Raw genomic sequence first — 57671 nt, forward strand, 5'->3', positions numbered from 1 at the left:
AGTCAACACGGCATTCATGTTGGGTCGTTCCGACCACTCGAATGCTTAGTTATTGCCAACAGTTTTTCATCTACTCATTAATGTCAAATAATGGATTGAAAAAATCAGTCGGTTATTTTTGTCTTTTAAATCTATATTTTCAATGTTTTTTGCAAATCCAGCGACAACTGACGGCATAATATCACCGGAATTGGTAAGAATTTGTGCATATTCATTTATAAACTCAGATTTTTTTCCACGTTCTTTTAAATAGGTCAGATAAGGTTTTTGTCCGATATTATATATTTCTAAATCTTCAGGTTTTTCTCTCCAAGTTGACCAGATTTTTGAAAAAACTCCTAATTCTTTTACTTTATTTTTTAACGAGTCAAGTTCATTTGGGATTGGAATGTAGGGTGGTTGCTCTTCATTTAAACCTTTCCAGACAGCATTTGAGTAATCTCGATAAGCATCTTTTGGAACTTTGGTTTTATATTCGGATTCCAAAATTTCGTCAAATTCTTCTACTATCCAATTCAAGTCCGCAATATCCGCATCAGTAAAAACTCCATTCGGATTTTCTATTTCAGTTGATTTTTCGCAAGCTGAAAGAATAGTTAGAATTAATATTAGAATTGTTTTTTTCAAATTGTTGGCAACTCGTTATATCATCTCAAATATAATTATATAACGGTTATAATTTCCGGATAACAACACTTTTTTGTGCTTTTATCCTTTGCTTTATGTTTCAAACCTAGTTATTTTTTAGCTCCTTTGCAATACGTGGTACTACCTATATCTTCTTGCTCCTGCCCTTTTGTTTGTGAGCTTGTATTTTGTAAAGAAAGGTATAATTATGGTGACATCCTTACGGGTTACCGTAAAACAAAACCAGCTTATAAAAAACCCTTTAAAAAAACTCTAAAATGTATGGTAATACCATAGCTTAAACAGCTGCCACTCCCTACAATTACACACACCTAACACCATATATCATCTGAAATAAAAACCTCGATTTTTGGAACTTTAAGAAAATAATGATATCTTAATCTATCAAATACCAGTCCCGTGAATCTATGCAAGTTATACCTGTTCTCAACCGCTCTAATCCCTTGTAAATAAAGGGTTGCTCGGGGGTTCACCCGTAGATACTCCATAGATACTCCATAGTTACTCCGTACATAGGCCGTATATAGGCTATATATAAGCCGTATGAAAGCGTCTTGCTTTTGTGTAAGGGTGGATAGTTTTTAGTTGTTGGTTGTGGATTGTTAAATCAAACCTTCCGTCTTATCTCTAAACCGACGGCAGGAGGTTTAGACGGAGGGTTTGCAATTTAAAACCAGTTAATTAATTTAAGTATTCTATATGAAGGTGCTTGTTCTTTTGTCTTGATACAAAAGAAACAAACCTGCCCGAATGCTAAATTAATAATGTGGCAGGCAGGAAATCAAAACTGGTTTTTAGGAAATTACTCCGTTGCTCTTCGTAACGTTCGCTTTTTTCTTATGGTTATTTTGGAGGGTTTAGTACATTTTGTTCTTTACTCCCTTGTTTTGGGAAGGTTTATGACATGTTGTGGCTCACTATTTCTGAAACCAGTTGGGCAGGGTTTTGTGGTTTTGGGATTTTTTTACTAGTTACTCTTTTTTATTTTATTGTTGGTATTCGTGAAACTTCGTTTTCATTGATGAAAAAACGAACCAAAAAAATCTAGGCTGATTTTTATTTTCTTGAAAACGACGTAATATTCTTATCGTGCGGATGGCAAACGCTGCGCTAGGCCATCCTACTCCACCCATCGCTTCGGATTTTACTTTGTTTTACTACGAAAATAAAAAGTAGGCCGGTTGTTTGTTAAAGAAGGGTGTTTTATTATTTTATTAGATTGTGACGAGTTATTCAAACCCTCCGTCTAGCCTTCCTGACGTCAGGCTTTTGCCTATGCGCCGGCTCGCCCCTTCGCTAAAATAGTCCGCTGGACTATCTTTATACGCTTGGTCGCCCTTCATCTGAAGGGAGGAGCTGTTTGTGGGATTTACCATGCTGAAGCTTACAGATTCTTCGCTTCGCTCAGAATGACAGGGTTGCTCAGAATGACAGGCTTGCTCAGAATGACAGGGTTGCTCAGGATGACAGGGTTGCTCTGTGTGGTAGTGGAAGGTTGTGTGGTTTTGGGATTTTATTGAAACAGGTGTATTTTAAGTAAAGTTTGAATTAATATTTTCCGCTTGTTGGCAGGCAGCGTTTTGACACTTCGACAAGCTCAGTGTGACAACGTGCAGGTTTTGTGCAGCGAGAGTTGGGATTGGATGGTATTTGAGAAATTAAAAAAGAGCCTTTGTGTTTTAATACAAAGACTCTTTTTACTCAAATTAAAGGTTAAATCTGTTCTACTTTTAAAATTTCCAGTGTTCGCTCGCCATCCTTAAAAGGCCAATGGATGATATCGCCTACCTGTCTCCCAATGGTGGCCACGGCTACATCGCATAAAATAGATAGTTTTCCTTTTTTATTGTTTGTTTTGGTGGTTGCCACAAACATATATTCTTTTTCTTTGTTATCTGTGTGATCCTTTATTTTTACACGTCGGTTAACGGTAACGACATCGTCTGGCAGTTCACGCCTAAGTACTTGTTTGGCGTGTTTTAATTCCAAAAGCAATAGGTCTTCTTCTTCCCTGGTTACTTTTTTTCTTCGAACGTGATCTTTAATCATATCGTATATTCCTGTTGTTACTACTATATTTTTTGACATAATATTTATTTTTTTGATTTTCCTTCTCAACGCTAGCAGGTTGTGACTCAATAGTTCAAGACAGGGTGCCGTAAATGGAGCTCCTGTTCTTGAGCGCTAATGGTTGTGTTAAGAAGCAAATAAGATTAAATTTTTTTGAGTTTATTATGGAGTGGCCCTGTTTTGAGTCGTAACAGGGATTAATGAATAAACTCTTTTGAATTTTTCAAAAAAATATCGTCATGCAGGTAAGATAATGACAGCGTCAATCCCTGAAGGTTTTTTGTGTTTTTTATGAAGTAAACTGCTGTCATCTGCACTTAAAATTAATGAGTTACAAAGATAGCAAATATATTTAACATGTGCCCTATTTATACCAAAACTTGCATGAAAAACATGGGTAACACAAGCTTATTAAGAGTGTTGTGCATTTCTATCCCTAACGGTTTTTGTAATACAGTTTATTTGCTATTTAAGCTTTGAACCTTCTTTTTAAACCTAAAAATTTAGGCTTATGAACATTTGTGGTTTAGACAGCTTGAAACTAGTTGATAACAAAAGACACGTTCATGTAAAAGTTTCTGCCTTGTCTTGGGATGTTGTTCCAGTCTGAATAGGTGGAGTAATTGGTATCCAAGATGTTTTCCACGCCATATTTCAAGACCATTTTATTGCTTTTAATATAAAAAACATTGCCTAGGTTCAAATTTAAAATGGCAAAGGCCGCCGTTTCGTTTTCGCCGTAATAACTGCTGTAATTTGTTTGGTTTCCGTTACCATCCAGTTGCAAGGCTGCATTAAAAAAGTTTCTGGTATAATTAATTTCTGCCAAATAGGAAAAAGGTTTTATAAAAGGGAGGTTTTCATTATTGCTGCCTTTTCCGTAATTATAACCTAGGGTTGTGTTAAGGGAAAAAGCATCTGAAATATCATAGGTTGCATTTACATAAAAATCGAAAATACTGGCATGTGAGAGAGCCTGATACACCTTTACACCATTGGCACCAATGGTCATGGCACTTAAGGATGGATCTACCTCACCAATAATGTAATCTGTTAGGTAAAAGTAAGAGGTTTCAAAACCTATTTTAAACTGGTTGGCATAGTAATTTGCTGCCAGATTGGCCTCTAAGGCTTTTTCGTTGTTTAAATTTGGGTTCCCTATATAATCGAAATTATCGAAACTGTTGAACAGAAAGAAGCCATAGCCTTCGCTAACAGATGGTGCCCTTTCTCCATAACCAAGTCCAAAGGTGGCATCGTAGGAGTCTTTTTTCACTTTATAATCGGCAGACAAACTCATTAAAAAACGACTTTTGGAATCGTCCATGTCTGGATAAAATATTTGTAAGCTTTCCAAGCCCACTTCTTCTGCCACTGTGTTTTGATGGTACCCAACACGCGCAGAAGCTGAGACAGTTTTATCTTGGCTTAAGGCAAAAGCATCTTTTGCATATATGCCTGTGTACAGGGTCCTGATGTCTGGCCAGGTGTACATAAACATGGCTGGTTGATTGGGATCGTTAGGGTACATGGTCATTTCGGCCAAAGAACGGTTGTAAAAACCGTTTAGGTTAAGCAAGATGTTGTGCTTGTTTTCTTTTAAAGTGGCTTTGGTATAGAAACCATAGGTATCGCTCCAGCCTGGCATATCCATTCTAATAGGGACATCTGGGCGTTTGGAGTCGTCCATGATATGTGTAATGGTGTTGTAATACAATTTGGATTCCCATGATTTGATTGTGGTGGAATCGTTTTTATAGGTATGTGTAAGGGAGGTGATCAAGGCTTCAGCCAGGGAGACATCCATGGGCAAGGCAGGATAGCCTACGTCTGTTGCTTTGTCGTAAATAACATTGGCATCCAGCACATGGTTTTCTGCTAGTTTGTAACCACCTTGCAAAGACACATTGTATTTTTGAAATTGGGAATACAGGACTTCTTTGTTTCCACCAGCATCGTAATTATCGGATTTTCTAAAAATACCATCGGCATTCACATAAAATTTATTGCCCACATATTCCAGTTCCAAACCAGCAATTTTGTAATTGCCATTGGTTTCGTAACCCAAATCGACACTGGATTTAAGCCCGGAACCATTGAACTTGGATTGTGGCATTTGCAAATTGATGCCACCACCAACGCAATGACCATTTTCGGTACCTTCCTGTCCGGAATCTATACTTACTTGTTCCAGATTGGAGACATCTACATAGGATGTAATGGGATCCATTTTATCTGTACAGGCGCCAAAAATCTGCATGCCATCTATGGTAACCACCAAACGCTGACTGTCCATATTGTTCAAGGAAGGTTCCCAAGCGTAATTACCACGTTTAATCATGGTTACCTTATTGGATTTCTCTAAATACTCGTCTATGCTGGACAGGGTTTTTTCCTGTCTGTAATTGCTTAATTTGCGTTGACCGATTAAAATAACCTCATCCAATTGTGTGGTGTCTTTTTCTACTGTAGCTTCTAATTCCTGTGCAAATGTTAAGGCACTAATAAGAAAGCCAAGACCAAATATCATGTATTTTTTCATGGGAATAATGTTAGGAGATTAATGAAACAAGTCAATAAAACATTGACCTGTTTCATAATATCTGTTGTGCTATTTGCTTAAAATTCAAGCTCTAAATAAAGACTGCTTTGAGGGTTATCTTCGGTTACTGTTTCGCCTTTTAAAACCGTATCTGTGGCATCCAAAAGTTTAAGGTTTAAAACCCAGTAACCCGTCATGGTTAAAGATAAATTCCCTTGGTAGGTACCATCTGCAGACCTGTATGTTAAATCTGTATTGTTAGGAGAACTGTGGTTTCCCATTCCTGGCATTCTAGGATCCAAGGTAATGGTGTAATCTTCCACAACTGGAAAAGACATCATGTTTTCCATTTTGTATAGTCCCACTTTCATGTTGTTAATGGCTATTTTAGGGTCTTGAGGCTCTATTAAAGCAAGAACGTAACGTGTGTTGTCTGTGCCCATAAAGCTGGTTACGTTTTGGTTTTCGTATTGCAACACGGTTATGGTATCTGTTACGTTATAATCTGTTCCGTCTATGGTATAGTTTAAGGTTAAGGACCATCCAGAACCATCTGTATTGGTCATTTGGTAAATAATGTTTCCTTGATAAACCGTATCCCTTCCAGGCGCTTTGGTTATAGCAGAATAAGGACAGGCATGTTGCATGGTTGGCATTTGCATAACTGGCATCCAGCTGATTGTAACATCTTCAAAAAAGGTATCAGTTGTATTGTCTTTAATTCTTAAGCTTATGTTGTTGTAACCTGTATAAAAATGTCCAGACTTACTATAAAGTTCTATGGTGTGATTGTTGTTTACAATATCCTGAATTTTTGTTAAGCCTTCTACCTCGTTAATTACTGGAGGTGTGCTGTTATTATTATCATCATCTGATGAACAAGCTGTAGACAATAAGGCTAAGAATAGAATTGGTAATATATATTTTAGTTTCATGTGTCAATATTTAATGTTTTCCAATGGTCACATGGAACACCCAAATTAACATTTCGCTATGTGACTAAAGTTTAATAACGGGTGTTTCATATTAGAATTTTTAGTTTAAAATTTTATGTAGCATGCCTCTCCAACTTGATATAACAAGCCAGATATGCTTAAACCCAAAGGGTTAGTTTTATACGAAAAAAGAAACTAAGAAATAGGTGGAGGTGTTTCGATATCCAAAAAGGTTTTTACAATTTTTGGCGAATTATGGGTCAATAAGACTTGTGGTAATTTATAGTCGTTAAATTGGTTCTCGATGGTGTTGATATTTGAAATGCAATACACATCCAAAACCATTCTTTTTGTCTCTTGAACGGGAATTTGACTATTGGAATCCGGATTGGTTTCCGAAAGTTGTTTGGCTAACTGACATTTACCATTACAACCCTGTTGGTTGTCCTTTTGAATACATAAGGTTTTGGCAATAAAATCCTGATTAACAAGAAAATCTCCAACAATAACCAAGGTGTTAATATTATGTGCAAATAATATGAACATAAGAACAAAGGCTGTTATTTTATGTGCTATTGCTGAAATCATAGGGCAAATTTAAGAAAGATATGCCTTGCAAAACATGATTAAAGTCAGATATTCGATTTTAATTATTAAAAAAAAAAAAAGCCGAACGTGATGTTCGGCCTTATCTATTTATAGGTATGTTATTTTATATTTTAAAGGTCATAACCGGTAAAACTGCGTGGTTTGCAATATCTTCTGAAATACTTCCTTCAAAGAAATGTGCAATTCCTGTTCTACCGTGAGTTGCAACGGCAATTAAGTCTGCTCCTATTCTATTTGCAAAGTTTAATACGCCTTTTTCAACAGTATAATCTGACACAAAGTTGATTTGCGACAATTTATCCAGATTGCCTTCGGCTTTCATTAAAAAGTTACTAACGGTTTGGTCTATTTCGTTGGTGCTTCTAAATCTATCAGAAGGAAGGTTTACGTGAAGCAAGTGCAGTTTTGCTTTAAAGTCCTGAAACAATGTTTTTGCCTTTTGGTACACAGCAACAGATTCAGCTGAGAAATCGCTAGCGAAAACCACATCTTTTAGATGGTCTTTGTTGAATTTGTGTTTTAAGACCAACACAGGAATCTCTGAATGCCTTACCACTTTTTCGGTATTGGAGCCAACAAATATTTCTGAAAGCCCACTGGTACCATGAGAGCCCATAACAATTAAATCTGCTCCTTGGTCTTTAGCGACATCATTGACTTCGCTAAACACCTTAAAATGCTTTACCAGAGGTGTGACATTGGCCTCCTTTAAATAGGGTTTATCCAAAAATTCATTGAATCTCTTTTCGGCCAGTTTTAAAAAGAAAACAGCTTTTTGTTGTTGTTCTGAATCTGTGGATGTAAGGACAGAATCGGACATTTCGAGCATGTGCAACGCAATAATTTCTGCACCATTGCCTTTAGCTAATGTTACTGCAGCTTCTAAGGCATACTCTGAATGTTCAGAAAAATCTATTGGGACAATAATTTTGTTCATTTTAATGGTTTTTAGTGGTTTAATTTAAGGTTTATGAGAGTACTTTTTTTAAGGATTTTTGAAAGAAACCAAAGTACCAACCATAGTTTAACCCAAAGGTAGTAAAAACACGATTAAAAATCTTTCTTTTTGGACTTAAAAATAATTCTAAGGACTGGCATGATAACCCAAACAGCCAGCATGCTAATAGATACAACCAAACCAAAATTAGTACCAAAAAACTGTTTAAAAATAGCTCCTGTGTACCCTAATAAGGCCGAAATATCCAATTTTAGCAAAATGAGTGTTCTGGATAAATCTATTGGGTTTAACATGGTTCCAATTAAGGAGAGCTTATCCAATGGATAGTCTTCAAACAAAATCAAGGACATTAAAAAGATACCATCGTAAATAATGGCAAGAAACAGCCACAACAGGATGGCATAACCAAAGCCTTTAATTTTATTTTCGTTGGACAAGGCAATGTTAAAAGCCAAGGCAGAGAAAATAAAGGTTAAAAAGGTACCTGTTATCAACAGTAAGGAAAAATCCCAAATGGCTGTGGATTTAAAGAGACCGTAAAATATGAATGGTATTCCCAATCCCAAAATTAAACTCATGGACAACGAAATGGCGACGCCCAAATACTGTCCCAGAAAAATGGAAGATCGTTTTAAGGGTTGCGCCAAAAGCAGCTCTGTAAACTCTTTGGAGTTGTAGTAATACATTACTCCAAAAATGGTTCCTATTAATGGCACCAACACAATAATGACGTTCATTAAGGTAATAACGGCTTTGGAGAGGTCGTTGTTTAAAAACAACAAAACGACACCCAATAATAAGTAAAATGCAAAATAAACGTAGCTCCAACGGCTTCGCATTAAATCGTAAAAACTATATTTTAATATTTTAAGCATGATTGTCTGTTAATATAGATGCGATGGCATGTTCGAAATCTGGTTGATTGGTTTTGTTCTTAAGTTCGTTTATGCTTCCTTTGAAGTAAATTTTACCTTCAAGCAAAAACACAATTTCATCTGAAATTTCTTCAACAAAACTCATAATATGAGAGGTTATTAAAATGGTTTTACCCTTGTCTTTTTCGGCTTGGATTAACTTTTTTAACCGAAGCAATGAAATGGGATCCAGTCCAGAGGTAGGCTCATCCAGAATCACCAAAGGACTATTGAACATAAATGTTAGTACCAAATTCACTTTTTGTTTGGTACCTCCAGAGAGATTGCCCAATTTTTTATCTAAAAAAGGTTCCAATTTAAAAAGGCTGATCAATTCTTGGTCCAAGGTGGTGTTTCCACGCAAGTCCTTAATCATTTTTATCAACTCCTTTACCTTTAAATTGCTAGGGAAATTGGCTATTTGGGGTAAATAATCTATTTTATGTCTGTATGCAGAACCGTTTTTTACGTTTTCTCCCATTACAGAAATAGAACCTTTATTGGGAATGACCATTCCCAACAAGCATTTAATAAGAGTTGTTTTTCCGGAACCATTAGGGCCAAGAACAGCAAAGATACCTCCTTCGCTTATCTCTAGATCGAGACCGCTTAAAACCTGGTTCTTCCCGAATTTTTTATGTAAATTTTGAATGCTTACCATGTAATTCTTTTCATTTTAGGGTTGTTGTCCAGTAAATTGTCTGGTGTAAAAACTGGCGATACTTTTTCGGAGAAATCAATAATATCTATAAACAAGCTACGCAGTAAAATAATGGTTTCTGGTGTTCTGTTTACTATATATGAAAAGAGCTTGACAGGTCTGTATGGTATGTCTCCAATACCGTTTTTGTTCAAATCGTAACCTGTGTAATTGCTCCAGTAGTTTTTATCGAAAATGTTATCGTTAATATTGCTGTTATAGGAAATATCGAAGGAATTGTACAAGAAATTGTTGCTGATAAAATGATTGGTATAGCAAGCGCCACGCACTTTTACAGCCCAACCATTGCTAATAAAATCGTTGTTGATATAATTAATCCTGTTGGATCCCTCTATGTTGATCCCTATGGTATTGTTAGAAAAAATATTGCCCTTAATTTCGGCATCGTTTATCTCTTTTAAGAGCAAACCATAAGATGCAGTCCCCCAGTTTTCTTTAAAGACATTGTTGTACATTTTTATTTTCTTTGAAAACATAACAGCCACTCCTGCTCCATTGTTTTCGAAGGTATTGTCTTGGTAAATATCATCGTTAGAGAACATGAAGTGCAGGCCATACCTAATATTGTTTGCACTAACATTGTTTTTTATGGTACAAAAGTCTGAGAATTCCAGATAAATCCCATCACGAACGCGTTCTACAAAATTATGTTCAATTTCAACGTTTTTGCTGTACCATAATTGAATACCATTCCCGGAGTTATACTCTTCTACGGCATCCCCAATTATTTTATTGTGAAAGATTTTTCCGTTTTGTGATTTTTCAATGTAAATACCAAAAAACAGTTTTTCCAGGACCAGGTTTTTAATAACAAAGTCCTTGCTCCTTTTTACCCGAATAGCTGCATAATCTTCGGTATAACTGGTACCAACATTAATAATGAACAGGCCATCTACAGTAACACTGTCTGAAACAACGGTGATAATTTCACCTTTCATTTCGCCATCTATTACAGGATAGTCTTTACCAATAATGGTCAAAGGTTTATCTACAAGTATATCGTGTTCTTTGTAGGTGCCTTTTTTTATAACAATGGTATCAAAATCCTTAGCAACTTTTATGGCATCTTTTACGTTTGAAACCGGACAGTTCTCACAGACCTCAATGGTTTGTGCATGCAAAAAGCTGGCTAAAAAGATAGCTATAAAAGATACAATTTTAATTTTCATGCTAGTTTTCTTTAAAATGAACCAATAATTCATTCCAGGTGTAAAGTGTCCCTCCTTTTTCTTCTTGAACGTTTTGAGCGTCTTCTTTGGTCTTAAAAGCTGTTAAAAAAGCTCCCATAGGACTTGGAACATTTTTACTGATTAAAAAAGTAGCTTGAGTAGCATCTACAAGTATTTCTGGTTCTGTATAGACGTTGGTTAGGTAACTTTTTACTTCGGCAGCATCAAAGTCTTCCATAAAGTTTATCATGCATTCAGAAGCATCAAACTTGTAAATCTTACCTTTATTGGTTACAATTTCTGCAGCGTGAACCTTATCTACTATGGTCATTTTACAAAAATGGCAGCCATCTTTTCCGTAATCTATAGCTTGTGGCCCAACGTTGCAACTGGTTAATACCAATAGCAGTACCACAAAGGAAATGTGTTTAAATCTTTGCATTATTTTAGTGTTTTTTTTAATCTCTAGGAGATTACTCTCCCGTGTTATTTAAGCTGAACCTTCTGCCTAACCAGAAAGCCACAAGTGTTAACGACATTCCTACAAACATAAGGTATCCACCAATATGAGGCAAGGAAGTTACGTCAAAGTTAAGCAATTTTTGGTGACCGAATAATGGTGGTTTGTAGGTCATTGGTGTGCCATCTGGATTCTTTAATTTTAGAATGGCATGAGGGTCCAAATCGCTTCCATACTCAGTTAACCAGTTGTTGAAGTCGTACATGCCCAAAATGCCCAATACAGACATAAGTACAAACCAACCTAAAAAATATTTATAGCTTATTTTTTCAAAAAAGCCCAATAAACCTATGGCTACACCTAATATAACCATTCCAATGATAACTTTAGGGAATACGGTAAATTCCCACATGTCTTCTGGTTTAGGTATTGTTTTCATTCCAATATAATGATTTAATCCATCGATATTTTGCAGATCAAATTCTTCCACACCTTCAATTCCTTGAATGTAAATATCCATTCCTAAAGGATCGGGATATTGAGGCGCACCAAGCATGATGTTCCAAAGTGGAAATTTAAATAGTCCCAACAATAATAAGGAACCTAAAACCATTACAATTCCTGCCTTTTTCATAAAATTAATACTTATTTATTAACCATTTAGTTAATAGTGTTTGAAAAAGAAAGGCGAGAGCGACAAATCAACTCTCGCCTTAGAGTAGGAAAATAAACACTAAAACAAAATTTTCCTAAGCTTTATTTGTATCTATTCAATTATTCGCCTAGAGACCAAGACAGCTCAATGTTTGAGTCTGCTGGAGATACGCGAACATATCCTTGCATCTCTTGGTGTAAAGCAGAACAGAAGTCTGTACAATAGAATGGCCATACACCAACTTGTTTTGGTTCCCAGGTTAAGGTTTTAGTTTGACCAGGAGCAATTAACAACTCGGCATTATTGGCACCAATCATGGCAAATCCGTGAGGTACATCAAAATCTTGTTCCAAGTTTGTAATATGGAAGAACACTTTGTCTCCTACTTTAATACCTTCAATGTTGTCTGGTGTAAAGTGACTACGTATTAAGGTCATGTATACATGTACGTTTTTACCTTCTCTAACCACTTTGGTTTCGCTTTCGTTTGTTGCTTTGCGAGGGTGTTTGTTATCTGCAAGCTTATAGAATTTAAGCGAATTTTCTTTAATGATTTCAGCTGGGATGGCTGCTGCGTAGTGAGGTTCACCGTGAGTTGGGAAATCCAATAACAGTTCCATTTTATCTCCAGAAATATCATATAATTGTGCAGAGTGCTCCATTTCTGGACCAACTGGCAAATAACGGTCTTTAGTAATCTTGTTCATAGCGAACATATATTTACCAAAAGGTTTTCTAGAGTTACCTCCAGGAATGGTTAAGTGACCTACAGAGTAATATGTTGGTTTTCTGTCGATAACTTCCCAAGTACCTAATTTCCATTTTACAACTTCAGAAGAAATAAAGAAGGTAGTATAAGCGTTTCCTTGATCGTCAAACTCTGTATGTAAAGGGCCTAAACCTGGTTGCTCTACAGAACCTGCCAATACATCTTCGAATTTTAAGATAGGAATACCATAAGCATCTCCATCAAACTTTTTGTTTTCAATGGCATCAATCATTTTAGTAAATGAATGCACTGTTAAGTTGGCTGATAATTTACCGTTACCAACAATGTATTCTCCAGAAGGATCCACATCACAACCGTGAGGTGATTTTGGTGTTGGCAATAAGAATACAGCACCAGGAACTTCAGAAGGGTTTACCACACGAACTTCTTTTTTCATGGTTGAAGTAGCTGTATGTGTATCTTCGCTATATACGTTGTGTGCATAGTTTGCTGGCATCATGGTACCACCACCATTGTTCACGTATTCTTCAATTTTCTTCCAGTTAATGGCTGCGATAAAATCTTTATCGTTTTGAGATGCATTAACCTCTAACAGAGAGTTTGCTTCTTCAGTATTATAGGTTGTAAAGAAGAACCATCCGTGAGATTTTCCACGTCCTGGGTGAGATATATCGTAGTTAAATCCTGGCATTAACACTTGGAATTTAATATCCATATGTCCATGTTCCGGATCTACAGAGATAAATGTTAAAGCTCCTTTAAAGTTTCCTTTATAGTCTTTAATAGACATATCTCTTTGTGGTACTGGAACAGAGAAACGTGTTCCTGCAACTACATACTCTGTATTTTCTGTGATAAAAGAAGAACTATGGTTACCAGCACTGTTTGGCACTTCGATAATTTCTTCGGTTTCAAAAGATTTTAAACTAACTCTTGCAATACGAGGTGTATTGTTTCCGTTAATGAAAACCCAACGTCCGTCCAACTCTCCATTTGTTTGAGAGATGTCTGGGTGATGCGAGTCGTCCCAAGGGATAAAACCATAAGACGTTTCCAGTAAAGGTTTGGTTTCTTCGGAATACCCATAACCATTGGTTGGGAATTGAGAGAAAACCGGAATTTCCTTAAACATTCTTCCGGAAGGCAAGCCGTACACTGTAAGGTTACCACTATATCCTCCAGAAATAAACGCGTAATGCGAGTCGTGTTCTCCTGGAGCAATGTAAACCTTCTCGGCATTACTAGAACTTAGAGCTCCATTTGATTTGTTTGACTTTTGATCGTTACAGCTAGTAAAAGCAACAGCTGTAAAGAAAAGTCCAATTGATAATTTAAAAATGTTTTTCATAAGAATGATATTAATTAGTGTTTTAAATTTAATTAGGTAATATTACTTTATCCACTACATGAATAATTCCGTTTCCTGCAGGAATACTAGCAATAATTTTGGCTCCTCCTATATAAACATCCTCTCCTTTAACTTCAACAGTAACATAATCGTTACTTGCTTGTCCAAGTTTTTTGAACTTTTTCAAGAAGTCCTTAGAATAGTTTCCAGGAGTTACATGATGTTTTAAAATGAAAGCCAGTTTTTCTTTGTTTTCCGGTTTCAGCAAATCGTCTACGGTCCCTTCTGGCAAAGCAGCAAAGGCTTCGTTAGTTGGTGCAAACACCATTAAAGGTCCCGCATTAACCAAGGCATTTTCCAGTTCTGCTGCTTGAACAGCTGCAACCAAGGTTGTATGGTCTGGAGAACCAATGGCAATTTGCAAGATATTAGGTGTAGAACCATCATCTTCAATAAAAGCTTGACCCTGTCTTTCAGGTGCTTCTGTAGAAGCGGCTTTAGTTGTGCCTTCTGATTGTTCTGTTGTATTAGCTTCATTTTTACAGCTAATAAACAGAACAACTAAAAGAGCAGTGAATAAAAATTTAAGGTTAGTTGTTGTTTTCATAATATGAATTATTTAAGTGTTCTAAAGTATTCTAAAACAGCTCTAGCTTCTTCTTCTGTTAAATTTTGATTTGCCATAGGAGAACCATTGAACTCAATTAACAATTCTTTTGCCAAAGGATCGTTTTGAACCATTTCTTCTGGATTTAAAATCATGTTCATAACCCATTCTGGTGTTCTACGTTCAAGAACTCCTGTTGGAGCTGGACCAATAAATTTTTTGTCGACTCTATGGCAGGCTGTACACATTTTTTTATAAATGTCTTCCCCTTTTGTAGCCATGCTTTGGTCTATGTCTGCTGGTAACTCTACCGATTTTATAGGTCCAACCCCTTTATTGGTTAAATCTACTTTTTCGGAAGCTTTTACTGTTTCAACTTTGGGCGCTTCTTCTTTTTTCTCAGTTGGCGCCTTTTTTTGATAAGAAAAGGTTTCTTCTTTTTTTTCTTCTTTTCCACCACAACTTACAAGTAGTGAAATAAATAAAACGGTAATAATTTTTAGTGTTAACTTCATGATATATATATTAATTTAATACGGCAAATTTAAGAGCTATATCTTAAACAAAATATGACATTAATCATATTTAGGACAAAAACATCTTTTAAGTTAAGTTTTTTTTAACTTTTAGGTTTAACCTAAAACAAACAATATATAACCGACTATATGTGAGCATGTAAGAAATAGAAAATATAAAAAAAAAGAGTCAAACCAAGGTTTAACTCTTTTTAAACGTTTATTGATTTTATATCAATATTGAAAATTATTGAATTTTAAAAGTCATTACAGGTAAGGTGGAATGATTGGCTATATCTTCAGAGATACTTCCTTCAAAGAAATGTGCTATGCCTTTTCTACCATGTGTTGCCACTGCTATTAAATCGGCTCCTATAACGTTGGAGAAATTTAAAATCCCTTTCTCAATGCTATAATCGTTTACATAATTCACTTCGTTCATTTTTTCAATGCCACCATCGGCTTTTCTAAGAAAAGCTGCTACTTGTTTTTCTATCTCTGCCGAGCTTTTAAACATAGAGCCAGGCAAATTTACATATACCAAGTGCATTTTGGCTCCCAGTTTTACAGCCATTTCTTTGGCTTTAATATATTGTTCTATGGCTTCTTCCGAAAAATCGCAAGCAAAAACCATGTTTTCAAAATCCATTAAAATAGGATTGTGTTTGATTATGAGCACTGGAATATCTGAATACCTAACTACTTTTTCTGTGTTGGAACCCACCAACACTTCTTTAATACCGCTTGCTCCCTGAGACCCCATGACAATTAAATCAGCCTGGTGTTCCATGGCCACTTCGTTGACTTCGCTAAACACTTTAAAGTGTTTAATAATAGGAGTTACCTTGACCCCTTTAAGATAGTCTTTATTTAAAAAATCTTTGAATTTTTGTTCAGCCAATCTTAAAAAAAATAAAGATTCCATTTGTTTCATATTATCAGCTTTTGTTAAAACAGCATTGGAAATTTCCAGCATGTGCAAGGCTAAAATTTCAGCGTTGTTCTTTTTGGCCAACATGGATGCTGCTTCTAAAGCATATTCGGAATGCTCAGAAAAATCGACTGGTACTATTATTTTTTTCATTTTTTGGTTGTGTTTTTATATCGTCATAGAAAACAATTGGGTTTCTGGCATTTTTTCTTGTAATAACAAATCGAAAGCCATACAAATGTTTCTTACAAATGGTTTTCCTTTTTCGGTAACCTGAAGGCTCGTTTGGTTTATTTTTAACAAGCCATCTGTTTCCATTTCTTCCAGTTTTTTTAAAACTTCGGGAAGTTCGTTAAAATATTGTGCTTCTGTGTTCCAAGAGGTGTGAAACTGGCACATAAGATTTAATATATGTTTCCTGATTTTTAGGTCTATTTCATTTAAAATATGACCTCTATATATAGGTATGATGTTTTCGTCTATTAAATGATAATACTCTTCCAGACCTTTCACGTTTTGTGCGAAGCCATACCAGCTATCACTAATGGAAGAAACTCCCAAGCCAATCATGGCTTGAGTTTTGGAAGCTGTGTAACCCATAAAATTTCTGTGCAGTTTTTGTTGTTCTATAGATTTGTACAATGAATCTGATTTAAGGGCAAAATGATCCATGCCAATTTCTACAAAACCAGCTTCTGCAAGCAGCTCTTTACCTAGTTCGTATTGTCTTCTTTTGGTTTCTGGAGTAGGTAAATCTTCTTCTTTAAAACCACGTTGCCCATTGCCTTTTATCCATGGTACATGTGCATAACTGTAAAATGCCAATCGGTCTGGCATAAGTTCTTTAGTCTTTTTTATAGTTTCTTCTACATGTTCTATGGTTTGAAAAGGTAAGCCAAAAATAATATCGTGACTTACAGACGTGTAGCCTATTTCCCTTGCTTGTTCTGTAACACGCTTGACATTTTCAAACGGTTGAATTCTATGAATGGCTATTTGAACGGTTTTGTTATAATCCTGAACTCCAAAACTAACACGTCTAAACCCTAAATCGTACAAGGTTTGCAAATGTTCTTTGGTCGTATTGTTTGGATGGCCTTCAAAACTAAACTCATAGCCTTCTGCCAAAGTTGTCCTTTTTAAAAGCCCTTCAATTAAACGCTTTAGGTTGTCTGTGGAAAAGAACGTTGGTGTGCCTCCACCCAAATGTATTTCTTTAATATTGGGTTTGGTATCAAACAACTTGCAATATAAATCCCATTCTTTTAAAACAGCAGTTATATATGGCGACTCTACCTCGTGTCTTTTGGTGATACGCTTGTTACAACCACAAAAGGTGCACAGGCTCTCGCAAAAAGGCAAATGCAAATAAAGGCTTAATCCCTCTGTTTGGTTGCTTTCGTTAAAAGATTTTATTAAGGATTCTTTCCATTTTTTAGATGAAAAGGTGTTTATGTCCCAATAAGGAACCGTTGGATAGCTCGTGTATCGAGGTCCAGCTACATTATATTTATTTATTAAAGAGTTTTTCATACCTAAACAATTCAGGTACAAAAGTATATTTAATGCGATTTTTAAAACATGACTTTTATCATATTAGAGGGTTTAAAATTTTAAATCCTTCTATTATTTACGTAACTTTGGGGTAAACCTTAAACATTAATTTAAAATGAAAAAACCGATATTGTTTGCGTTATTGCTAAGCTTGAGTTTTGCAATAAGCTGTAAAAACGACAAAAAAGAAAACACTGAAGCCGAAGGAACCACTACCGAAGAAAACGTAGTAGAACCTGTTGAAGAAACCGTAAATGAAGATGTTAAGAAAATAAAAATTAAACTAGAACCTAAAAGTGACAGTAAAGTAAACGGAAGCGCTGTATTTACCGAAACAGAAGGAAAAGTAACCATGGTTGCTGTTTTTGACGGTTTAACCCCTGGAACCCATGCCATCCATTTACATGAAAAATCTGATTGTTCTGCACCAGATGGAACATCTACAGGTGGACACTGGAACCCAACAAACGAACCTCACGGAAAATGGGGTGACGTAAAAGGATATCACAAAGGCGATATAGGAAATTTTGAAGCTGACGAAAACGGAAATGGTACCATTACATTCAGTACAGACCAATGGTGTATAGGTTGTGGAGATCCTAACAAGGATATTTTGGATAAAGCCGTGATTGTACACCAAGGTGTAGACGACTTTACAACCCAACCAACTGGAGATGCTGGAGGTCGTGTAAGCTGTGGTGGTATTATAAACTTAGAATAAATATAAACCTAAACACAAATAAAAATGCTGCCAGATGGCAGCATTTTTTTTATTCTTCACCTCAACAGGTACTAAAATCTATAACTAATATTGGCTTTAAAAAAGAAAGGTGTTCCAGGAGTAAAGTGAATTTCTTCTACAGGTTCCAATTCGTTTTGCAATCTGGACTCTGTGGCAAATTGCGTTTCGTTCCATTCGGTATCGAAAAGGTTTTCTATGGCAATTCCCAGAACCAAATTATTGGCAAACTCATAGCTTAAGTTCAGATCGGTTACAAAATAACCTTCGGCAACTATGGAATTGTCTTCATTTGCTGGTCTATCATCTATAAATCGATAACGAATTGCTCCAGAAAACCCTTTAAAATTATTCATCGACAAGCCTCCTGTAAGAGTGAAATCTGGTGCTAAAGGAATGTAATCTTCCCCGGAAGGTTCCTCTACACTTCTAGCATGTGTTAAGGTTGCGTCTGTATCAAAATACAACCAATCTGTTAGCTGATATCTTAATCCCAAATCTAATCCATATCGTTTGGATTCTCCACTAGGCTCCACAATTCCAGCATCTCCAACATACACAAATTCCTGTTCCAAAAACAAGTACCACAAAGCTGTATTAAAAACCACTTTAGGAACTGGTTTCCAAATAGCCCCAAAATCGGCTCCATAAGCTCTTGGTAAAATATCCTCGCCTTGCTGTTGCACCACGACCCTAGCATCGTTTGAATGGAAACCTATGCCTGTTTTTAAAAACCATTGTAGGTTATCATTTTGGTTAAAAAAGAAATTCACCTTAGGGTTTACTATGGTTTTTGTTTCTGAAAGGGTTTCATAATCACTCACCAAAGCATCATTGTACATAAACTTAAAATAATCCAAACGCAACGCTGGCGCTACTATAAATTTACCAAAGTTCAGTTCGGCATTTATATAGGCAAACATATTGGTTTCGTTCACATCGCCCAAAGCCATATAATTTAACGTTTCGTTTCTATTTAATGTATGCGACAATTCCACATCGTTTACAAAATCGTAACGCATGCCAAAACCTCCCGTATAAGTAGCTTCAACTGCACCTAAATTGCCATCTCGTGTAAATTCTGCATTGAAACCAAAAATATCCCTAGCTTCTTTTTGTTTTATTTGGTCGCCATTGATTGGGTCTTCCAAAAAGAAGGTGAAATTGGAATACAGTTCAAAATTGTATTGCGAATAAAACACATTGGACTTAAACTGTAAATTTTCGGATAATAAGGAGTTGTACTCTACATTAAAATTGGTTCTGGAGGTATTTCCTCCTTCGGTATCATCAATAGAACCCCATCGATCTATCATGCCAGAGTTTACAGCCCTTTGTGGTATTTGTCCCGAAGCGTCCCAACGACTTTTAAAATGAGAAAGCGATACAGATAATCTGTCGTTTCCTTTAAGATACGTGGTGTATTTCCCAAAAAGGTTGATACGGTTGAAATTTTGAGGAGAATGATAAGGTCCATCAAATTGAATGTACTCCAAAGCTACATAAGCATTTTGGTTGGGTGTATTTCCCAACAGGTTGAACATTCCAAGCGTTCGCATGGAATTAAATTGTCCGTAACTGAAGTTTATTTCACTGGAGCCAATATCTTCCTTGGTATTAAAGTCCACATATCCAGCGGTATTAAAATCGCCTTTGTTGGCATAGTATGGTCCTTTACCAAAGTTGATATTATTAATGGTTTCCGGAATAAGAAAGTGTAAATCGCTATAACCCTGTCCGTGAGCATGAGACACCATATTTACAGGCATACCATCTACAGAGAGACTGATATCTGTACCATGGTCAATATCAAAACCACGTAAAAATATTTGTTCGGCCTTTCCTCCTCCAGCATGTTGCCCAATAATCAGGCCTGGGACTTTACGTAAAATTTCTTGTGAAGAATTAACTGGATTGGTTTCCAAATCCACTTTGGAAATGCTGTTTAAAGCGTCTATTTGTTCCGTAATCACCAATTCATCCAATAAAATGGTCTTTCCTTTTAAAACAATGGTAAGGCTATCATTGAAATGGTTTTCGTTCAACACCAAAAAAGTCTTTTCGTAACCCAACAAACCAACGGTTAAAGAATCGCCTACCTGATTGTTCTCTAACACAAAAGAGCCATTGGCAATGGTATGCGCATGAGATGATGAGTTAGTGTTGTAAATATAAACATCCTCCAACGGTTGTTGGTTGCTATTGGTAACAACACCTTTGATGTTCTGAGCCTGTGAGCTGCCAATAATTAAAAACAATAAAATAGTAAAGATTCTTTTCATAAGTAAATAAATAACGTGATTAAACGATAAACCGGTAAAAATATAACGACAGCCATAACCCTTTTACAATGTTAACAGCTTTTTAACTTTTGCATTTAAGCTCGTTAAAAAATCACAGGGTTTTATAAATATTTTTTACCCTTATAGTATTGGTTGATTTTAGATATAAAATTTATCTTTACTGCGAAGAAATTTGTCAATCATGAATCCATCAGCAAGTGGCTGGATAAAAAAGTTACTAAAAGAATTAGACACAAACCCTATCTGGAATCATACAGACGAGAACACCTTTTATGATATTTTAAGGGAAAGTGGCTTTATTTATGGTAGCAACGTTAAGGTTTTAAAAGACCATTTTGATGCTTCAGAATTAACCGAAGAAGAAATATGCAAAGTAAATTTTTTACTTGCTTTGAAATATATTTTTGAAGAAAACAAAACTTCTGATGTTGAATTTATTGAAAGCATTATCAATTTTTATATTGAAATCAATGCACACACCACTTCCATATTTTCTGAAATTTTAGGCGAAAAGAAAACTGCCTCCTTACTGGAAAAAATAATTCACAAACGCATTCAAATAGATGACAATTTAATTGACAGGAGCTTTAATTATTTTATTACAAATGCTTTGCTGTTTACTGATATATTGGCCTATAAAGCATTTTTACTAACGCAGGAAATTTCAGAAAAACACATTCAGCATTTGGAATCTGCCATAGAGACCATAGTAAGGGAGGTTTTAAATTCCAAAAGCAAAAAAACAGAATACGACAACAGTTTGTTAAAGTTGGTCGACCAATCCATAAGGTACAAATCCCATAAAACACTAACATTCCAAGAAGCCTTGGAGTTTATAAATACCGATTTGGAAACTTATTATATTATGGATATTGCCTGCATGGCAACTTGGGGAGATTTAAATATTGACAAAAATGAAAAAACACTGCTTTTAAAACTTGGCGAACAACTGCAGCTTGAGCAGGTACGCATTTATAATTCCATACGCTTTATAGAGTTGTTCTATAAAAGCAATAAAGATAAAATAGCTCTATTAAGTTCTAAAAACATTGTAAAAACCTTTTATTCCAACTCGAGTAAAATGGTTAACAAACTTATTTCCAGAAACAGCAAGCGTTTGCAAAAAGAGCTTATGGAGAGTAAGGAGCTCATGGTGTTGTTGTCCAAATCCACGGTTAGGGATTTAAGCGACGAAGAACAAAAGAAAGTGCAAACACAATTGTTGGATATTTTTAAATCCATACCAAGTTTGGCCATTTTCATGCTTCCTGGGGGCGCATTGCTGCTACCTTTGGTGATTAAGTTTATTCCCAAACTCTTACCTTCGTCTTTTGATGACAATAGAATTGAGGAATAAGCCCTTACTTTACTCCAGCCAGCTTTTAAAATCCTTAACACGCTCCCTTGCTACAATAACCTCTTGCTCGTTATAAGAATGCAATTTAATTTGCAAACGCGAATTGGTATAGCTAACCATATCTTTTATGGCATTGATATTTACAAAAAACGTTCTGTTAACCCTAAAAAAGGTTTCAGGTTGCAGTTCGGTTTCAAGTTGCTCCAAAGTTTGATCTATCAAATAGTTCCTGCCTTCGGTTGTGTATAGATAGGTGCCTTTATTTTCGCTGTAAACACATTCAATGTCATCAATGGGAACAAGCTTTAAATGCTGACCGACTTTTACCGAAAAACGCTTTTTGTACTCCTTGTCGTCTCTTTCTATTGGATTTACCAACAGTTTTTTAATATCTTCAAAATTTAAGGTAATAGGCTGAATGGTTTTATGCTTTGAATTGAATTTATGGATGGCTTTCTCCATTTCCTCAGCATCTATGGGTTTCAACAGGTAATCCACACTATTTAGTTTGAAGGCTTGAAGCGCGTATTCATCATAGGCAGTGGTAAAAATGATGGAAGATTTTACATCTATCAAATCGAAAATTTCAAACGATAGACCATCGCTCAGTTGAATGTCCAAAAAGATTAAATCTGGATGCTCATTCTCCTGAAACCAAGCTACGGATTCCTCCACGGAATGCAACATGGTTTCTGCTTGAATGCCTATTTTATCCAGCATTCTCTGTAAACGTCTTGCAGATGGTTTTTCGTCTTCAATAATAATGACTTTCATAGTTTATAAGGTTGATTGGTTTTAAATTGATTGTTGTGAAAAAGTTTATTTCCAGTGTTTTTTATCTTCTTCCATGAGTTGTTTTATTTTACGTTCTTCCCAGTTTTTTCCTAAAATAAAATCTGGCAAAAACACGCTTAATCCATGGACAGCCAAACCAATTCCCCAGAAAAACAAAGTAAAGAAATTTTTATATTGAAAATAGCTTTCACCAGGCTCCAAATCTTGGATATTTAAAACCACAATCATCAGGTTTACAACCACATATACCAATAAATGCACATAAAACCCTTTGATTTTTTTAACCCGCTTTTTTACACGTTCCAAGCGTTCCAGCTTTGAGAAATCCCGTTCCATGATTATTTCCATTTATTTTGATTATACGTCTCTTCTTTCTCCATAATTTCTTGAATCTTGCGTTGTTCCCAAGATTTACCGTATCCAAATACAGCAAAGGCATGAAACAGCAAGCCCATTCCCCAACCCAACATAGGGAACCAAAACCATTGAAAGCCCCATGAGGTTTGATAGTTAATAAATATTATAAAAGGTATGACAATGCAATAAGAAAGCAGGTTCCCGTAAAACCCTTTAATTTCTTCTACTTGTTTTTTAGCTCTATAATAAGCGTCTTCCCTGTTGTGTTCTGATTTTGTTTCCATAATGGTAATTTGTTTTGTAAGCATAGGTATTGCAACTGCAAAACTGTCTGCTTGTTGATTGATGATAACTTTTCTTTTGGTTAATAATTGGTAGCGTTGCATGATATTACTCAACCCTACACCACTACTCTTTTTTACTATTTGTTTTATCTGTAAATTATTTTCTACTATTAAAAGCCCGTCTTTTTCGTAAATTTTAATGTGCAACGGATTTTTTTCCGTAACCATATTGTGTTTTACGGCATTCTCCAACAAAAGCTGAAGAGATAAGGGCACCACCTTACTTTCTGGATTTGAAGCCTGTTCCGGAATATCGAAAACAATACTGTCCTCGAAGCGCATTTTTAGTAAAGACATATAGGTCTTGGCAAATTTCAGCTCTTCATCCACAGACACTAAATCCTTATTTTTTTGTTCCAGAACATAGCGATAAACTTTAGACAAGGACGTTGTAAAATCTTGTGCTTTATCTGGATTCTCTTCAATTAAGCTGGTTAAGACATTTAAACTGTTAAACAAAAAATGTGGATCCAGCTGGTTTTTTAAAGCATCGAATTTAGCTGTTTGCGTTTGTGCAACTATTTGAGATTCCTTAACCTTTTTTTCCTGGTTCTTTTTAAAGAAATAAACAGCATGAAAGGTTATTACAATACTTAAGGTAATCCACAACCCAAAGGTATAATCCCTGTAGGATTCGTTAGCCATAAAGGTTTCAAATGATTGCTTGTTGTAAAACAGCGCTGTGGCCATTCGTAAAAAAAACAAACCAACCAAAGTGAGTGCAATGGAACCAATAATACCTATAACAATACGTTTTACAGCCTCTTTTTCTTTCCAGGGATATTTCTCCAAATAGTTAAAAAAATACATATTGGAATATCCCAAAACAAATGCATAAAGTTGATAGAAGGTAAAATTAATAAGCAGCTCGTTGCTGTCTTCAAATTCAAAACCACTAAAAATAGCGTTCCCAATTACAAATACTATACAGCCAATGCCAAAGGTTATTAATATATTTTTAGTGTTTCTGCTCATGATTTTTATTTACAGTCTTTTAAAATCTCTTCAGCGCGTTCTTTTCCCCATGATGGAGCAAATTTCGATTCTGGTTTAAAGGTAGCAAAAAGTTGCAAAGCTCTTTCTACATCTTTACAAAATGGTGTTGTATCCTGACCAAAATAACGTGCTCCTCCCATTTCCCAATCGGCTTTATTCAGTACAACCCGTGGATTGTTTGGCGCCAAAGCTTCGGCCTGTTCATACAAAGACATGATTTTTCCAGACAAGGTCATGCCATAAGTAGCTCCATCACTGGCTACATAAACAGTATAAAGTAAAGCTTGCAAAACCATGATCTCTGGATTGTTTTTTGAAATGGCAGTAGCGTCATTTAAAAAATTCTGTGCTTGATTTAGTTGGGCTTCCAAAACCTCTTTATTATCCAGTTTTGTAAATCCATCCAAAATCAAGGTTTCTGCTGCATAATAAGGAGGCAACCAGTTATCTGGTTCTGCATGGGCTATTCTTTCAAACATTTGCGATGCTTCAATGGGATTGGTTCCCCATAAATCGAAAGCTTTTTGCATGCCTTTTTCGTAATTGGTTTGCGCTTGTAAGTTTGCTGTAATTAAAACAACCAAACAAATTGTAAGTAATTTAAAGTGTTTCATGATTATTTGATTTTAATATTGAAACAAATATGCAAACAATAACATGGGCTTTAAAAAGAGCTTTACCGAATTGTTGATTTTTATTTCCGAATTGTAGGAAAACAAAAAAACACTCTCAAGATATTGGAAAGTGCTTGTAAAATAAGGGCTGAAAAACGTTTTTAGGTAAAGCTTATTAGTTTTGAATTTTGAAGTTTATAGGGATGCTATAGGGAACTGTTACCGGATTGCCACGTTGTAAACCAGGTTTCATTTGTGGCAACAACCCAATGATGCGTTCTGCTTCTTTTTCAAGCATTTTATCTGGTCCTCTAGATTGAATGTTGGTAATGTTTCCTTCTTTATCCACTACAAAAAGTACGATTACACGTCCATAAATACCCAATTCCAAAGCTGTTTGTGGGTATTTAAAGTTTTTGGTTATGTGCTCATTTATTTTTTTACTAAAACAATCTTTTAATTCCTGATTGGTATTACCAGAACAACCAGGAAAAATTGGCACTTTTTCCACAACCGAAAAAGGCACAGATACTTCTTCTTCCACTTCTACAACCTGGACTTCCTCTACCTCAACAATACGCTCTGCTATTTTCTCTTCTTGGTCTGTTTCTGTACTTTCAAGCACTGTTTCCTCAATGTCTTTGGTGTCTTCAACAACAGTAATGGTTTCTGGTGCTGATAGTACTTGAGGTGGTGGAGGTGGTGGAGGCATGTTCAAATCGGTAATTGGAATATCTTCTTCAAAAACATCTTCCATTTCAATGTTTTCCAATATTACTTTGGAAGTCTCAAAAGTCTTATGCTCCATGGTTAAGTATGTAAACAGCAAAATGATATTTAAACCTATTGCGAAATACAAACCACTATTTCTACCAACCTCTATATTTGGGTTTTTTTTAGGTTCCATGACAAAATAATTTATAGTATTAAAGTTAACACTCTAACTTTCAAATTACTATGATATTGGTCATGTTTGGCAAAAACTACATAAAAGAGTTATTTTATAAGTTATCCAATTGATTATCGGTTCCCTTTTCACTTATGGTCCAGAAAAAACCCACAAAAAAGAATTGATCGGCTGCTGGCCTAAGAGCGTTACTTGCATAGATTCCGTTACTATCTGGTAAATCTGCATATTGGTATCCATTAATGTTTTTTAGTCCCAAGACATTATTAACGGAAAAATAAAGGATTTTTTGTTGACTGATTAAATAAGCCCAATTAAAACTTAAATTGTTGTAAGATTTGGTTTTTTGGTTTAAAAAACCCGTTTCATTTGGATTGGTGTAGGTTCTTCCAGAGGCAAAACCATAACTCAACCCAAGTTGGCTTTTCCAATTTTCAATCCAATATTTAGTAACAACCGATAGGTTGTGCGTATTCACAAAACTTGGAACGGCTTGAACGGGATAATTTTCGTAATCCCTTTCACTGTCCAAAAAACTGTAACTTATCCAGTAATCCAGGTTTTTAATGCTTTTGTTATCCCTCCAAAACAAATCGATTCCTGTGGCATAACCAGAACCCAAATTGTTGTAGTTACTGGTAAAATCAGCATATTCCGTATCGTATTTTATTAAGTTTTGGTAGTCCTTATAGAAAGCTTCTGCCCTAAAGATTTTACCATTTTTGTTTAATTGATAATTTAAAATATAATGTCTTGTTTCTTGAGCATTTAAATCTTGTTCAAATTTTAGAATATTGTTGTTTGGGTTTTGGTAAAAGTTGCCATAGGCCACAGACACCTGACTTTTTGCAGATGTTTTATAAGCCAATGACACCCTTGGGGAAAGAGTCAATTCTTTAAACAACTCACTATATTCCAAACGCAAACCAGCTTTTAAAGCCAAGTTTTTTGAGAAAAACACATCTGCTTCAGAATAAGCTGATGCAATATTATTATTAAAACCGTAAGATACGTTGTTTATAAAAGGACTGTTGTAATCCTCATTAAAATTTGTTGCCAAATACTCAGCTCCAAAATTGAGTTTAAACCTATTATTGAAACGGTGTTTCAATTTCATTTTTAAATGATAGGAATGTTCCTTGTCCTTAACATCATCGTCCATAACTTTCATCTTACTACTGTTGTTGGTGTAGCTTAAACCTCCAAAAACTGTCCAGTTAGTACTTAAAAGCCCTTGATAAGACCCATTAACATAGAGGTTTTTATTATTGGATTTGTAATAAACCCCATCCACATAATTAATATCTTCTTGAATCAATTCGAAACCACTAGACTCAAAGGCTGAATAGAATTTAAGCATGCCATTGTTGAATTTTTTTCTAAAAACAGCTTCTCCAGAACCCCCTTGAAAAGGTTGTTTCCAATCATTTCTATCTGGAAACAATGCCACATAAGGTGCTAAATTTATATAAGCTCCATTAAGGCTCAAGGAACTGTTTTTCCATTTTTCGGTATGGCCCAAAGAAGCACCAACGCTCATAATACCAATATCGGTTTTTTCCTGTTCAGGTTCTTCTATGGTGTTCAACAACAATACAGAGGACAATGCTTGGCCATACTCTGCCGAATAGCCTCCTGTTGAAAATGTAATCCCATCAAATAAAAATGGGGAATATCTCCCTCGAGTTGGAATGTTGTTTGTGGAAGGCACGTAAGGTGTGAATACACGAATACCATCTATAAAAATTTGAGTTTCTTCTGCGTCTCCACCTCTTACAAACAAACGTCCATCTTCGGCAACAGTTGTGGTTCCTGGCAAGGTTTGCAAGGCACCAACATAATCTCCCAAAGCACTAGCTGTGGTAACCACATCCAAAGGTTTTAGCGCAGATACTTTACTGTTGTCTCCTGCTGAAAAGGTTCCTGCAGAAATAACAACTGTATCCAGAGCATTCACATCGTCACGAAGTTTAACTTCCAAATTGTTTAAGCTTGAAACCTCTTGCGTAAGCCGAAAGGTCTCGTAGGAAAGAAAAGAGATTTTTAAGCTAACCACTCCAGTTTCGTTGGTTGAAAAAGAAAACTGGCCATTGGCATCCGTTATGGTCCCATCGTAGGTTCCATCTAAATAAACGTTGGCTCCCTCAATAGGTTGGTTTTTGGCGTCTGTTACCTTTCCAGTAATGATTGTTTGCGATATGCCTGAAGTCACTATGAAAAAGAAAAGGATGAAAAATGATAGTTTCATGAATGTAAGTTTAACTGTTCGATTTTTTTGATTGGTCATCCTAAGCATCTAGGCAAAGGAAGATTGATGGGCAAATCTCCATATAAACAAAACTTACATAAACTAAAAAAGACCGAATTGTAAAAATTTTAGGATGAAATGAATATATTTGATTACAACCAAAAGAACTATGCCAACAAAAACCGAAAAATCGTTTTCCTTACTCTTTATTTTTCTTCTGGCTTTAGAAATAATTACATCAAGTTTTAAACACCTGCAAATTTTTAATTATATAGCCAAGCCAGCCTTATTGATTTCCCTTATTCTATTTTTTTGGAAACAAAGCTCTCACTTGGAAAAAAAAATAAAACTGCTGATTGTTTTGGCTTTAATATGCTCTCTTTTAGGAGATATCCTACTTATGTTCACAAACCATTCTGCTTATTTTTTTATGGGTGGATTGCTTGCTTTTTTAACTGCACACATTTTTTATGTTTTGGTGTTTTTAAAACAAAGGAACAAATCAAAAAAAGGATGGGTTTTTATGGGATTGATGTTGGTTTATGGAATCCTTTTATTTTACTTTTTAAGAGATGGTTTAAACAACTTGCTGTGTCCTGTAATTATTTATATGATAGTTATTTTAAGTATGGCAACAACAGCTTTTTTAAGACAGGGACAGGTTGCAAAAAACAGTTATATCCTGGTTTTTGTTGGTGCTATTTTATTTATGATATCGGATAGTATTTTAGCCTTAAACAAATTTTATCAACCCTTGCCGTTTACAGATTTTAGTATTATGTTTACCTATGGCTTTGCCCAGCTTTTTATTGTTTTAGGACTTCTAAAGCAACCATAGATTTTATTTATAATGCTTAATTTTATTTTTAATAATCAATGGCTTAAATAAGATACATTAAACAATTAATTTAACTTTTTAAAAGGTCTTATAATTAATCTGGCTGCTTTATCAAAATTGATATAATTATAGGTCCAATTAAAGAAAACAACCACTCTGTTTCTAAATCCTACCAAAGACATTAAGTGGACAAACATCCAAACAAACCAAGCAAAAAAACCTGCAAATTTATACGCTTTTAAATCGACCACTGCTTTGTTTCTCCCTATGGTTGCCATGGAACCTTTATCTCTATATTCAAAAGCTTTTAAAGGTTTTCCTTCTATTAATTTAATAAGATTTTTTCCCAATAATTTCCCTTGTTGAATAGCAGGTTGGGCTACTTGTGGATGTCCTTTTGGGAAGCGTTCGGTTTCCATGTAAGCAATGTCTCCAAGAGCAAAAATATTGTGGTAACCTATTACTTGGTTGTATCTGTTTACCCGATATCTGTTCGCTTTATCCACAAGCACCTCTGCATTTAAGCCTTGAATAGGGTTTCCTGTAACTCCAGCTGCCCAAATAAGGGTTTCTGTCTCTAAAATCAAACCATTATTGGTAGACACCACCAAACCATTATAATCTTTTACAAACGTGTTACAATGGACAATCACTCCCAGTTTTTCTAAAAATTCCAAGGCCTTTTTAGAAGCATGTTCGCTCATAGGTGGCAAAACCCTTGAACTTCCTTCCAACAAATGTATTTGCATGTCCTTGGCATTCAAATCGTGATAATCCCTAGGAAGGATATGGTTTTTTAATTCGGCAATGGCTCCAGCAAGCTCTACTCCAGTTGGACCTCCTCCCACTATCACAAAGTTAAGCAAGGCTTCACGTTCTTCCATGGAACTGGCAATAGTGGCTTTTTCAAAATTTTGAAGTATAAGACTTCTTATATTCAAGGCTTGAGGCACGTTTTTCATTGGCATGCTATTGGTTTCAATAGCTTTGTTTCCAAAATAATTGGTCTTGGTACCAGTTGCAATCACCAAATAATCGTAAGAAAGGGAGCCAATATCAGTAATAAGCTGTTGGCTTTTTGAGTCTATGGTTGAAACTTCAGCTAAACGAAAAAAAATATTATCGTGCTTTTTAATAATTTTACGTAACGGATAGGCTATGGAGTCTGGTTCCAAACCCGAGGAAGATACTTGATATAACAAAGGCTGAAATGTATGGTAATTGCGCTTGTCCAAAAGAACTATTTGCACCTTTTTGTTGGCAAATTGTTTTACCAAACTGACACCTGCAAAACCACCACCAACAATTACGATTCGAGGATGATTGGATTTTGGAATATTCATAGGAATGTTGAAAAATTTCTCTTACAAAGATACAATAAACACAAGTTAAAGACTATTTTTAAAGATTGTTTTGAGAATTTGTAACAAATTATAAAAACTGCTACTTATAGTGTAACTAAACCACCAATTTGAATAAAGAGTTAGAACATAGCTTTGTTGAAGAATTAGAGAAAAATCAGAACATTGTGCACAAGGTTTGTAGGATCTATACCAACAACCAAGAAGCACATAACGATTTATTCCAAGAAATTACCATTCAGCTCTGGAAAGCCTATCCTAAGTTTCGAGGCGACTCAAAATTTAGCACTTGGATGTATCGTGTTGGCTTGAACACAGCCATTACATTATACAGAAAACGCAAGCGATCCATAAAAACTGAAACTTTTGATGCTTTTCAATACAAAATAAAATCGGAACCTTACGACGATACGGAAGAAGAGCAATTGAAATTACTATACAAAGCTGTACACCAATTAAACGACATTGAAAAAGCGCTTGTTTTTCTTTATTTAGAAGACAAAAGCTATAAAGAAATAAGTGAAACAATAGGAATTAGTGAAGTTAATGCACGTGTGAAAATGAATCGTGTTAAAACCAAACTAAGAACTATTTTAAATCCGTAAGCATATGGATGAATTAGAATTATTAAAGAAAGACTGGAAGAAAAATGAAGATACCAAGTATCCAAAACTTTCATACAAAGAAATATATGGCATGATTTTAAAGAAATCCTCTTCTATTGTGAAATGGATTTTTATCATAAGCATTTTAGAATTTGCCTTTTGGACCCTAATCTCTTTCGCTTTTAAAAACACTGAATACAACAAACGTTTTGAGAGTTATCATGCCGAAAACATCATGATTCCATTTCTTATTTTAGGCTATATTATTTTGGGGTATTTTTTCTATAAGTTTTACATGAACTACAGAACCATTTCTGCTACAGACAGTGCCAAAATATTAATGGAAAACATTTTAAAAACCAGACGAACCGTAAAACAATATGTTGGCTTTAATTTAATTTATTTGGCTCTTTCTGCTTTTATAGCATTGGGTGTGCAATTTGATCGGGATGAAGAAATGATTTCTTTGGTAGAAAAAGCTTCAGCCAATGGAGAAATATTTAAGTTTTATGCCGTAACCATTATTTTAACCCTTGTTTTTTTAGGATTGTTAATAGCCATTATATTAGGCTTTTATTATTTAATTTATGGGATTTTATTAAAACGGCTTAACCGAAATTACAGGGAATTAAAAAAACTGGAAGTCTAGCTTAATAGTCGTCTTCCAAACGCCATTTCCTTAATTTGTTAAGTTCTTCCTGAGCTTCTATTTCCTCTCTTGGAATCACTTTTAAAAAAGATGGATGCTGTTCTATGGCATATTCTATCTTTTCCACAATTTCAGCTATGCTTTCATTCTCGTAATCAATCTCCAAAGGTTTCTTAATTTCAAAAGTCTGCAAAATGTTTTTCTTTTTTACACGAAGCCCTTTTTTATCAAAAGAGCGTCTAAACCCGTCAATTACAATAGGCACCACAACTGGCTTGTAATGTTTGATAATATGCGCTGTTCCTTTTCTAATGGGCTTGAAAGGTGTTGTGGTCCCTTGAGGGAAGGTAATTACCCAACCATCGTCCAGGGCTTTTTTAATGTTAGATATATCGCTCATCTTCACTTGCCTGTTTACATCTTCACCTTTTGCCCTCCAAGTACGCTCTATACTTATTGATCCTGCATAGGCCAAAATTTTAGGCAACAAACCAGATTTCATGGTTTCTTTGGCAGCCACATAGTAAATATTCAATTTAGGATTCCACAAGTAACCAATGTTTTTAATATTGTCTTCCCTGTTGCTTAAACTGGCATTGAACACATGGAACATGGCAACCACATCTGCAAAATATGTTTGGTGATTGGATATAAAAAGCACATTTTTATCCGGTAGGCTTTTTATAATTTCAGAACCTTCAATTTGAAGTTCGTTAAACCCTCTAAATCTTCTATGGGACAAGGAACCTATGATTCTTATAACCCATTTTTTTATAAAAAGTATATGTCCGAAAGGATTTCTTTTAAATAATCCCATAATCTTTTTTCAATGTTAGGAAACACAAAGGTAATAAATCTGAGCCTTTACATAAGTTGTTTTAACAAGTCTTTTATTTCACTTAGCATCATAGCTGTTGCTCCCCAAACTACGTGTCCGTTTAAATTAAAGGCTGGCACAGCCACCTCCAAACTGTAAGAAGTTGAAACTGTTTTTGTAACCACATTTTCCTCGTTTATAAAATCCCTTAAATCTATCTCAATTATGGCTTCAACCTCCTCATCCTGTTTTAAAAATTTTGGTGTATTCCTGGAAATCCCTATATAAGGTTGCACAAAAAAATTACTTGGAGGAATATAAACTTGAGTGAGCTCCCTTAAAACTTCTATACAATGATGTGGCACACCTATTTCTTCAAAAGTTTCCCTTACAGCTGCTTCTTTTAACGATGCATCCGAAGCCTCCAGTTTACCTCCTGGAAAACCAACCTGTGCCGAATGAACCCCATTATAGGTTTTACGCAATATAAGCACCAAGTTGGTCTGTTTGCTATTGTTAGGGTAAAACAAGGCCATGACTCCAGCTTTTTTGGCATGTTTCATAACATGTCTTTGTTTTTTCTGCAAGATATCCCTAAAAGGAGGAGACATTTTTAACTGAGATGGTTCGGCTGGAAGTGGTATATTTTCTATTTTTGAAATGAGTTTGCAAAATTCATCAAATTCCATGGTTCTTTTTTTTTTTCGTATAAAACCTAAAAGCATCAATATATTAATCAATTTTAAAAAAATATAAACGTCTTTATGAGATCTATCTTTCTAGTGCTGTTAAGTTTTTTATTACTGAATTGTGAAGATAAACATTCTGGCAAAAAAACAAATAACACTTTAAAAGAAACCACACAAACCACCAAGGATTCCATTGCTGAAAATGAAGTTGCAGTTGAACCTGAAACCAATATTGAAGCCGAAGACAACAACCGTTTAACAGACGAAAATGCCATGGAGTTTTTTCTTCAATACGAAAAAGAAAACCCAGAAAACAAAGTTCGCATTACCACAACTTTTGGAGACATAGATATTTTGCTGTTTAACGAAACAAAATTCCATAGAGCCAATTTTATTTTCTTGACCAAACAAGGTTATTTTAACGGCACCCAGTTTTATAGGGTTATCGATAATTTTATAGTTCAAGCAGGAAACTCCGACGATCCCAAAGTCTCAAAAAAACGCAATGAAATTGGCAGGTATTTATTGCCTACAGACACAAAGAGAGGTTTTAAGCATGATAGAGGCGTTATAAGCATGCCAAGCAGTGAGATTGACAATCCGTACAAACTGGCTTCTCCATTTGAGTTTTTTATAGTGCAACAGAAAGGTGGAGCGCATCATTTGGATGGCGATTATACCATTTTTGGAAAAGTTATCAAGGGCATGGATGTTGTGGATACCATTGCAAAACAAAAAACCGATGAAGGCGATTGGCCCTTACACAATATCTATATTGAAAAAGTAGAGATTATTGAGTAATCTTGAAACTGAAATTGAAATCAGGATCAAACTAGAATCTTTAAGCGTGTTACTGTTCTTCCTTATAGAGAGTTGGCAAACTTATTTTAAATCTTATGGCCAAAAGCCTAACCAATATTACAATCAATCCTGCTATTACAAAAGCCAAATCGATATCTATAGGCAGTTTTTTTATCAAAAAGTATGAAAATCCACCAAGAATACATGCAGTGGCGTAAATTTCCTTTCTAAAAATAACTGGAATCTCGTTACATAAAATATCCCTAATAACACCTCCAAAACAGGCAGACATGGTCCCTAAAGACACACAAATAATTGGGTTCAATCCGGCCGAAATGCCTTTCTCCACACCCACAACTGTATACAGTCCAATTCCAATGGTATCAAACAGCAATAAAGAGGTTCTTAAATAATCTATTTTTTTTCTAAAAACAATGGCAAACACAGTAGATGCCAATATTACATAGGTATAGGTCATGTTTTTCATCCAACTCACAGGTGTATCACCAATAAGCACGTCCCTTAAGGTTCCTCCTCCTACTGCTGTAACAAAAGCAATGATTAAGATACCAAATGGGTCCATCCTTTTGTTTAGAGCCACCAAAACGCCCGAAATAGAAAAAGCAATGGTTCCCAATATATCTATGGTATAAAACATCCTAATTTATTTATACATTTATTAAGTAGACAAAATAAAGACAATTGAGTGCCATTTAAAAGGTTTCCTCCAAAAATATGAATGAAAAGAACTTACTTAAAACAATTCAGTTTCAAGAAATGACATTTCAGTATATAAATTTAGGGTTACAAAAAAATAAAACAGACATTTGACATGTATTAATCAACAAAACAAACATTAAAATGAAAACACTAACACTGATTGTCTCACTTCTTTTAACATGTTCTTTTATTCAGGCTCAAGACAGTTTAAAATCTTATCATATTACCGTAAAGATTGATAATGCGTTAAGCGACAATGGCAGTATGTTGTTTGGATTGCACAACGAAAGCACTTTTATGAAAGGCAAAAGCCTCCATAGCATGAAAAGTGCCATAACAGATGGGAAAGCCATGGTGACCTTTGAAAATGTAACTCCAGGAACTTATGCTGTTATGGTGTTTCATGATGCCAACGATAATGAGAAAATGGATTTTGACACCACTGGAATGCCCTTGGAATCCTATGGCATGTCCAACAATCCTATGTTAATGGGCCCTCCAAATTTTGCAGATGCCAAATTTGTTTTGGAAGATGAAAGCTTAGAATTACTCATTAGATTATAAACGGCAACTTATTGCAATATAAAAAGCGACCATAACTATAAGTTAAGGTCGCTTTTGGTTGCTATTAATTAATTTGTGGATTTATACTGTTTCTCCCAACCAAGCTTTCATCATCCAAACCGTTTTTTCCTGTTCGGTAATAAAGTCGCTCATCATGGAGTTTGTTCCCTCATCGTTGGTTTCTCCAGACTTATCAAGTATATCGCGTTCAATTTGAAGTAATTCCGATAAAGAATCCACAATCAAACGTACAGCTTTTTCGTCTTGGGATACATTTTTACCAACTGGTACTTTTGCCAATTTTGAATAATCCTCAAAGGTGTGCAAAGGAGTTTCGCCCAAGGTTAAAATCCTTTCGGCAATTTCATCAACTTTCACATTGGCATCTGTGTACAGTTCTTCAAACTTAACATGTAAATCAAAGAATCGTTTTCCTTTAATATTCCAATGAATACCTCTTAAATTTTGATAATAAATTTGGAAATTGGCCAGTAAGCCATTTAAGTCATTTGCTAAATCTTTAGCCTTATTTTGATTTAATCCTATACTGTTTAATGTCATAATACAATCTGTTTTTAATATTTACTCAAATTTACATCATAAATAATGTTATTTATCATAAATTTTATTGATAGATTTTATATTTTTATAGTCTAAATTGATACTTATGACGATCACTCAATTATACTACGTGTTAGCTGTTGCAGAAAACAAAAATTTCACAAAAGCTGCTGAAAAATGTTTTGTGACTCAACCAACATTAAGCATGCAAATTCAAAAACTGGAAGACGAACTGGACATTCTAATTTTTGATAGAAGCAAAAAGCCCATAGAATTAACGGAAGTTGGTAAAAAAATAGTGACTCAGGCCAAAAATATTGTAAACGAGTCTTATAGGATTCAAGATATTGTAGATCAACAAAAAGGGTTTATTGGAGGGGAATTTAAACTGGGCATTATACCAACCATTATGCCTACGCTTTTGCCTATGTTTTTAAAGACTTTTATAAAAAAATACCCAAAAATTAAACTCAAAATAGAAGAGCTGACCACCGAAGATATAATTTCCAGGTTGAATGAAGGCCATTTAGATGCCGCTATTGCTGCCACACCTTTGGAAATAGAGACCATTAAAGAGCGTGTGCTTTATTTTGAACCATTTGTAGCTTACATTCCAGAGCATCATAGATTGCACAGCAAACAAAAAATAAGCACCTCGGATTTGGATATTGAAGATATGCTACTCCTGGAAGATGGCCATTGTTTTAGGGATGGTGTAATAAATTTATGCAAAACATTTAAAAACCAAGTGGACACAAACTTTCAACTGGAAAGTGGTAGTATTGAAACACTTGTTAAACTTTCCAACGAAGGTTTAGGGATGACCTTGCTTCCTTATTTACATACTTTGGATTTAAATGAAAAAGCCAAACAAAACCTACATTATTTTAACGAACCAAGTCCTGCCAGGGAAGTTAGCATCCTGTATCATAAAAGTGAATTAAAGATGCAAATTATTGAAGCCATGCAGAGCGTAATTTCTGGTATTATTAGAGGCGCCATTGCCTTTCAAAACGTTGAAATTATCAGTCCGCTACCAAAATAAATAGTTTTGTCATTTTTCTATAGAAGTTAGAACAACCATCTAATAGCTGTAGTCTGCAATTTTTGGAAGTCTGTAACATATTTTTTTTGTTTTCCAGAAAAAAACAATCTGAGCTTTTTTCAGATGGTAGCCTTTTGTATAATCAAATGCGACATAATAAAAATTCATTGTAAACTATCATAACATCAATACAGGTATTACAATTTTCAAAAAAAAAAAAAAACCTATCCAAAATTGCTCGTTGCAATAGCCATCCAATGGTTCATTTGACTTTTATTTCCAATCGATGAATTTGATTATCTTCTTCCGAAACAGTAATACCTTTTATAGTTTGGGAGTCACAGCCACAATCAGGAGGTGTATCGCCTTCTTTATCTCAACAAATATTCACTAAAGTTAAAAAATGGTCAATAAAAGGACTTTTATTTTCTTATGTTGGAATAAATTTGGGAAAGATGAAAAATAATAAAAAATATTTAGCAGGGTTTTATTCGCCAAACGTGACGTTTACAGTTCTTTTGAACTTCACTTATTAAGTATAAAAAAAGCGACCCGTAGGTCGCTTTTAAATTTATCACTCTTTTAAGTAAATTAGACATTGATTTAAGTCGGGATTTTGCTGTACAAGAGATTGTATGAAAATCTTTAACTCTTCAATTTCATAAGGTAATAGACGTTGAAGGGCTTTTTGTACCTCTTTGCAAAACAACGTAGCATCAAAACTTACCTTATTAAGTACCGTTTTGGTGTACTCAAACATTGCTCTAGCCATAATATTATTTAGGTTTTTGGTTTAAAAAAAGTAGATTTGTTCTATAGGCATGTATTTAGTTTAGTTTCCATAAATTTAATAAAAAAAAGGATTGTTTTTTAATTTAAACAAAAATTTAACAATCCTTTTTAGTGTTAAAATCTGTTATCTCCATCCAACAAATCCCCTAAACCTCCAAGGATACTGCCTTCGCCTTTATCTTTTCCTCCTCCTTTAGGAGCAGATGCCAACACACGTCCTGCCAATCTGCTAAATGGCAACGATTGTATATAAACAGTCCCAGGACCTTGAAGTTTGGCAAAGAACAATCCTTCTCCTCCAAACACCGTGTTTCTAATACCTCCAACAAACTCTATATCGTAATCCACATTTTGGGTAAATCCAATAATACAACCAGTATCTACACGCAATACTTCGCCAGCTTTGAGCTCTTTTCTAACCATAGTGCCTCCAGCATGAACAAAAGCTTTGCCATTTCCTTCCAGTTTTTGCATGATAAAACCTTCGCCACCAAATAAACCTCTCCCTAATCTTTTACTAAATTCTATACCAATACTAACTCCTTTAGCAGCGCACAAAAAAGCATCTTTCTGGCAAATAAATTTACCATTGAAAGCTGTTAAATCGATAGGAATTATTTTACCAGGATAAGGAGATGCAAAGCTCACCTTGCGTTTGCCGTTTAGGTTGTTGTAAAAAGCGGTCATAAAAAGGCTTTCTCCTGTTAAGATTCGTTTTCCAGCTCCTAAAATGGAATCTAAAAAACCTTTGTTTTTTGATGAACCATCACCAAAAATAGTTTCCATTTTAATGCCATCGTCCATCATCATAAAACTACCTGCTTCGGCCACAACGCCTTCTTGTGGATCCAGTTCTATTTCCACAAACTGCATCTCTTCGCCATAAATTTGATAATCTATTTCATGTGCTTCCATGTTATATGTTCTTATTTATGTGTTAATAAATTGTCTAAAATATTAGTTGGCAACTTTAATGCTTTGTTACACATTTTTCAAAAATTTAAGCAAGATTTACTGAAAACCATATTCTAACATCTATCTATGACTTTAATTTAAGCGTCCATTCAAATTCAAAACTGGACACTTCCACACCTTCTGCATTAGTTCCTTTTGCATGCATCCAAAGGGTTTGTCCCTCACCTGATACAATAGCTTTTTGAATTGTTTTTTCAACTTCCAATCCTTCTTTACAAACAAACGTAATTCTACCTGTTGCTTTTTTAACAAATGTGGCATTGTTTTTTGCCACCAACATGGAAATGTTTTTTCCAGAGGCTTTTATTTGCTGCATGACCAAAGCGCCTGTAGTTAGTTCGGCTGCCATACCTTGTACAGCCCAAAACATGGAATGAAATGGGTTTTGGTTAATCCATCGATGTTTTACTGTAACAACGCATGTCTCTTTATCAATATGTTTTGTCCGAACGCCTGTAAAATAAGCAGCTGGAAGCTTGAACATTAAAAAAGCATTGAGTTTTTTTGGGGTGATGATCATATGGTTTTTTTTTGTTTTTTGAAATACTATCAGAATGATATACAACAGACAGCATTACTGTGTTTATTCTTTGTTGGTTTTTTCCACTATAAAAGAAGGTGGGTATTCTGTAGTAAATAATCCATTCCAACTGCTAGCAAACATAATCTTTGTTCCATCCCTATTTGGGACTGCTTGTGGTTGCTGTTGGTATGCGTCATGGTAAGTTGCATGATGCAAACCAAATCTTTCCACAGTGTTGCTTGAATCCAGTTTAATGGCAAATAATTCTTTTTTCCCTATGGTTTCGCAACAGCCTTCACTAACATAAGCCCAACCAGGTCTGTTAATGTTTCGACAACTAATATGACCATTCCACACACCATTGTCTGGCGTATAATTAAAAAGAGGCGTTGTTAGTCCATCAGACAGTCTAACCATTTTCATAAAATAACCGTTTGGTCTGGTGGTTTCATCTCCAAAAGCCACATAGACTTCCTGTCCATCTGCATCTATTCCCAAATCGGAGTGAGTGGTATAATTGTTTAAATGTCTTTTGTTTGTTAAATCAATATCATAAGCCTTTAATCCTTGGGTTGGTAAATCGCCATCTTCCCCAAAAGTAATTACCGCATAATTTCCAAGAGGACTTACAGAAAACCAAGCCAAATCCACATTTCCAATAGGATCGGTTCCAACAATATGATTGTTTTTAATATCATAAACAATAAGGGTCAAATCAGATTCATTTTTACCTACAAGTCCTATATACCTATCGTCATAAGACATATTTCCTTTGTTAAAACCGTAACTTATTTCTTCAAAATCTTTAAAAACGTGAATGGTTTGAATGGTATTGATTCTAACATCATAAGAAACCAATTTATTCTTATAGGTACCATACATAATATTGGGATTGGTGTTTGCCCAGGTTGCGGAAGCTGGAATATCTGCCCATTTAACAAACTTATAAGTTTTGCCATCCAAGATGGCAGCAGGATATCCCGAAAGTTTAATATATGACCCATCACTATTCCAAGGGGAATCTACACTGTAATGATGACGCAATTGCTTATTATCTTTACCAAAAACCGTAGCGTCGCTTATTCTGGTGACTTGCAGACCAAATCCATTGGTAAAAGGCACCAAATACTCTGGAGTTTCACTTGGAGGCTCATAAGCGTTCCATGTGGCAACCATGATGTTTTCTTCTTTTGGATAGGATTGCGACATGCAACTGGAACAGAACAAAAACAAGATGTAAACCACTTTGCCCACAAAGACTTTACTTATAAATTGAAACGTTTTAAACATGCCCTAATTTATTAAAAATAACGAAACAAAAATTTGTTAATTTTTTGTTAAATTTTAGTACTTTGTATTGCATAATACCTTTTTTAAGATATATATTTGCATAAGAAACTATTATATACTTTTAAAATGATAGACAAAAACCAGAAAAATATTGCCACTTTCATCCATCTTTCAACCTTTTCCAGGTTCTTTTTCCCTTTGGGAAATTTTATTGGACCAATTGTGTTATGGGTTGCCAACAAGGACAAGTCGGATTTTATAGATGCGCATGGCAAACAGGCTTTAAATTTTCAAATAAGCATTTTGTTATATGCCATTGTTTTAGGCATGATAACCATTCCGTTTTTTATTTTTAATCTTTTGGATGGATTTCAATTTATAAATATGGATGCCTTTAACAGTATTCATATTAGCTTAACAAAACCCTCTCCTCTACTTTATATCTCTGGCGGATTGGGTTTTGTTGCAGTCGTGGGTTTTATCCTGGAATTGGTATTTATAGTTAAAGCTAGTTTGGCTGCCAAAGAAGGATTGTACTATCATTATCCACTTACAATCAATTTTATAAAATAAATCATCAATTCTCCCATGTCAAAAAGGCGTTGGAGAAGCAATCACAAATCAAAAAATGAACAGTTTAAAAACAATTAAAAAACGCTTTAGAATATGAAGATTGAAAACACAAAGGCTCAAATGCGAAAAGGCGTACTGGAATACTGCATTTTATCAGTCCTAAAAGATGAGGACGCATACGTTGCAGAAATCTTGGACACTTTAAAAGACGCCAAACTGTTAGTAGTAGAAGGCACCATCTATCCCTTACTAACGCGCCTTAAAAATGCTGGACTTCTCAATTACAGATGGGAAGAGTCCACCTCTGGACCACCAAGAAAATATTATGGTCTTACCGAAACAGGAAAGCTGTTTCTTAATGAATTAAACACGACTTGGAGTGAATTACAAAATGCAGTTAATATAGTAACCAGACAAAAAAACAAAAAAAATGAATAAAACAGTCAACATAAATTTAGCAGGTATATTTTTTCATATAGATGAAGATGCATACTTAAAATTACAACGCTATCTTGAGGCTATAAAACGTTCATTTACAGACTCTCAAGGACGCTCTGAAATAATCGCTGATATAGAAGCAAGAATTGCCGAACTTTTTAGTGAACGTGTAAAACACGAAAAACAAGTTATTAGCAACAAAGAAGTAGATGAAGTGATAGCCATTATGGGACAACCTGAAGACTATCTGGTAGATGATGAAATCTTTGAAGACGAACCCAAAACCTATACCAGCAGGCCATCTGGTCGTTCCAAAAAGTTATTTAGAGACACAGACAACTCCTATATTGGTGGTGTGGCTTCCGGTCTTGGACACTATTTAGGTATTGATGCTCTTTGGGTACGTTTACTTTGGATTTTGCTTGCCATAGGCTCTGGTGGTACCTTTATCTTTATTTACATACTTTTCTGGATTTTAGTACCTGAAGCTGTAACAACAGCCGATAAGCTAACCATGACAGGAGAGCCTGTGAACATTAGCAACATTGAAAAAAAAATTAAAGACGGATTTGAAAATGTTACCCAAACCGTTTCGGATACCGTAAAAAACATTGATGTATCCAAACAAAGCAACAAGATAAAATCCAGTTCAAAATCGTTTTTCGATGCCATAGGAGACATTGTGATGTTTTTCCTGAATATTTTTGCAAAATTCATAGGAATTATCTTGATTCTTGTAGGTGCCTCTACATTAATAGGGTTGATTATAGGCTTTCTTACAGTAGGTGTCACAGATATAATCAATGTTCCTGGTTTCGACTTTATAGATGCTGCCAATGCTGCAAACACACCTGTTTGGCTAATATCATTACTGCTGTTCTTTGCCATAGGAATTCCATTCTTTTTTGTTTTCTATTTGGGATTGAAAATATTGGTGAACAACTTAAAATCCATTGGAAACATTGCAAAATTCTCTTTGTTGGGAATTTGGTTCCTGGCAATTATAAGTTTGATTGTTATTGGTGTAAAACAAGCAAGTGAACACGCTTTTGATGCAAGCGTCACAGAGAAAACCACATTAAATATAACAGCGAATGATACTTTAAAGGTGAAAATGTATGGCAATGATGCTTATAAGAAAAGCATATACAGAAACAATGGTTTTAAATTGGTTTATAATGAAGATGACGAAAAAATTATTTTTTCTTCAGACATTAGGCTCATTGTAAGATCCACAAAAGATAGTTTAGCAACCATTCACGTTGAAAAAAATGCTGAAGGAAGTAGTTACCAACAAGCCAAAGAGCGAGCAAAAAACATCCATTACAACTATTCATTACAGGATAATGAGTTAAAGCTTGATGCCTATTTAACAACCGAATACCAAAATAAATTTAGCGATCAGCAAGTAGAAATTATTTTGTATCTACCAGAGGGCATGACTTTAATTGCTGATGAAAACACTTATAGTTTCCATAGAAATTCCAGTCATTACAACGATATTCTTGATAATGGTATGGAAGGTTATTACCTTAAAATAATGAACGATGGCATTATGTGCGAAGATTGCCCAGAGGATTTTAATATTGATGTAGATGTCAATAACAGCAACTCAAGGGTTAAAATCAACGAAAATGGCATAGACATAAAATCCAACGATTCCAGCCTGGAAATTAACCAAACAGGTGTGAAAGCTGAAAGTGAAAGTGTAAGGGTTGATATAGACGAAAACGGTATTAACATTACATCAGATGGAAATTAATCAATTCATCTATAAAAAATTACAGTTCAGAATATATTTCTTTAATATCCTGTTTTTAAAATGAATCTTTGAAAGCAACAAATATCAAAACCAATCACAGCTCCTTAGAGTGCACAAGCTTTGGGGAGCAAATCAAAAAACGAACAATTATGAGCACACTAACAAAAATTTTGGTATCCGTTATTCTAGCCATCTTAATGATGTCTTGCAATTTCGACGGAAATTTTGGGCTTGGGGTTAATGGGAATGGACAAGTAATTACTACAGAAAGACCTATACATGGTTCTTTTAGTAAGATAAAAGTAAGTCGTGGCCTGAATGTATATTTAACCCAAGGTGAGGTAGAAAGATTAACCGTTGAGGCAGACGAAAATCTTCATGAAATTATAACCACAACTGTAGAGAACGATGTGCTTTATATTTCTACCAGTGAGAATATTGGAAAAGCATCGTCAAAAAAAGTATTGCTACATTTTAAAAATCTAACAGCAATAGAAGCCACAAGTGGTAGCGATTTGTTTTCAACAAATACTATTAAAACTTCACGTTTAGCTCTAGAAACCAGCAGTGGAAGTGATATGGAAATACAGGTAGAAGCAGAATCCATTACTTGTCATTCTACAAGTGGAAGCGATTTAAAAATTTCTGGAAAAACCATGAAATTTGTTGCAGATGCTTCCAGTGGCAGCTCCATAGAGACAGACAACCTAGAGTCTCTAAACGCTCAGGTAAAAGCTTCTAGTGGTGCCGAAATTAACGTAAACACCTTAAAAAAACTTACAGCAAAAGCTTCAAGTGGCGGCAACATCCATTATGTTGGAACACCTGAAAGCATAGAAAAAAATGATGGCGTTTCTGGTTCCATAAAAAGAAATTAATAAATACCAAACCAATCAAAAAACAAAACCATGTCATATAGGATTGGGATGGTTTTTTATTTGATGTTATTGGAATTAAACAGTTTCAATTATTATTTCCATAAAATTTCAATAAAAAAATCCGAAACAGGTATGTTTCGGATTTTTTACTTAATAGCATTCATTTAATTAGCTATGTTTGGAGATAAGCATATTAAATAGTTAAGTTTATTTCTCCTGAATAAGTAAATCAAAATTAATATTTATTATTTCAGAAACGACAATTAATCCCAATGCTTTCTTTGGTGCTTCAAGATTAAAATCGCAAATATTCAAACTTAAAGATCCTGAAACATTCAATATGCTGTCTCCTTCTATTTTTACAGGAATAACATATAGTTTTGATTCACCTGCAATAAAAATTTCTATAAGTGCATGAACAACATTAGTTACTTTTGTATCTTTTTGAATTTCTTTTAGCTCTAAAACAATTTGAGGATATTCATCAGATTTTAATAAATTTACAAAATCTTTGTTTATAGCTGAACTTCCACAATCAAAACAAGAATTATCCAACACCAATAAGGCTTTTTCAAAAACAAATTTCTCTTCTTTTTGAACATAAGATACTGGAATTGGGTTTTTAATCTCCTCGATATTGAAATGACATTTAAACTTACTAACATTAGTAGTTCCTTTAATGACCAACTGGCTTTTAGGAGATATTATTATTGATGTATTGTTAATACCTATAGTAAATGCTAGACTTAAAAAAATTATAATTAAAAAAATAATCTTTCTCATTTTCTTATAATTTAACATGCACTTCATTTAAATGGAAGATACAGAAGTTAACAATAAAAACAAACCCCATTTAATTGTAATTTCCTGGGGTTTGTTTGACTATTAACACTATTTCAAATATTATATATAATTAAAAACTAATAGCTGCTTCAAGTACAAAGCCATTGAATTTACCGTCCTCTAGAATATTTCCTGCAGAGGTGTAATATGATGTATCATTAGGTGATACTGGAGTTGATTCTTGATAGTTGTTATAGTTTTGAACCATATATTCAGCTTTCATAAGAATATTTTTGGTCAAGAACCAACCTGCAGACAATTGAAATCTATCTATATCAACTTTTGTATAATCGTCTGGATTCCAATCATGAGCATTATTATCTTCTGAACTTACTTTATTATATCTGGCACCTACATAGAAATTCTCAGTTTGGCCAAATCTGTAGACTAATTCTCCTGCAAATTGAGTTACTTTTCTTTCATCAGCTGGTTCGCCAACACCATTATATTCATTATCAGCTTTACCACTTGCTGTTTCAATAGTTCCAAAGAACTCTAATCCTTTGTACTTAACAAATGGGTTAAACATTACTGCTGTAATTTTATTTCTTAAGTTTGGATTATATCTTCCTGATCTAAAATCATCACTTGCTCCATTAGCTACCATAACTCCATAATAACGAGAACCTGCTCTGTCTGCATTATACAAATATGAACTTGGCACATACCCAGTATTGTATAATGACCCTGTCAATCTTACTCTTAAATCACTATTTATTTGTTTGTCATAACCAAACTTTGCTAAAAAAGAAGCGCCACCACTTTTACCTTCATTTACAACATTTCCTTCACTATCATACTCTACATTACCATTTTTAACATTTTGGTTTAACTTACCATTAGCCATACCTAACATCCCTATAAAACCATTTCTTTGATAATACAGCTCAGCACCTACTTCAGTAGTGAATGCATCCATTATTAAGTTTCCTACAAATGGGTTGTAAATAGCCTGCGCGTTATCACTTCTTCTAAAGTGAGCATCACCATAGTTATTTTCCATATGACCAATTTTAATAGTAGTATATTTCATAACATTGTCCAATAATCCTTCAGAAATGAAGTCTAAATTGTCAATTTGAAAATAACCACCTTTTACATAAGGTTCAGGGTGGTGACGAGAAGACAAGTAAGTTCTCAAGTGCATTCTCACCCCTTTAGCTAGCGCTACATCCAAATCTAAGTTTGCTGTAGCCAAGTTAAAGTTAGGACTTATAGGTTGTAATAAATTAGGATGACTAAATGTATTACCACCATCAGTAGAAACACGTGGATTTGAATTTTCATGATCCAAGGCTTGGAATTGCAGTGTAGATTGACCTCCAATTCTCACTTTTACTTTTTCAAATGTTGAAATTGTGTCTTTAGGACTCTCAAAAACATTTATACCGTTTTTATCTGGCTCCCTGTAGTTGTCTAAACTTCTGTTGTTTTTCTGTGCATATAGAGTTGTTCCCATAAATATTATTGAAACAATAAATGCTGTTTTTAATAGTGATTTCATTGTATTGGTTTTTATTATTAGTTAAAATTTTATTTTTTAAATTTAGTCTTGAATTTTATTGTTATTTCATCTCCAGTTGTAATGGAACCAAAAAGTGCTGTTGGTGGTTCAACATTAAAATCTGTCATCTTTATAGACTTTTCACCTACTATATGAATGGTATTGCTGTTGATATCAAGATTAAAATCTATTGACACATTTTTTGTGACACCAGATATAGTTAAATTCCCTAAAGCTTTTACTTTGTATTTTTGATCTCCTAAGCGAGTAGAGCTTTTTATTTCAGTTAATGAAAAAGTTATATTTTTATACTTGTCCGTTTTTAAAGCTTTATAGGTATTTTTATCCATACCTCCTTTTCCGCTTTTAAGGCTTTCTGCTGGAATTACTATTTTAAGTTTATTTATTTCAAGTTCATTGGAATAAATTAAATCAATAACTCCGCTTTGTTCGTTTGCATTAATTTCCCAATCGTGCACATTTGAAGTACCATAGACTTTAAGTTCAGAGTCTGAATTACTTAAATTATACTCTTGGGATTGTACAACACTGAATGAAGAAAAAAATAAAATAGCGAAGAAAAAAATGCCTTTAGATATGTGTTTTGTGAGTTTCATAAAATTTAGTTTTTTATTATGAAGCAAATATCGAAACAATCTTCAACCTATTTTATGACAAATATCATGACAAAGAAACAATTAAACCAAAACGCTGATTAACAGAAAATTAAATATTAAAATTTAACTTTATTACATAAAAAAACCGAAACATTTGTCTCGGTTATCTTGTTCTATAGTAATTACTATTTAGTTATAAGTGGAAGTAGAAATTTCAAATTCAGAATCTTTAGCTGCCAACCATCGTTCTGCATCCAGTGCTGCCATACACCCTGTTCCTGCTGCTGTAATGGCCTGTCTGTACACATGGTCTGCAGCATCTCCAGACACAAACACACCTTCTACATTGGTTTTTGATGTTCCAGGCACATTTATAATATAGCCTGTTTCATCTAAATTTAAAAAGTCTTTAAAAATATCTGTATTTGGTTTATGACCAATTGCCACAAAAAATCCTGTAGCTGGAATCTCGTGTTTTTCGTTGGTTTTGTTGTTAAACACACGAACACCTGTTACCACTTGTCCATCTCCTAAAACTTCTTCGGTTTCCGTATTGTACAAAATTTCAATATTAGGCGTTTTTTTTACTCTTTCAGCCATAATTTTAGAGGCTCTAAACTCGTCACGTCTAACCAACATGGTTACTTTTTTACAAAGTTTGGACAAGTAATGAGCTTCTTCGCAAGCAGAATCTCCTGCTCCAACAATTACAACTTCTTGATTTCTGTAAAAGAACCCATCGCAAACTGCACAAGCAGAAACACCTCCACCAAGTTTTAAATATTTCTGTTCAGAATCCAAACCTAAATACTTTGCTGAAGCTCCAGTTGAAATTATAACTGTATCGCAATGTATTTCCTTGGTGTCGTTTACCCATACTTTATGGATATCACCAGAGAAATCCACTTTGGTAACCCAACCATCACGTACATCTGTCTCAAAACGTTCAGCTTGTTTTTGTAATTCAATCATCATTTCAGGTCCTGTAATACCATCTGGGTAACCAGGGAAATTTTCAACTTCATTGGTTGTTGTCAATTGGCCTCCTGGTTGTGTTCCCTGGTACAAAACCGGTTTCATGTTCGCTCTGGCAGCATAAATGGCAGCAGTGTAACCTGCAGGTCCAGATCCTATAATTAAGCATTTAACTCTCTCTATTGTATCAGACATAATGACTTGTAATTAATTTTTAGCAAAAGTAGAATTTTTATAAGAAACCTTTCAGTAAACTTATTAAAAGTTGTTATTAACATATAAGCTAATATTATATATGCATAATATCAATCTTATTCTTTTGCTTTAAAAATTCTATCATTTTTTTAACTCTTTTTAAATGAATTAAGATTATATTTTTTTCAGTTAGCAGAAACGCTTGATAACAAGTAGATTTACTTTATAAAATATACGATCATGGGAACCATAGCAACAGACAAAAAGAAATTAATACTGTATTATCATCCGGAAACATCCATTGGAAAACAAGCATACGCTTTTGCGTTTGCTTCCAATAAAAAAATATTGGCCATAGACATTTCCAAAACAAAAATTACCGGAACACAATGGTTGGAAATTTCAGAAAATTTAAACACTATTTTATCCAAATTGGTAAACCAAGAACATCCTGAGTTTACCAATAATTACGATTCTGGACTTTCACTGGACAAAGACGATTGGATAAAAGTGCTCCAAAAACACCCGGAAACCTTGCGTTGTCCCATTTTGGTTGATGGCAAAAATTACCATTTAATTGAAACGCCTTCTAAAGTTTCCAAGCTTATTGAAAAGGAAGAAACAGCTGAGGATCCACGTTCCTAAGAATAGGAGCCTTAAATATCCTTATTGGATAAATCGTTCTCTTTTGGAATGTTTTTAAAAAATTCGTCAATGTCAGTATCGCTATTGGCTCCATAATTGGCTGTAACCATTCCTTTCAAGCCATCGTCTGTTTTAATAACATATAAAATGGACATATCTGATGGATTGCTCAAACCTTCAAATCTATGTTCACGTTCTATAGTGATCTGTTTGGGTTGATACTTTTTTTTGGTTTCAAGCTCCATCAGTAAGCCACCTTCACATTTAAAATTACTTGAGTAGCCTTTTTCTTGATATTTTTTTATTAGGTCTAATTCGTTTCTTTCTTGCATGATTTTAATGTTTTTTAAATTAAAAAAGGCAGATATGCGTATTGAAGTGTGCCTATCTGCCTTTAACTACAAACCAACTAACTAATCTAAATAAGTGTTTAATTTATTGTCAAACATCGTTAACAGTCGTAAATTCCATTTCAGTCTCTCAACTGTAGTTTTTACCTGCTTCTGCAACGTCTTCAATAGTGTTTAATTTATTCATATTTACCATTTGGATAATCCAAATTAGTTGTTTAAATACTTATCGTTTTTTTGTGTTAAGGAACTTAATGATCCTCTAGGACTTTCTTCGTCCCATGATTAAAGAAACAATAAATAAAACTATAAATATGAAAAATAAGATTTTAGCAATTCCAGCTGCTGCTCCAGCAATACCACCAAATCCTAATATTCCTGCAATAATTGCAATGATAATAAATGTGATTGTCCAACGTAACATAATGTGTGTTTTTATGGTTAATAAACAGAAACCTGACTATCAAATTTCTATATTATAAAAGTCGTTATTTATTTTAACTGGTGTTTGCTGTATCAAGATATTGTTTAACTCAAAAAAAAATGGATAAGCAAATCCCTTTATGGTAAAACAAGAAGAGACCTCAACATTTTTTGAGGTCTCGTGTAACCAATAAATTACTGGTTGTGAATTTTTATTTTAAATCTTCCAAACGCTTAATGGTGTTAAGCTCTTGTGTAATGGTGTTTTTTTGTTTCAACACCAGGTCTCTGGTTGTTGGAGGTAAACCGGTTTCGTTAAGCACATTGTTATATTCTTCCACAGATGCTTTTTCTCCTCTAATGGCCTCTTCCAACATGGATTCTTCGTTATCTGCCGAGAAAACAGCCTTTACATCCATCCAGGTTCTGTGAGCTGCTCCTGTGGCACTTCCTCCTTTTTTAGGGGTTTCTCCAAAATTTTGGATTTCCGATTTTAATTCATGTCCAAAATTGTAACGTTCTGCAGCCTTACGGTTAAAAAAGTTTTTTAAAGCAGTGTTTTGTGTGTGTTCTGCAGCTTTTTTGTAACCTTTTTCGGCATCGTAATTTTTTTCCAACAAATCGTTTAATTTGTTTCCAACTTCTTCTGTGTATGATTTCATAATATTAAGTATTAAATTCTTGAGCAATTTCTTTAAAGATGCTTGCTGTTTGACATCTATAAGCTTTTAAAGCATCATGTTCTATTCTTTAATATATAGAGGCAGAAAGCAACATGTATGTATCTGAAAAAAACAAAAATTTACGCCATTCCATACTTTATTGAATGTTCTGTAATGGTTTTTACAAATGTGATTTCATATATTTTTGATACTCTGTAGCCAAGGTGGATTTTTTAGTTTCAGAAAAAATTTTTCCTGCCATTTGAAAAAATGCATGTTCCTCATCTTCCAAATGATGTTCCACTTTATCTTTTAAATCTTTTGCTATTTTCAACCAAGCAGAAGAATCGTAATCTGTTTCCTCCAATTGCTCTATTAGTTCGTCTATTTCGTGATGTTCTGCAATACCATGTCTGGCATGGTCCTGCATCATATCGCTACTTATCAATGGTTTGTAAAAATGGCGCTCTTCGGCATCTGCATGTACCTGAAGCTGTTTTTTAACAGCTTTAAAAAGGGCATCCCTTTTATTGGAATCTCCAGATGTTTCTACCAATTTACTCAATAGATCGCGTTGCTTGTCGTGATCTTCCCTTATGGCTTCAAAAATGTTCATTATTGGTGTTTTTTTTTAGGTTAGACTTTTACTGATGGTTATGGGATGATGGTTTGATGGAATCATCAAAAAATAGGCATCAGCGTTTAGTGAAAAGTTTTCTTAAAAGCACAAACACGCCATATTTACCGGCTCCTTTAATTATAGGTTCCACCCAATTAAAGGGTCTAAAATCTTCTTTAAACTCTGTTTTTATTAATTTCAATTCTTCCCAGGCAACCTTACGTTCTAAATCAAAACGTCTTAAGTCGGTTTCAATCTGTTCAAAATTGGTATATAATGGTTTCATAATATGCTTTACTGTTTATGGTTTGTGTTAAGAGAAAAATTTCGCACCTATTTTTTTTATTACAATGGCATTGATAAAGGCTCTTTTTAAATATATAACAAGACCTATCAATAAAAACAAAAGTCCTACTATAAGATATCCTAAAAGCAGGTTTTCTAGAGCATTGCCTATGGCCATTGCTGTTGCAACAGCACAAAAAATAAGTCCGAGAAATACAAACAAGCTTATGGCTGTTAACTTAGCAACCATACTAACCGACAAGGTTAATTGCTGGAATGCTTTTAACTTAAGATATTGGTGAGATGCTTTAAAATAAGCCTCACCAATATCTGTAGCTTTATCTGTGGTTTCTCCTAAAGATTGGAAAACATTCATGGTTTATGATGCTTTTTGATATTTTTTATTTTTTGCTTTCAATTCTTTAAGTTTGGCTTCCAAAGTAGAGATTACATCTTCAGCTTTGTAACTAGCATCAGACACGATACTTTCCACCTTGTTTTCCAAAGTGTTTTTTTCAGAACTTACGGTATCTGCAATTTTTTCCCTTAAATCAGCCGCCGAAGAAGCCAATCTGTCTTTTTGCAACTGCGCTTGGTCTGCAATACGTTGTCTGGTAACACTTCCTTTGTCTGGAGCAAATAAGATTCCCAAAACAGCTCCTGCTGCAGCTCCTACTAAAACTCCTAATCCTGTACTTCCGTTATTTGTCATGATATTGTATATTTTTATGTTAAACTTTTTTGTTATACTTCAAATTTCAGAAAAAACAAGCAGCTCCATTAACGCTAAAAATTAAAATGTTGACCTAAACCAAAATATGTGAAAGAGTTAATAGTTTTACTGAATAGGTTACTTGAAAAACCATTTAAGAACTATCTTACATTCACATTAAAAAAATAAAAAAACAAGATTATGCCTTCTAAAATTGAAACCATAAATCCTTATAATGGGAATCGCATTAAAAATTATCAAGAGTTTACCAAATCGAAACTAGAGGCTTGTTTGGAACTTTCAGAAAACACTTTTGAAACATGGAAACGGACAGACATTAAGGAACGTACCACTCTATTAAAGACACTTTCCAAAAACCTGCTTAAAAACAAACAAAAATTTGCCGAACTAATGACTGAGGAAATGGGCAAACCCATAAGCCAAAGTCTGGCAGAAATAGAGAAATGCAGTTTTTTAGTGGATTTTTACACTAAAAATGCTGATGATTTTTTAGCAGATGAACTTATAGAAACCGATGCCGAAGAAAGTTTTATCAGTTACGATCCGTTGGGTTGTATTTTAGGCATCATGCCTTGGAATTATCCTTTTTGGCAAGTATTGCGCTTTGCCATTCCTACCGTTACAGCAGGAAACACGATACTTTTAAAACACGCCAGCAATGTTACAGGTTGTGCTTTGGCCATCCAGGAAATATTTGAAGAAAGTGGTTTTCCAAAAGGCTGTTTCCAAACACTTATTGCAGATCATGAACAAATAGACCAGCTTATAGCAGACTCAAGAATTAAAGCTATATCCTTAACTGGCAGTGAAAAAGCTGGAAGGCATATTGCCGAAACAGCAGGAAAACACCTTAAAAAAACCGTTTTGGAACTTGGAGGCAATAATGCCTGTATTGTTCTTGCAGATGCAGATTTGGATGCGCATTTGGACACAATGGTACATGCCAGAATGCAAAATACAGGACAAAGTTGTATTGCTGCCAAACGCTTTATAGTTGTTGAAGACATTTACGGGGAATTCCTAGAGAAATTTAAAGCCAAAGTAAAGAAACTTAACATTGGTGATCCTGCTGATAAAAATACCGAATTGAGTGTTCTGGCCAGGGAAGATTTGGCTAAGACCTTAAAAAAGCAAGTTGACACATCCATAGGTCAAGGTGCAAAAGTGATTACAGGCAACAAAACAGATAAAGCCTATTTTGAGCCTACCATTCTTACAAATGTCAAACCAGGAATGCCTGTTTTTGATGAAGAAACCTTTGGACCTGTAGCTGCAATTATAAAGGTGAAAACAAAAGAAGATGCTTATAAAATGGCCTCTCATTCCAAATTTGGTCTGGGAACCATGGTTTTTACACAAAATATTGAAGATGCCAGAAAACAAATTATAGAGATTGCAGATGGTGCCTTCTTTATAAACGAACTGGTGAAATCGGATCCTAGATTGCCTTTTGGAGGCACCAAAGCTTCTGGTTTTGGAAGGGAACTTTCAAAAGAAGGTATCCATGAATTTGTAAACAGAAAAACAGTATTTATTAACCTTTAAAAAAATAACAAATGCCAATAATTAAAGACGAAGATTCAGACAGAAAAGATTATTTATTACAAGATGATAAAAAAACCAGGTTTGGTGCTAAATTTATCATAATAACCTTAATTTTATTAGCCATTGCAGTTGTAGCCTCTGGCTTATATTTTAAATGGTTTTAAGTTAACAACCAATTTCTTTAAAGAGCATTAAAAAAGCGCAACGTTTGTTGCGCTTTTTCAGTTTAAATATGTGCTATGTGGCATTAATAACTTTGCAAATTAACATAGCCTTTTTGGCCTAAATCTGCAGTATCTCCTTCTATTAATTCAAAGAAAGAAACCAATTTGTGCAATTTGGAGTCCCAGTAATAAGCTTGTTCCATATTAACGTTCAGCAAGGCGAGGTTGGCATCTTGTTTCCCTCCTTCAAACCAATTGTTGAGCATGGGGTTCCATAATTCGTCCACCTTTGTTTTATCCACAATGTGTGTGGCATTTCCGTAAATGGAAATATAGGTTTGGTTTTGTTCGTCTGTGTATAAAATTTGGACACGGTTGTCGTGGGCAATATTTGTAAAGTGCTCACTTTCTTTAGAAGTAAAAAACCACAAATCTCCTTGTTCATCCATTTGTAAAAGCGTCATGGGACAAACAGCAAAAGGTGCTTTGTGCAATCTGGTTGCCAACATAACCGTTTTTGGTTCGTTGATAAGGCTTCTTATTTTTTGAAATCCTTTTGTATCTTTTTTATAATTTACAGTACTCATGTTGTTGTGTTTTTATTGAGATTAAACTTTAGGTTTTATGCAGCATATTGATAACAAGCTTCAGCACATGTTAAACAAGAAGCAGCACATACTTGACAATGATCGTGTTCGTGTTGCTGACATTGTTCTGCACACCATTTGCAAATGTCTGCACATAATTTGCATGCTTCTTTAGTAAATGGACTATCGGCAACCAAAAACTTTATGCACATTAAGCAAGCATCTATACATTGGGCACAGCAATTTGGACAAGCATTGTGGCTTTCCATTGGTGCCATTTTAGTTAAACAGTTTTGACAATCTATCAAACACTGCTGACAGGCTTGAATGCAGGTTTCATAATTGCGTATCATGATTTTTAGGTTTTAATTATACATTAAATTTGCATGAAGTTAAACCAAGCATTCTAAAACCATTTATTCTAATAATAAAAGTTTTAACACTATCGGTAATTAGGCAGAAATTGCCATACTACGTTGTGCAAACTTGTAGTCCTTTGGGCTACAGTTATATTTTTCCTTGAAAATTTTTGAAAAATAACTTCTACTTGTCAATCCTATGGTATAAACCACCTCAGAAATGTTCATATCTGTATTTTTAATAAGCTCTTCGGCTTTTTTAATACGTACTTCCCTAATGTATTCGGTTACTGTGTGTCCATGCATTAACTTAAAGCCTTCTTGTAGTTTTGATGGTGAAAGCCCGAATTGACTGTACAGTTGCGAAATGGTTATTTGAGATTCTGAATTGTTGTTTATAAATTGTGTTACTTCTTTTATGGTGTCCATATCCCTAAGAGTTAGAGAACCTGTTTGAAGATTTTGGTTTTTAAGGTCGTCTTTATGTTGTTGAATCTCCAAGGCCAAAATAACATGTACCAGACCTTGAATTAACAAACTTCTTACAATTCCTTTTTGAGAAATGGCATTTAGTTGTTCTATTTTTTCTGCAATTTTTAAATTATGTGATCCTATGTAGATAAAATTTCCAGAGTCTTCCTCTTTAAAGAACGTTTCGCGCAATTTAGCCTTTAAACCATCCACTTCTGGATTGTTCTCTTTTTTTCCGGTTTGAACTGTAATCAACGTGGTTTTCAACTGTTCATCTTTTGTAAAATATAAGATGTTTTCATCGTTTCTCTTACTGGTCAAAATCCCTGTTTGATAACTTTCCAGAGAACGTTTTTCTCCTTTATGTCCAAAACTATGGGTTAAGATTCCTTTTGAACAATAGGTGAAATATATAGGGTTTTTGTTGGGTGTATTGATGGAAAGCTCCAAATCGTGATAAAAAACCATATCAAATTCCAAATACGAAATCCCTCCTTTAAGTGACATTCCTTTAATGATACCTTTACCTATATCATTATTGATCTCTAAAGTATATTCTTTTAATTCCTTTGTTAATTTACCACCAAAATTAGTCTTCATTTGTTCTAACATGGTCTTGATAACATTTGATTCTAAATATGCAGTTTTCATAGGGTTTATGTTTTAAAGTATGGTTTGATTTTTATTTAAAGTAAAGATCGTTACTTAGGCAGCTTTCCCTATTACACAATTTTGGCATTGTGTTGTACAACTATTGGATTTTAAGTTAAAATGTGTTAAAACGTCACCTAAATGCTTGTTTAAGGTGTCTTGGTGAAGAAAAAAGAATAAAAAAGCAATTAAAAAGAATTAGTTTTTAAGCAGGCAAATACATAATGAATTGCGCTCCTGTTCCCAGTTTTGCTGTGGCAAATATGTAACCGTTATGGTTTTCAACAATTTTTTTGCAAATGGCCAAGCCTATTCCGGTTCCTGAGTATTCGTTTTTTTGGTGCAAACGCTGGAACACTTCAAAAATCTTATCGGCATATTTAACATCGAAACCAATACCATTGTCCATTACGGAAATTTTATGGTATTGTTTACTTGTTTTTAAAAATGTTTCAGGAATATCGGCAGAATGTATTTTTTCAGAAGTAATATGGATTACAGGTGTTTCAATGCTACTTCTATATTTGATAGCATTGGAAATTAAATTTGCAAATAGTTGCTCCATTTGAAAAAAGACGCCTTTTATTTCCGGAAGTGCATCTGCATGAACGCTTGTTTGGGTTTCATTAATGTTGGTAGCCAAATCGTCCAATACTTTTTCCAATACCAGATTTAAGTCCACTGTTTCAAAATCTGTTTTAGTGCTGTCAATTCTGGAATAGGCCAATAAGTTCTGAATTAGTGATTGCATGCGCTTTCCAGCATTTTTTACTTTCGTAAAATATTCCAAACTTTTATTGGAAAATCGATCGGACTCTTTATCTTCTATCCTAGAAATAAACAATTGAATTTTACGGAGTGGTTCTTGTAAATCATGACTGGCCACACGATTAAAAGATTCCAATTCGGCATTGCTTTGCAGGAGTTCCAAATTGCTTTTTCGCAACTTCTCTTCGGCTTCTATACTTTGGGTCACGTCTTGGACCACACCAATCATGACTGTTTCATCATCTTTATTTATAAACTGTCCATTGGTTTTAAAATATTTAACATGGCCACTTTTTGTAACAACACGATAAGTGTATTCATTAGGTTTTAAAGTGGTTAAGGATTGTTTTGTTTTTTCGGCCACCAATTCCAAATCATCTGGATGAATGAATTTCTTATAGGTTTCAGGCGAAGGTTTAAATTCATTTGCTTTATAACCCAACATCTGAAAGAAATTATCAGAAATCTCGGTAATATCAGATTCTAAATACCATAAAAAACTGCCAATTTTAGCTATTTTTTCGGCATCTGTTAAAATGGAGTTCCTTATAACCAACTGTTCGTTTAACTTGATAAGCTGATTTGCTTTTTCTTTTTCTTCAGTAATATCCCTTGTGGTAACAGTCACGCCATCCCCTAATTTTATGGCTGTTGCACGAAACCAAGTGGTTTTACCATTTTTTTCGTGAGGGACTTCGTATTCTTCAGGTCTATTAAGCTCTATGGCGTTTACCAGATGTTCAAAAACACCATTTTTAAAAATATCTGGAAAAACCTTAGATACTTTTCTGTTTTTTAATTCTTCTGGAAGATCTCCTGTGATTGGATTGATTCTTTCGTTTACAAATAAAATCTTGAAATCTACAATCTCTCCCTTGGTATTGCGAATGCTTTTAAAGTGCATAACTACATGAGAGATACTTTTAAAGATATTTCCTAAAAACGCCCTGTTGTCCAACAATCTTAAATTTTGGCTTTCCAAACGTTTTTTAAATGCCAATTGAATTTCTTTGGCTTCTTCTTCTGCTGTGGTATTTCTAGCTGTTTCCAAAATTCCATCTGCCAATGGTGTTACAATGGACTCAAACCACATATTGGAGTCTTGAACCACTATTTGTCTATCGGAAATTTCTTTGGTTTGTTCAAGATAACACTGTTTCATTTTGTTAAACTCTCCATTTTCCGAAAGAAAAGGAAAGACATTTAAAACAGAATCCCCAATCATTTCATCTGGTTCCAAGCCAAAATAATCCCTGTTACAATCGTTTGCATAGAGAATTTTAAAGTCTATGATGTCGTTATTATTATTAAAAATGGGTTCGTAATAATTAACAACATTATCGGTAGTTGACAGAACGTTTTTTAAAA

62 protein-coding genes (1 of these 62 running past the window's edge) are annotated in these 57671 nt (G+C 34.5%); 15 read left to right on the top strand and 47 right to left on the bottom strand.

All coding sequences use genetic code 11. The annotated features are described in order from the left end of the window. Positions 1 to 66 precede the first annotated feature (66 nt). From AACY93_RS01015 to hemN, 16 genes are all read right to left on the bottom strand, one after another. Complete coding sequence (locus AACY93_RS01015; RefSeq protein ID WP_286853490.1) at positions 67 to 627, bottom strand: hypothetical protein; 561 nt, start codon at positions 625 to 627, stop codon at positions 67 to 69. Positions 628 to 2361: 1734 nt separating this feature from the next. Further along, the gene (locus tag AACY93_RS01020; RefSeq protein ID WP_286853489.1) at positions 2362 to 2736 is read right to left on the bottom strand and encodes a GreA/GreB family elongation factor; all 375 of its coding nucleotides are present in this window, start codon (positions 2734 to 2736) and stop codon (positions 2362 to 2364) included. A gap of 523 nt (positions 2737 to 3259) precedes the next feature. Further along, a complete protein-coding gene (locus tag AACY93_RS01025) occupies positions 3260 to 5260 on the bottom strand; it encodes a TonB-dependent receptor (protein ID WP_286853488.1) in 2001 nt (666 codons plus the stop codon). A gap of 77 nt (positions 5261 to 5337) precedes the next feature. Beyond that, the gene (locus AACY93_RS01030; protein WP_286853487.1) at positions 5338 to 6195 is read right to left on the bottom strand and encodes a hypothetical protein; all 858 of its coding nucleotides are present in this window, start codon (positions 6193 to 6195) and stop codon (positions 5338 to 5340) included. A gap of 195 nt (positions 6196 to 6390) precedes the next feature. Then, entirely contained in the window at positions 6391 to 6783 is a 393-nt protein-coding gene (locus AACY93_RS01035; RefSeq protein ID WP_286853486.1) for a hypothetical protein, read from the bottom strand. Between the two features lie 124 nt (positions 6784 to 6907). Continuing rightward, complete coding sequence (locus tag AACY93_RS01040) at positions 6908 to 7741, bottom strand: universal stress protein (protein ID WP_286853485.1); 834 nt, start codon at positions 7739 to 7741, stop codon at positions 6908 to 6910. Between the two features lie 113 nt (positions 7742 to 7854). Further along, positions 7855 to 8637 (bottom strand): ABC transporter permease, encoded by a 783-nt coding sequence (locus AACY93_RS01045; protein WP_286853484.1) that lies wholly within the window; start codon positions 8635 to 8637, stop codon positions 7855 to 7857. Then, positions 8630 to 9337 (bottom strand): ABC transporter ATP-binding protein, encoded by a 708-nt coding sequence (locus tag AACY93_RS01050; RefSeq protein ID WP_007651728.1) that lies wholly within the window; start codon positions 9335 to 9337, stop codon positions 8630 to 8632. The genes AACY93_RS01045 and AACY93_RS01050 overlap by 8 nt, the downstream gene beginning before the upstream one ends. After that, positions 9331 to 10566 (bottom strand): nitrous oxide reductase family maturation protein NosD, encoded by a 1236-nt coding sequence (locus tag AACY93_RS01055; protein WP_286853483.1) that lies wholly within the window; start codon positions 10564 to 10566, stop codon positions 9331 to 9333. Before AACY93_RS01055 ends, AACY93_RS01050 begins: the two co-directional genes overlap by 7 nt. 1 nt (position 10567) lies before the next feature. After that, positions 10568 to 11008, bottom strand: coding sequence for a nitrous oxide reductase accessory protein NosL (locus AACY93_RS01060; protein WP_007651733.1), 441 nt, complete (start codon positions 11006 to 11008; stop codon positions 10568 to 10570). Between the two features lie 31 nt (positions 11009 to 11039). Next, positions 11040 to 11660, bottom strand: coding sequence for a hypothetical protein (locus AACY93_RS01065; protein ID WP_286853482.1), 621 nt, complete (start codon positions 11658 to 11660; stop codon positions 11040 to 11042). Positions 11661 to 11800: 140 nt separating this feature from the next. Further along, positions 11801 to 13759 (bottom strand): Sec-dependent nitrous-oxide reductase, encoded by a 1959-nt coding sequence (nosZ, locus tag AACY93_RS01070; protein ID WP_286853481.1) that lies wholly within the window; start codon positions 13757 to 13759, stop codon positions 11801 to 11803. 28 nt (positions 13760 to 13787) lie between these two features. Beyond that, complete coding sequence (locus tag AACY93_RS01075; RefSeq protein ID WP_286853480.1) at positions 13788 to 14366, bottom strand: fasciclin domain-containing protein; 579 nt, start codon at positions 14364 to 14366, stop codon at positions 13788 to 13790. A gap of 8 nt (positions 14367 to 14374) precedes the next feature. After that, on the bottom strand, positions 14375 to 14881 hold the full coding sequence (locus tag AACY93_RS01080) for a c-type cytochrome (protein ID WP_286853479.1): 507 nt from the start codon (positions 14879 to 14881) through the stop codon (positions 14375 to 14377). Between the two features lie 247 nt (positions 14882 to 15128). Then, the gene (locus tag AACY93_RS01085) at positions 15129 to 15965 is read right to left on the bottom strand and encodes a universal stress protein (protein ID WP_286853478.1); all 837 of its coding nucleotides are present in this window, start codon (positions 15963 to 15965) and stop codon (positions 15129 to 15131) included. A gap of 15 nt (positions 15966 to 15980) precedes the next feature. After that, the gene (hemN, locus tag AACY93_RS01090; RefSeq protein ID WP_286853477.1) at positions 15981 to 17345 is read right to left on the bottom strand and encodes an oxygen-independent coproporphyrinogen III oxidase; all 1365 of its coding nucleotides are present in this window, start codon (positions 17343 to 17345) and stop codon (positions 15981 to 15983) included. Positions 17346 to 17481: 136 nt separating this feature from the next. On the opposite strand from hemN, the gene AACY93_RS01095 reads away from it, so the two are divergent. After that, entirely contained in the window at positions 17482 to 18087 is a 606-nt protein-coding gene (locus AACY93_RS01095) for a superoxide dismutase family protein (protein WP_286853476.1), read from the top strand. A 71-nt stretch (positions 18088 to 18158) separates the two neighbouring features. Here AACY93_RS01095 and AACY93_RS01100 read toward each other — a convergent pair whose 3' ends face one another. Beyond that, positions 18159 to 20387: a TonB-dependent receptor gene (locus AACY93_RS01100; RefSeq protein WP_286853475.1), complete on the bottom strand. Its 2229-nt coding sequence runs from the start codon at positions 20385 to 20387 to the stop codon at positions 18159 to 18161. A gap of 202 nt (positions 20388 to 20589) precedes the next feature. Here AACY93_RS01100 and AACY93_RS01105 point away from each other — a divergent pair, with 202 nt between their 5' ends. Next, a complete protein-coding gene (locus tag AACY93_RS01105) occupies positions 20590 to 21765 on the top strand; it encodes an LETM1-related biofilm-associated protein (RefSeq protein WP_286853474.1) in 1176 nt (391 codons plus the stop codon). A gap of 9 nt (positions 21766 to 21774) precedes the next feature. Here AACY93_RS01105 and AACY93_RS01110 read toward each other — a convergent pair whose 3' ends face one another. From AACY93_RS01110 to AACY93_RS01135, 6 genes are all read right to left on the bottom strand, one after another. Next, entirely contained in the window at positions 21775 to 22539 is a 765-nt protein-coding gene (locus AACY93_RS01110; protein WP_286853473.1) for a LytTR family DNA-binding domain-containing protein, read from the bottom strand. Between the two features lie 45 nt (positions 22540 to 22584). Next, positions 22585 to 22908, bottom strand: a complete 324-nt coding sequence (locus AACY93_RS01115; protein WP_238307694.1) for a 2TM domain-containing protein — start codon at positions 22906 to 22908, stop codon at positions 22585 to 22587. Next, a complete protein-coding gene (locus AACY93_RS01120; RefSeq protein WP_007651763.1) occupies positions 22899 to 24236 on the bottom strand; it encodes a 2TM domain-containing protein in 1338 nt (445 codons plus the stop codon). The genes AACY93_RS01115 and AACY93_RS01120 overlap by 10 nt, the downstream gene beginning before the upstream one ends. 5 nt (positions 24237 to 24241) lie before the next feature. Further along, on the bottom strand, positions 24242 to 24871 hold the full coding sequence (locus AACY93_RS01125; protein WP_286853472.1) for a hypothetical protein: 630 nt from the start codon (positions 24869 to 24871) through the stop codon (positions 24242 to 24244). A 175-nt stretch (positions 24872 to 25046) separates the two neighbouring features. Further along, positions 25047 to 25778, bottom strand: a complete 732-nt coding sequence (locus AACY93_RS01130) for an energy transducer TonB (protein ID WP_286853471.1) — start codon at positions 25776 to 25778, stop codon at positions 25047 to 25049. A gap of 94 nt (positions 25779 to 25872) precedes the next feature. Continuing rightward, a complete protein-coding gene (locus tag AACY93_RS01135) occupies positions 25873 to 28026 on the bottom strand; it encodes a carboxypeptidase-like regulatory domain-containing protein (RefSeq protein ID WP_286853470.1) in 2154 nt (717 codons plus the stop codon). Between the two features lie 169 nt (positions 28027 to 28195). Between AACY93_RS01135 and AACY93_RS01140 the strand changes: the two genes are divergently transcribed. Beyond that, entirely contained in the window at positions 28196 to 28864 is a 669-nt protein-coding gene (locus tag AACY93_RS01140) for a lysoplasmalogenase (RefSeq protein WP_286853469.1), read from the top strand. A gap of 65 nt (positions 28865 to 28929) precedes the next feature. On the opposite strand, the gene AACY93_RS01145 is transcribed toward AACY93_RS01140, so the two are convergent. Beyond that, a complete protein-coding gene (locus AACY93_RS01145) occupies positions 28930 to 30207 on the bottom strand; it encodes an NAD(P)/FAD-dependent oxidoreductase (protein ID WP_286853468.1) in 1278 nt (425 codons plus the stop codon). Between the two features lie 128 nt (positions 30208 to 30335). Here AACY93_RS01145 and AACY93_RS01150 point away from each other — a divergent pair, with 128 nt between their 5' ends. Both AACY93_RS01150 and AACY93_RS01155 read left to right on the top strand, forming a co-directional pair. After that, positions 30336 to 30830, top strand: coding sequence for a sigma-70 family RNA polymerase sigma factor (locus AACY93_RS01150; protein ID WP_007651783.1), 495 nt, complete (start codon positions 30336 to 30338; stop codon positions 30828 to 30830). 4 nt (positions 30831 to 30834) lie between these two features. Continuing rightward, positions 30835 to 31479, top strand: a complete 645-nt coding sequence (locus tag AACY93_RS01155; protein ID WP_007651784.1) for a hypothetical protein — start codon at positions 30835 to 30837, stop codon at positions 31477 to 31479. A gap of 1 nt (position 31480) precedes the next feature. On the opposite strand, the gene AACY93_RS01160 is transcribed toward AACY93_RS01155, so the two are convergent. Together AACY93_RS01160 and AACY93_RS01165 are read right to left on the bottom strand one after the other, a co-directional pair. Further along, complete coding sequence (locus AACY93_RS01160; protein WP_286853467.1) at positions 31481 to 32296, bottom strand: lysophospholipid acyltransferase family protein; 816 nt, start codon at positions 32294 to 32296, stop codon at positions 31481 to 31483. A 47-nt stretch (positions 32297 to 32343) separates the two neighbouring features. Continuing rightward, on the bottom strand, positions 32344 to 32985 hold the full coding sequence (locus AACY93_RS01165; protein WP_286853466.1) for a CoA pyrophosphatase: 642 nt from the start codon (positions 32983 to 32985) through the stop codon (positions 32344 to 32346). 75 nt (positions 32986 to 33060) lie between these two features. Between AACY93_RS01165 and AACY93_RS01170 the strand changes: the two genes are divergently transcribed. Next, complete coding sequence (locus AACY93_RS01170) at positions 33061 to 33786, top strand: peptidylprolyl isomerase (RefSeq protein ID WP_286853465.1); 726 nt, start codon at positions 33061 to 33063, stop codon at positions 33784 to 33786. A 49-nt stretch (positions 33787 to 33835) separates the two neighbouring features. Here the strand turns inward: AACY93_RS01170 and AACY93_RS01175 are convergent, their stop codons facing one another. Then, a complete protein-coding gene (locus AACY93_RS01175; protein WP_007651792.1) occupies positions 33836 to 34444 on the bottom strand; it encodes a trimeric intracellular cation channel family protein in 609 nt (202 codons plus the stop codon). Positions 34445 to 34647: 203 nt separating this feature from the next. Between AACY93_RS01175 and AACY93_RS01180 the strand changes: the two genes are divergently transcribed. Further along, complete coding sequence (locus AACY93_RS01180; RefSeq protein ID WP_287006552.1) at positions 34648 to 35070, top strand: DUF2141 domain-containing protein; 423 nt, start codon at positions 34648 to 34650, stop codon at positions 35068 to 35070. An 81-nt stretch (positions 35071 to 35151) separates the two neighbouring features. On the opposite strand, the gene AACY93_RS01185 is transcribed toward AACY93_RS01180, so the two are convergent. Beyond that, the gene (locus AACY93_RS01185) at positions 35152 to 35631 is read right to left on the bottom strand and encodes a Dps family protein (protein ID WP_007651794.1); all 480 of its coding nucleotides are present in this window, start codon (positions 35629 to 35631) and stop codon (positions 35152 to 35154) included. A 106-nt stretch (positions 35632 to 35737) separates the two neighbouring features. On the opposite strand from AACY93_RS01185, the gene AACY93_RS01190 reads away from it, so the two are divergent. Continuing rightward, the gene (locus AACY93_RS01190; RefSeq protein WP_287006550.1) at positions 35738 to 36676 is read left to right on the top strand and encodes a LysR substrate-binding domain-containing protein; all 939 of its coding nucleotides are present in this window, start codon (positions 35738 to 35740) and stop codon (positions 36674 to 36676) included. Positions 36677 to 37250: 574 nt separating this feature from the next. Here the strand turns inward: AACY93_RS01190 and AACY93_RS01195 are convergent. From AACY93_RS01195 to AACY93_RS01210, 4 genes are all read right to left on the bottom strand, one after another. Next, positions 37251 to 37448: a hypothetical protein gene (locus AACY93_RS01195; protein ID WP_040492120.1), complete on the bottom strand. Its 198-nt coding sequence runs from the start codon at positions 37446 to 37448 to the stop codon at positions 37251 to 37253. A gap of 134 nt (positions 37449 to 37582) precedes the next feature. After that, entirely contained in the window at positions 37583 to 38383 is an 801-nt protein-coding gene (locus tag AACY93_RS01200; protein ID WP_287006549.1) for a TIGR00266 family protein, read from the bottom strand. 124 nt (positions 38384 to 38507) lie between these two features. Beyond that, positions 38508 to 38963, bottom strand: coding sequence for a DUF4442 domain-containing protein (locus AACY93_RS01205; RefSeq protein ID WP_286853459.1), 456 nt, complete (start codon positions 38961 to 38963; stop codon positions 38508 to 38510). Between the two features lie 63 nt (positions 38964 to 39026). Continuing rightward, the gene (locus AACY93_RS01210; RefSeq protein WP_286853458.1) at positions 39027 to 40256 is read right to left on the bottom strand and encodes a T9SS C-terminal target domain-containing protein; all 1230 of its coding nucleotides are present in this window, start codon (positions 40254 to 40256) and stop codon (positions 39027 to 39029) included. Positions 40257 to 40382: 126 nt separating this feature from the next. Between AACY93_RS01210 and AACY93_RS01215 the strand changes: the two genes are divergently transcribed. The 4 genes from AACY93_RS01215 to AACY93_RS01230 all read left to right on the top strand — a co-directional run bounded on the left by AACY93_RS01215 (position 40383) and on the right by AACY93_RS01230 (position 43907). Continuing rightward, positions 40383 to 40829: a DUF4870 domain-containing protein gene (locus AACY93_RS01215; protein WP_007650394.1), complete on the top strand. Its 447-nt coding sequence runs from the start codon at positions 40383 to 40385 to the stop codon at positions 40827 to 40829. 93 nt (positions 40830 to 40922) lie between these two features. Further along, a complete protein-coding gene (locus AACY93_RS01220; protein WP_007650393.1) occupies positions 40923 to 41267 on the top strand; it encodes a PadR family transcriptional regulator in 345 nt (114 codons plus the stop codon). Further along, positions 41260 to 43029, top strand: a complete 1770-nt coding sequence (locus tag AACY93_RS01225; protein WP_286853457.1) for a PspC domain-containing protein — start codon at positions 41260 to 41262, stop codon at positions 43027 to 43029. Before AACY93_RS01220 ends, AACY93_RS01225 begins: the two co-directional genes overlap by 8 nt. Before the next feature lie 149 nt (positions 43030 to 43178). Then, on the top strand, positions 43179 to 43907 hold the full coding sequence (locus AACY93_RS01230) for a head GIN domain-containing protein (protein WP_286853456.1): 729 nt from the start codon (positions 43179 to 43181) through the stop codon (positions 43905 to 43907). A gap of 207 nt (positions 43908 to 44114) precedes the next feature. Here AACY93_RS01230 and AACY93_RS01235 read toward each other — a convergent pair whose 3' ends face one another. The 4 genes from AACY93_RS01235 to trxB all read right to left on the bottom strand — a co-directional run bounded on the left by AACY93_RS01235 (position 44115) and on the right by trxB (position 48041). Continuing rightward, complete coding sequence (locus tag AACY93_RS01235) at positions 44115 to 44690, bottom strand: hypothetical protein (RefSeq protein WP_286853455.1); 576 nt, start codon at positions 44688 to 44690, stop codon at positions 44115 to 44117. Between the two features lie 130 nt (positions 44691 to 44820). Continuing rightward, complete coding sequence (locus AACY93_RS01240; protein ID WP_286853454.1) at positions 44821 to 46254, bottom strand: hypothetical protein; 1434 nt, start codon at positions 46252 to 46254, stop codon at positions 44821 to 44823. A 29-nt stretch (positions 46255 to 46283) separates the two neighbouring features. After that, complete coding sequence (locus AACY93_RS01245) at positions 46284 to 46871, bottom strand: YceI family protein (protein WP_286853453.1); 588 nt, start codon at positions 46869 to 46871, stop codon at positions 46284 to 46286. Between the two features lie 189 nt (positions 46872 to 47060). Continuing rightward, entirely contained in the window at positions 47061 to 48041 is a 981-nt protein-coding gene (gene trxB, locus AACY93_RS01250; protein WP_286853452.1) for a thioredoxin-disulfide reductase, read from the bottom strand. A gap of 240 nt (positions 48042 to 48281) precedes the next feature. Here trxB and AACY93_RS01255 point away from each other — a divergent pair, with 240 nt between their 5' ends. Next, the gene (locus AACY93_RS01255) at positions 48282 to 48686 is read left to right on the top strand and encodes a hypothetical protein (protein WP_286853451.1); all 405 of its coding nucleotides are present in this window, start codon (positions 48282 to 48284) and stop codon (positions 48684 to 48686) included. 11 nt (positions 48687 to 48697) lie between these two features. Here AACY93_RS01255 and AACY93_RS01260 read toward each other — a convergent pair whose 3' ends face one another. From AACY93_RS01260 to AACY93_RS01290, 7 genes are all read right to left on the bottom strand, one after another. Then, the gene (locus AACY93_RS01260; protein ID WP_007650385.1) at positions 48698 to 49018 is read right to left on the bottom strand and encodes a hypothetical protein; all 321 of its coding nucleotides are present in this window, start codon (positions 49016 to 49018) and stop codon (positions 48698 to 48700) included. 280 nt (positions 49019 to 49298) lie between these two features. Further along, positions 49299 to 49460: a DUF1328 family protein gene (locus AACY93_RS01265; RefSeq protein WP_007650383.1), complete on the bottom strand. Its 162-nt coding sequence runs from the start codon at positions 49458 to 49460 to the stop codon at positions 49299 to 49301. 211 nt (positions 49461 to 49671) lie between these two features. Then, positions 49672 to 50121: a PA2169 family four-helix-bundle protein gene (locus tag AACY93_RS01270; protein ID WP_286853450.1), complete on the bottom strand. Its 450-nt coding sequence runs from the start codon at positions 50119 to 50121 to the stop codon at positions 49672 to 49674. A gap of 181 nt (positions 50122 to 50302) precedes the next feature. Beyond that, complete coding sequence (locus tag AACY93_RS01275; RefSeq protein ID WP_286853449.1) at positions 50303 to 50737, bottom strand: hemerythrin domain-containing protein; 435 nt, start codon at positions 50735 to 50737, stop codon at positions 50303 to 50305. Positions 50738 to 50816: 79 nt separating this feature from the next. Then, on the bottom strand, positions 50817 to 51026 hold the full coding sequence (locus tag AACY93_RS01280) for a hypothetical protein (protein ID WP_286853448.1): 210 nt from the start codon (positions 51024 to 51026) through the stop codon (positions 50817 to 50819). 27 nt (positions 51027 to 51053) lie between these two features. Further along, positions 51054 to 51401 carry a hypothetical protein gene (locus AACY93_RS01285; protein ID WP_007650378.1) on the bottom strand — a complete coding sequence of 116 codons (348 nt, stop codon included), beginning with the start codon at positions 51399 to 51401 and terminating at the stop codon, positions 51054 to 51056. 3 nt (positions 51402 to 51404) lie between these two features. After that, positions 51405 to 51737: a YtxH domain-containing protein gene (locus tag AACY93_RS01290; RefSeq protein WP_007650377.1), complete on the bottom strand. Its 333-nt coding sequence runs from the start codon at positions 51735 to 51737 to the stop codon at positions 51405 to 51407. Between the two features lie 201 nt (positions 51738 to 51938). Between AACY93_RS01290 and AACY93_RS01295 the strand changes: the two genes are divergently transcribed. After that, positions 51939 to 53303 carry an NAD-dependent succinate-semialdehyde dehydrogenase gene (locus AACY93_RS01295; RefSeq protein WP_286853447.1) on the top strand — a complete coding sequence of 455 codons (1365 nt, stop codon included), beginning with the start codon at positions 51939 to 51941 and terminating at the stop codon, positions 53301 to 53303. An 11-nt stretch (positions 53304 to 53314) separates the two neighbouring features. Further along, on the top strand, positions 53315 to 53467 hold the full coding sequence (locus AACY93_RS01300) for a hypothetical protein (protein ID WP_007650373.1): 153 nt from the start codon (positions 53315 to 53317) through the stop codon (positions 53465 to 53467). Positions 53468 to 53550: 83 nt separating this feature from the next. Here the strand turns inward: AACY93_RS01300 and AACY93_RS01305 are convergent, their stop codons facing one another. The 4 genes from AACY93_RS01305 to AACY93_RS01320 form a co-directional block, all read right to left on the bottom strand. Then, positions 53551 to 54054, bottom strand: a complete 504-nt coding sequence (locus AACY93_RS01305; RefSeq protein WP_007650372.1) for a pyridoxamine 5'-phosphate oxidase family protein — start codon at positions 54052 to 54054, stop codon at positions 53551 to 53553. A 35-nt stretch (positions 54055 to 54089) separates the two neighbouring features. Beyond that, a complete protein-coding gene (locus tag AACY93_RS01310) occupies positions 54090 to 54407 on the bottom strand; it encodes a four-helix bundle copper-binding protein (RefSeq protein ID WP_286853446.1) in 318 nt (105 codons plus the stop codon). Positions 54408 to 54506: 99 nt separating this feature from the next. After that, entirely contained in the window at positions 54507 to 55535 is a 1029-nt protein-coding gene (locus AACY93_RS01315; protein ID WP_286853445.1) for an AraC family transcriptional regulator, read from the bottom strand. Between the two features lie 205 nt (positions 55536 to 55740). Next, positions 55741 to 57671 carry the 3' portion of a PAS domain S-box protein gene (locus AACY93_RS01320; RefSeq protein WP_286853444.1) on the bottom strand. The gene runs 664 nt beyond the window's last position, so 1931 of the gene's 2595 nt are visible here — the last part of the coding sequence; its start codon lies off the right edge, out of view — the gene reads right to left on this strand; its stop codon occupies positions 55741 to 55743.

The sequence above is a fragment of the uncultured Xanthomarina sp. genome (assembly GCF_963971605.1).
In the GTDB taxonomy this organism is placed as follows: domain Bacteria; phylum Bacteroidota; class Bacteroidia; order Flavobacteriales; family Flavobacteriaceae; genus Xanthomarina; species Xanthomarina gelatinilytica.

Coding starts and splice junctions, on each gene's coding strand:
- AACY93_RS01145 (WP_286853468.1), bottom strand. CDS start 30,207: ATGAATATTCCAAAATCCAATCATCCTCGAATCGTAATTGTTGGTGGT.
- AACY93_RS01305 (WP_007650372.1), bottom strand. CDS start 54,054: ATGAGTACTGTAAATTATAAAAAAGATACAAAAGGATTTCAAAAAATA.
- AACY93_RS01215 (WP_007650394.1), top strand. CDS start 40,383: ATGATAGACAAAAACCAGAAAAATATTGCCACTTTCATCCATCTTTCA.
- AACY93_RS01050 (WP_007651728.1), bottom strand. CDS start 9,337: ATGGTAAGCATTCAAAATTTACATAAAAAATTCGGGAAGAACCAGGTT.
- AACY93_RS01080 (WP_286853479.1), bottom strand. CDS start 14,881: ATGAAGTTAACACTAAAAATTATTACCGTTTTATTTATTTCACTACTT.
- AACY93_RS01230 (WP_286853456.1), top strand. CDS start 43,179: ATGAGCACACTAACAAAAATTTTGGTATCCGTTATTCTAGCCATCTTA.
- AACY93_RS01170 (WP_286853465.1), top strand. CDS start 33,061: ATGAGATCTATCTTTCTAGTGCTGTTAAGTTTTTTATTACTGAATTGT.
- AACY93_RS01095 (WP_286853476.1), top strand. CDS start 17,482: ATGAAAAAACCGATATTGTTTGCGTTATTGCTAAGCTTGAGTTTTGCA.
- hemN (WP_286853477.1), bottom strand. CDS start 17,345: ATGAAAAACTCTTTAATAAATAAATATAATGTAGCTGGACCTCGATAC.
- AACY93_RS01110 (WP_286853473.1), bottom strand. CDS start 22,539: ATGAAAGTCATTATTATTGAAGACGAAAAACCATCTGCAAGACGTTTA.
- AACY93_RS01205 (WP_286853459.1), bottom strand. CDS start 38,963: ATGATCATCACCCCAAAAAAACTCAATGCTTTTTTAATGTTCAAGCTT.
- AACY93_RS01285 (WP_007650378.1), bottom strand. CDS start 51,401: ATGAATGTTTTCCAATCTTTAGGAGAAACCACAGATAAAGCTACAGAT.
- AACY93_RS01105 (WP_286853474.1), top strand. CDS start 20,590: ATGAATCCATCAGCAAGTGGCTGGATAAAAAAGTTACTAAAAGAATTA.
- AACY93_RS01180 (WP_287006552.1), top strand. CDS start 34,648: ATGAAAACACTAACACTGATTGTCTCACTTCTTTTAACATGTTCTTTT.
- AACY93_RS01045 (WP_286853484.1), bottom strand. CDS start 8,637: ATGCTTAAAATATTAAAATATAGTTTTTACGATTTAATGCGAAGCCGT.
- AACY93_RS01160 (WP_286853467.1), bottom strand. CDS start 32,296: ATGGGATTATTTAAAAGAAATCCTTTCGGACATATACTTTTTATAAAA.
- AACY93_RS01060 (WP_007651733.1), bottom strand. CDS start 11,008: ATGCAAAGATTTAAACACATTTCCTTTGTGGTACTGCTATTGGTATTA.
- AACY93_RS01270 (WP_286853450.1), bottom strand. CDS start 50,121: ATGAAATCATACACAGAAGAAGTTGGAAACAAATTAAACGATTTGTTG.
- AACY93_RS01245 (WP_286853453.1), bottom strand. CDS start 46,871: ATGAAACTCACAAAACACATATCTAAAGGCATTTTTTTCTTCGCTATT.
- AACY93_RS01020 (WP_286853489.1), bottom strand. CDS start 2,736: ATGTCAAAAAATATAGTAGTAACAACAGGAATATACGATATGATTAAA.
- AACY93_RS01275 (WP_286853449.1), bottom strand. CDS start 50,737: ATGAACATTTTTGAAGCCATAAGGGAAGATCACGACAAGCAACGCGAT.
- AACY93_RS01130 (WP_286853471.1), bottom strand. CDS start 25,778: ATGGAACCTAAAAAAAACCCAAATATAGAGGTTGGTAGAAATAGTGGT.
- AACY93_RS01135 (WP_286853470.1), bottom strand. CDS start 28,026: ATGAAACTATCATTTTTCATCCTTTTCTTTTTCATAGTGACTTCAGGC.
- AACY93_RS01235 (WP_286853455.1), bottom strand. CDS start 44,690: ATGAGAAAGATTATTTTTTTAATTATAATTTTTTTAAGTCTAGCATTT.
- AACY93_RS01240 (WP_286853454.1), bottom strand. CDS start 46,254: ATGAAATCACTATTAAAAACAGCATTTATTGTTTCAATAATATTTATG.
- AACY93_RS01190 (WP_287006550.1), top strand. CDS start 35,738: ATGACGATCACTCAATTATACTACGTGTTAGCTGTTGCAGAAAACAAA.
- AACY93_RS01085 (WP_286853478.1), bottom strand. CDS start 15,965: ATGAAAAAAATAATAGTACCAGTCGATTTTTCTGAGCATTCCGAATAT.
- AACY93_RS01140 (WP_286853469.1), top strand. CDS start 28,196: ATGCCAACAAAAACCGAAAAATCGTTTTCCTTACTCTTTATTTTTCTT.
- AACY93_RS01075 (WP_286853480.1), bottom strand. CDS start 14,366: ATGAAAACAACAACTAACCTTAAATTTTTATTCACTGCTCTTTTAGTT.
- AACY93_RS01035 (WP_286853486.1), bottom strand. CDS start 6,783: ATGATTTCAGCAATAGCACATAAAATAACAGCCTTTGTTCTTATGTTC.
- AACY93_RS01260 (WP_007650385.1), bottom strand. CDS start 49,018: ATGCAAGAAAGAAACGAATTAGACCTAATAAAAAAATATCAAGAAAAA.
- trxB (WP_286853452.1), bottom strand. CDS start 48,041: ATGTCTGATACAATAGAGAGAGTTAAATGCTTAATTATAGGATCTGGA.
- AACY93_RS01030 (WP_286853487.1), bottom strand. CDS start 6,195: ATGAAACTAAAATATATATTACCAATTCTATTCTTAGCCTTATTGTCT.
- AACY93_RS01125 (WP_286853472.1), bottom strand. CDS start 24,871: ATGAAACACTTTAAATTACTTACAATTTGTTTGGTTGTTTTAATTACA.
- AACY93_RS01175 (WP_007651792.1), bottom strand. CDS start 34,444: ATGTTTTATACCATAGATATATTGGGAACCATTGCTTTTTCTATTTCG.
- AACY93_RS01200 (WP_287006549.1), bottom strand. CDS start 38,383: ATGGAAGCACATGAAATAGATTATCAAATTTATGGCGAAGAGATGCAG.
- AACY93_RS01255 (WP_286853451.1), top strand. CDS start 48,282: ATGGGAACCATAGCAACAGACAAAAAGAAATTAATACTGTATTATCAT.
- AACY93_RS01165 (WP_286853466.1), bottom strand. CDS start 32,985: ATGGAATTTGATGAATTTTGCAAACTCATTTCAAAAATAGAAAATATA.
- AACY93_RS01225 (WP_286853457.1), top strand. CDS start 41,260: ATGAATAAAACAGTCAACATAAATTTAGCAGGTATATTTTTTCATATA.
- AACY93_RS01065 (WP_286853482.1), bottom strand. CDS start 11,660: ATGAAAAAGGCAGGAATTGTAATGGTTTTAGGTTCCTTATTATTGTTG.
- AACY93_RS01295 (WP_286853447.1), top strand. CDS start 51,939: ATGCCTTCTAAAATTGAAACCATAAATCCTTATAATGGGAATCGCATT.
- AACY93_RS01315 (WP_286853445.1), bottom strand. CDS start 55,535: ATGAAAACTGCATATTTAGAATCAAATGTTATCAAGACCATGTTAGAA.
- AACY93_RS01290 (WP_007650377.1), bottom strand. CDS start 51,737: ATGACAAATAACGGAAGTACAGGATTAGGAGTTTTAGTAGGAGCTGCA.
- AACY93_RS01115 (WP_238307694.1), bottom strand. CDS start 22,908: ATGGAAATAATCATGGAACGGGATTTCTCAAAGCTGGAACGCTTGGAA.
- AACY93_RS01210 (WP_286853458.1), bottom strand. CDS start 40,256: ATGTTTAAAACGTTTCAATTTATAAGTAAAGTCTTTGTGGGCAAAGTG.
- AACY93_RS01100 (WP_286853475.1), bottom strand. CDS start 20,387: ATGAAAAGAATCTTTACTATTTTATTGTTTTTAATTATTGGCAGCTCA.
- AACY93_RS01120 (WP_007651763.1), bottom strand. CDS start 24,236: ATGAGCAGAAACACTAAAAATATATTAATAACCTTTGGCATTGGCTGT.
- nosZ (WP_286853481.1), bottom strand. CDS start 13,759: ATGAAAAACATTTTTAAATTATCAATTGGACTTTTCTTTACAGCTGTT.
- AACY93_RS01055 (WP_286853483.1), bottom strand. CDS start 10,566: ATGAAAATTAAAATTGTATCTTTTATAGCTATCTTTTTAGCCAGCTTT.
- AACY93_RS01310 (WP_286853446.1), bottom strand. CDS start 54,407: ATGATACGCAATTATGAAACCTGCATTCAAGCCTGTCAGCAGTGTTTG.
- AACY93_RS01025 (WP_286853488.1), bottom strand. CDS start 5,260: ATGAAAAAATACATGATATTTGGTCTTGGCTTTCTTATTAGTGCCTTA.
- AACY93_RS01300 (WP_007650373.1), top strand. CDS start 53,315: ATGCCAATAATTAAAGACGAAGATTCAGACAGAAAAGATTATTTATTA.
- AACY93_RS01040 (WP_286853485.1), bottom strand. CDS start 7,741: ATGAACAAAATTATTGTCCCAATAGATTTTTCTGAACATTCAGAGTAT.
- AACY93_RS01155 (WP_007651784.1), top strand. CDS start 30,835: ATGGATGAATTAGAATTATTAAAGAAAGACTGGAAGAAAAATGAAGAT.
- AACY93_RS01185 (WP_007651794.1), bottom strand. CDS start 35,631: ATGACATTAAACAGTATAGGATTAAATCAAAATAAGGCTAAAGATTTA.
- AACY93_RS01220 (WP_007650393.1), top strand. CDS start 40,923: ATGAAGATTGAAAACACAAAGGCTCAAATGCGAAAAGGCGTACTGGAA.
- AACY93_RS01280 (WP_286853448.1), bottom strand. CDS start 51,026: ATGAAACCATTATATACCAATTTTGAACAGATTGAAACCGACTTAAGA.
- AACY93_RS01195 (WP_040492120.1), bottom strand. CDS start 37,448: ATGGCTAGAGCAATGTTTGAGTACACCAAAACGGTACTTAATAAGGTA.
- AACY93_RS01265 (WP_007650383.1), bottom strand. CDS start 49,460: ATGTTACGTTGGACAATCACATTTATTATCATTGCAATTATTGCAGGA.